Origin of the sequence: Paenibacillus camerounensis (genome assembly GCF_000723885.1) — a bacterium.
Lineage (GTDB): Bacteria > Bacillota > Bacilli > Paenibacillales > Paenibacillaceae > Paenibacillus_AQ > Paenibacillus_AQ camerounensis.
On the sequence record NZ_CCDG010000011.1, the window covers coordinates 115,343 to 173,013 of the forward strand.

At 53.2% G+C, this 57,671-nt stretch carries 50 protein-coding genes and 1 pseudogene (2 of these 51 running past the window's edge); 32 read left to right on the forward strand and 19 right to left on the reverse strand.

Annotation, left to right across the window (positions count from 1 at the left end):
* From BN3772_RS04765 to gtfA, 14 genes are all read left to right on the forward strand, one after another.
* A protein-coding gene (locus tag BN3772_RS04765; protein ID WP_042197240.1) for an extracellular solute-binding protein crosses the window boundary here: on the forward strand, window positions 1-1,240 show its 3' portion. The gene continues 365 nt to the left of window position 1, outside the view; 1,240 of the gene's 1,605 nt are visible here — the last part of the coding sequence; its start codon lies beyond the left edge, outside the window; it ends in the stop codon at window positions 1,238-1,240.
* Between the two features lie 260 nt (window positions 1,241-1,500).
* Window positions 1,501-2,451, forward strand: coding sequence for a LacI family DNA-binding transcriptional regulator (locus BN3772_RS04770; RefSeq protein WP_052380379.1), 951 nt, complete (start codon window positions 1,501-1,503; stop codon window positions 2,449-2,451).
* Between the two features lie 511 nt (window positions 2,452-2,962).
* Window positions 2,963-4,252 carry an alpha-amylase family glycosyl hydrolase gene (locus tag BN3772_RS04775; protein ID WP_042197242.1) on the forward strand — a complete coding sequence of 430 codons (1,290 nt, stop codon included), beginning with the start codon at window positions 2,963-2,965 and terminating at the stop codon, window positions 4,250-4,252.
* 298 nt (window positions 4,253-4,550) lie between these two features.
* Window positions 4,551-5,474: an ABC transporter permease gene (locus tag BN3772_RS04780; RefSeq protein WP_042197245.1), complete on the forward strand. Its 924-nt coding sequence runs from the start codon at window positions 4,551-4,553 to the stop codon at window positions 5,472-5,474.
* Between the two features lie 15 nt (window positions 5,475-5,489).
* Window positions 5,490-6,413, forward strand: a complete 924-nt coding sequence (locus BN3772_RS04785; protein WP_042197248.1) for a carbohydrate ABC transporter permease — start codon at window positions 5,490-5,492, stop codon at window positions 6,411-6,413.
* Between the two features lie 46 nt (window positions 6,414-6,459).
* Complete coding sequence (locus tag BN3772_RS04790; RefSeq protein ID WP_244444683.1) at window positions 6,460-9,093, forward strand: glycoside hydrolase family 31 protein; 2,634 nt, start codon at window positions 6,460-6,462, stop codon at window positions 9,091-9,093.
* Between the two features lie 653 nt (window positions 9,094-9,746).
* The gene (locus tag BN3772_RS04795) at window positions 9,747-10,148 is read left to right on the forward strand and encodes an Rrf2 family transcriptional regulator (RefSeq protein WP_039875398.1); all 402 of its coding nucleotides are present in this window, start codon (window positions 9,747-9,749) and stop codon (window positions 10,146-10,148) included.
* A gap of 118 nt (window positions 10,149-10,266) precedes the next feature.
* Entirely contained in the window at window positions 10,267-11,166 is a 900-nt protein-coding gene (locus tag BN3772_RS04800; protein ID WP_042197250.1) for a class I SAM-dependent methyltransferase, read from the forward strand.
* A 237-nt stretch (window positions 11,167-11,403) separates the two neighbouring features.
* On the forward strand, window positions 11,404-12,396 hold the full coding sequence (locus tag BN3772_RS04805) for a LacI family DNA-binding transcriptional regulator (protein WP_042197253.1): 993 nt from the start codon (window positions 11,404-11,406) through the stop codon (window positions 12,394-12,396).
* Between the two features lie 318 nt (window positions 12,397-12,714).
* Window positions 12,715-14,001, forward strand: a complete 1,287-nt coding sequence (locus BN3772_RS04810) for an ABC transporter substrate-binding protein (protein ID WP_052380380.1) — start codon at window positions 12,715-12,717, stop codon at window positions 13,999-14,001.
* 89 nt (window positions 14,002-14,090) lie between these two features.
* Window positions 14,091-14,975 (forward strand): carbohydrate ABC transporter permease, encoded by an 885-nt coding sequence (locus tag BN3772_RS04815; protein ID WP_042197256.1) that lies wholly within the window; start codon window positions 14,091-14,093, stop codon window positions 14,973-14,975.
* On the forward strand, window positions 14,975-15,811 hold the full coding sequence (locus BN3772_RS04820) for a carbohydrate ABC transporter permease (protein WP_042197258.1): 837 nt from the start codon (window positions 14,975-14,977) through the stop codon (window positions 15,809-15,811). Before BN3772_RS04815 ends, BN3772_RS04820 begins: the two co-directional genes overlap by 1 nt.
* Before the next feature lie 71 nt (window positions 15,812-15,882).
* Window positions 15,883-17,553, forward strand: a complete 1,671-nt coding sequence (locus BN3772_RS04825) for an alpha-glucosidase (RefSeq protein WP_042197260.1) — start codon at window positions 15,883-15,885, stop codon at window positions 17,551-17,553.
* A 34-nt stretch (window positions 17,554-17,587) separates the two neighbouring features.
* The gene (gene gtfA, locus BN3772_RS04830; protein ID WP_042197262.1) at window positions 17,588-19,033 is read left to right on the forward strand and encodes a sucrose phosphorylase; all 1,446 of its coding nucleotides are present in this window, start codon (window positions 17,588-17,590) and stop codon (window positions 19,031-19,033) included.
* Window positions 19,034-19,154: 121 nt separating this feature from the next.
* Here the strand turns inward: gtfA and BN3772_RS04835 are convergent, their stop codons facing one another.
* The 3 genes from BN3772_RS04835 to BN3772_RS04845 are packed head-to-tail and all read right to left on the reverse strand — an operon-like array spanning window position 19,155 to window position 22,796.
* Window positions 19,155-19,685, reverse strand: coding sequence for a cupin domain-containing protein (locus BN3772_RS04835; protein WP_042197265.1), 531 nt, complete (start codon window positions 19,683-19,685; stop codon window positions 19,155-19,157).
* A gap of 35 nt (window positions 19,686-19,720) precedes the next feature.
* The gene (locus BN3772_RS04840; RefSeq protein WP_052380381.1) at window positions 19,721-21,088 is read right to left on the reverse strand and encodes a response regulator transcription factor; all 1,368 of its coding nucleotides are present in this window, start codon (window positions 21,086-21,088) and stop codon (window positions 19,721-19,723) included.
* The gene (locus BN3772_RS04845) at window positions 21,066-22,796 is read right to left on the reverse strand and encodes a sensor histidine kinase (RefSeq protein ID WP_042197267.1); all 1,731 of its coding nucleotides are present in this window, start codon (window positions 22,794-22,796) and stop codon (window positions 21,066-21,068) included. Before BN3772_RS04845 ends, BN3772_RS04840 begins: the two co-directional genes overlap by 23 nt.
* A gap of 318 nt (window positions 22,797-23,114) precedes the next feature.
* On the opposite strand from BN3772_RS04845, the gene BN3772_RS04850 reads away from it, so the two are divergent.
* Genes BN3772_RS04850 through BN3772_RS04865 form a run of 4 tightly spaced genes read left to right on the forward strand, consistent with a single transcriptional unit; the run spans window position 23,115 to window position 28,637 of the window.
* A complete protein-coding gene (locus BN3772_RS04850; RefSeq protein WP_081947872.1) occupies window positions 23,115-23,999 on the forward strand; it encodes an ABC transporter permease in 885 nt (294 codons plus the stop codon).
* Window positions 24,000-24,014: 15 nt separating this feature from the next.
* A complete protein-coding gene (locus tag BN3772_RS04855; RefSeq protein ID WP_042197269.1) occupies window positions 24,015-24,884 on the forward strand; it encodes a carbohydrate ABC transporter permease in 870 nt (289 codons plus the stop codon).
* A 55-nt stretch (window positions 24,885-24,939) separates the two neighbouring features.
* A complete protein-coding gene (locus BN3772_RS04860; protein WP_042197272.1) occupies window positions 24,940-26,616 on the forward strand; it encodes a type 2 periplasmic-binding domain-containing protein in 1,677 nt (558 codons plus the stop codon).
* Window positions 26,613-28,637 (forward strand): beta-galactosidase, encoded by a 2,025-nt coding sequence (locus tag BN3772_RS04865; protein ID WP_086074409.1) that lies wholly within the window; start codon window positions 26,613-26,615, stop codon window positions 28,635-28,637. The genes BN3772_RS04860 and BN3772_RS04865 overlap by 4 nt, the downstream gene beginning before the upstream one ends.
* 71 nt (window positions 28,638-28,708) lie before the next feature.
* Here the strand turns inward: BN3772_RS04865 and BN3772_RS04870 are convergent, their stop codons facing one another.
* The 10 genes from BN3772_RS04870 to BN3772_RS04910 all read right to left on the reverse strand — a co-directional run bounded on the left by BN3772_RS04870 (window position 28,709) and on the right by BN3772_RS04910 (window position 41,189).
* The gene (locus tag BN3772_RS04870; RefSeq protein WP_042197277.1) at window positions 28,709-30,331 is read right to left on the reverse strand and encodes a DHA2 family efflux MFS transporter permease subunit; all 1,623 of its coding nucleotides are present in this window, start codon (window positions 30,329-30,331) and stop codon (window positions 28,709-28,711) included.
* A gap of 23 nt (window positions 30,332-30,354) precedes the next feature.
* The gene (locus BN3772_RS04875; RefSeq protein ID WP_042197279.1) at window positions 30,355-30,789 is read right to left on the reverse strand and encodes a MarR family winged helix-turn-helix transcriptional regulator; all 435 of its coding nucleotides are present in this window, start codon (window positions 30,787-30,789) and stop codon (window positions 30,355-30,357) included.
* A 244-nt stretch (window positions 30,790-31,033) separates the two neighbouring features.
* Window positions 31,034-32,971 (reverse strand): NAD(+) synthase, encoded by a 1,938-nt coding sequence (locus tag BN3772_RS04880; protein WP_042197283.1) that lies wholly within the window; start codon window positions 32,969-32,971, stop codon window positions 31,034-31,036.
* A gap of 216 nt (window positions 32,972-33,187) precedes the next feature.
* Window positions 33,188-34,030 (reverse strand): sugar phosphate isomerase/epimerase family protein, encoded by an 843-nt coding sequence (locus BN3772_RS04885; protein WP_042197287.1) that lies wholly within the window; start codon window positions 34,028-34,030, stop codon window positions 33,188-33,190.
* 98 nt (window positions 34,031-34,128) lie between these two features.
* Entirely contained in the window at window positions 34,129-34,818 is a 690-nt protein-coding gene (locus BN3772_RS31155) for a rhamnogalacturonan acetylesterase (protein WP_042197290.1), read from the reverse strand.
* A gap of 1 nt (window position 34,819) precedes the next feature.
* Window positions 34,820-35,587, reverse strand: coding sequence for an alpha/beta hydrolase (locus BN3772_RS31160; protein WP_052380382.1), 768 nt, complete (start codon window positions 35,585-35,587; stop codon window positions 34,820-34,822).
* 17 nt (window positions 35,588-35,604) lie between these two features.
* Window positions 35,605-37,005, reverse strand: a complete 1,401-nt coding sequence (uxaC, locus tag BN3772_RS04895) for a glucuronate isomerase (RefSeq protein WP_042197292.1) — start codon at window positions 37,003-37,005, stop codon at window positions 35,605-35,607.
* 37 nt (window positions 37,006-37,042) lie between these two features.
* Entirely contained in the window at window positions 37,043-38,530 is a 1,488-nt protein-coding gene (locus BN3772_RS04900) for a UxaA family hydrolase (RefSeq protein WP_042178783.1), read from the reverse strand.
* Between the two features lie 98 nt (window positions 38,531-38,628).
* Window positions 38,629-40,041 carry a tagaturonate reductase gene (locus tag BN3772_RS04905; protein WP_042197294.1) on the reverse strand — a complete coding sequence of 471 codons (1,413 nt, stop codon included), beginning with the start codon at window positions 40,039-40,041 and terminating at the stop codon, window positions 38,629-38,631.
* A 152-nt stretch (window positions 40,042-40,193) separates the two neighbouring features.
* Entirely contained in the window at window positions 40,194-41,189 is a 996-nt protein-coding gene (locus tag BN3772_RS04910) for a LacI family DNA-binding transcriptional regulator (RefSeq protein ID WP_042197296.1), read from the reverse strand.
* Window positions 41,190-41,378: 189 nt separating this feature from the next.
* Here BN3772_RS04910 and BN3772_RS04915 point away from each other — a divergent pair, with 189 nt between their 5' ends.
* Window positions 41,379-42,341, forward strand: coding sequence for a pectinesterase family protein (locus BN3772_RS04915; RefSeq protein WP_042197298.1), 963 nt, complete (start codon window positions 41,379-41,381; stop codon window positions 42,339-42,341).
* A gap of 77 nt (window positions 42,342-42,418) precedes the next feature.
* On the forward strand, window positions 42,419-42,592 hold the full coding sequence (locus tag BN3772_RS30510; RefSeq protein WP_157643544.1) for a hypothetical protein: 174 nt from the start codon (window positions 42,419-42,421) through the stop codon (window positions 42,590-42,592).
* A 237-nt stretch (window positions 42,593-42,829) separates the two neighbouring features.
* Here the strand turns inward: BN3772_RS30510 and BN3772_RS04920 are convergent, their stop codons facing one another.
* Window positions 42,830-43,048, reverse strand: coding sequence for a hypothetical protein (locus tag BN3772_RS04920; protein ID WP_042197300.1), 219 nt, complete (start codon window positions 43,046-43,048; stop codon window positions 42,830-42,832).
* A 133-nt stretch (window positions 43,049-43,181) separates the two neighbouring features.
* On the opposite strand from BN3772_RS04920, the gene BN3772_RS04925 reads away from it, so the two are divergent.
* The 4 genes from BN3772_RS04925 (at window position 43,182) to BN3772_RS04940 (ending at window position 46,399) form a co-directional block, all read left to right on the forward strand.
* On the forward strand, window positions 43,182-43,535 hold the full coding sequence (locus BN3772_RS04925; protein ID WP_052380383.1) for a DUF3139 domain-containing protein: 354 nt from the start codon (window positions 43,182-43,184) through the stop codon (window positions 43,533-43,535).
* 308 nt (window positions 43,536-43,843) lie between these two features.
* Window positions 43,844-44,971 (forward strand): DNA alkylation repair protein, encoded by a 1,128-nt coding sequence (locus tag BN3772_RS04930; protein WP_042197302.1) that lies wholly within the window; start codon window positions 43,844-43,846, stop codon window positions 44,969-44,971.
* 49 nt (window positions 44,972-45,020) lie between these two features.
* The gene (locus BN3772_RS04935; RefSeq protein WP_042197303.1) at window positions 45,021-45,719 is read left to right on the forward strand and encodes a hypothetical protein; all 699 of its coding nucleotides are present in this window, start codon (window positions 45,021-45,023) and stop codon (window positions 45,717-45,719) included.
* A 38-nt stretch (window positions 45,720-45,757) separates the two neighbouring features.
* Complete coding sequence (locus tag BN3772_RS04940) at window positions 45,758-46,399, forward strand: hypothetical protein (protein ID WP_052380384.1); 642 nt, start codon at window positions 45,758-45,760, stop codon at window positions 46,397-46,399.
* Window positions 46,400-46,603: 204 nt separating this feature from the next.
* On the opposite strand, the gene BN3772_RS04945 is transcribed toward BN3772_RS04940, so the two are convergent.
* The gene (locus BN3772_RS04945; protein WP_052380385.1) at window positions 46,604-47,956 is read right to left on the reverse strand and encodes a metallophosphoesterase; all 1,353 of its coding nucleotides are present in this window, start codon (window positions 47,954-47,956) and stop codon (window positions 46,604-46,606) included.
* A 29-nt stretch (window positions 47,957-47,985) separates the two neighbouring features.
* Window positions 47,986-48,540 carry a hypothetical protein gene (locus tag BN3772_RS04950; RefSeq protein WP_052380386.1) on the reverse strand — a complete coding sequence of 185 codons (555 nt, stop codon included), beginning with the start codon at window positions 48,538-48,540 and terminating at the stop codon, window positions 47,986-47,988.
* Window positions 48,541-48,707: 167 nt separating this feature from the next.
* Between BN3772_RS04950 and BN3772_RS04955 the strand changes: the two genes are divergently transcribed.
* From BN3772_RS04955 to BN3772_RS04970, 4 genes are all read left to right on the forward strand, one after another.
* Window positions 48,708-49,283, forward strand: a complete 576-nt coding sequence (locus tag BN3772_RS04955; RefSeq protein ID WP_042197305.1) for a TetR/AcrR family transcriptional regulator — start codon at window positions 48,708-48,710, stop codon at window positions 49,281-49,283.
* A 147-nt stretch (window positions 49,284-49,430) separates the two neighbouring features.
* Window positions 49,431-50,093, forward strand: coding sequence for a ribonuclease H (gene rnhA, locus BN3772_RS04960; protein WP_042197308.1), 663 nt, complete (start codon window positions 49,431-49,433; stop codon window positions 50,091-50,093).
* Between the two features lie 55 nt (window positions 50,094-50,148).
* Complete coding sequence (gene ung, locus BN3772_RS04965; RefSeq protein ID WP_042197433.1) at window positions 50,149-50,817, forward strand: uracil-DNA glycosylase; 669 nt, start codon at window positions 50,149-50,151, stop codon at window positions 50,815-50,817.
* A 31-nt stretch (window positions 50,818-50,848) separates the two neighbouring features.
* The gene (locus BN3772_RS04970; RefSeq protein ID WP_042197310.1) at window positions 50,849-51,253 is read left to right on the forward strand and encodes a hypothetical protein; all 405 of its coding nucleotides are present in this window, start codon (window positions 50,849-50,851) and stop codon (window positions 51,251-51,253) included.
* Between the two features lie 112 nt (window positions 51,254-51,365).
* Here BN3772_RS04970 and BN3772_RS04975 read toward each other — a convergent pair whose 3' ends face one another.
* The gene (locus BN3772_RS04975) at window positions 51,366-52,466 is read right to left on the reverse strand and encodes an AI-2E family transporter (RefSeq protein WP_042197312.1); all 1,101 of its coding nucleotides are present in this window, start codon (window positions 52,464-52,466) and stop codon (window positions 51,366-51,368) included.
* Between the two features lie 159 nt (window positions 52,467-52,625).
* On the opposite strand from BN3772_RS04975, the gene BN3772_RS04980 reads away from it, so the two are divergent.
* Window positions 52,626-53,099, forward strand: coding sequence for a general stress protein (locus BN3772_RS04980; RefSeq protein ID WP_042197314.1), 474 nt, complete (start codon window positions 52,626-52,628; stop codon window positions 53,097-53,099).
* 8 nt (window positions 53,100-53,107) lie between these two features.
* Here the strand turns inward: BN3772_RS04980 and BN3772_RS04985 are convergent, their stop codons facing one another.
* A complete protein-coding gene (locus BN3772_RS04985; protein WP_042197316.1) occupies window positions 53,108-53,395 on the reverse strand; it encodes a hypothetical protein in 288 nt (95 codons plus the stop codon).
* A 283-nt stretch (window positions 53,396-53,678) separates the two neighbouring features.
* Between BN3772_RS04985 and BN3772_RS04990 the strand changes: the two genes are divergently transcribed.
* From BN3772_RS04990 to BN3772_RS05000, 3 genes are read left to right on the forward strand one after another with little or no spacing between them, the layout of a single operon-like run.
* Complete coding sequence (locus tag BN3772_RS04990) at window positions 53,679-54,443, forward strand: DeoR/GlpR family DNA-binding transcription regulator (protein WP_244444684.1); 765 nt, start codon at window positions 53,679-53,681, stop codon at window positions 54,441-54,443.
* 30 nt (window positions 54,444-54,473) lie between these two features.
* Window positions 54,474-55,385 carry a 1-phosphofructokinase gene (pfkB, locus tag BN3772_RS04995; RefSeq protein WP_042197319.1) on the forward strand — a complete coding sequence of 304 codons (912 nt, stop codon included), beginning with the start codon at window positions 54,474-54,476 and terminating at the stop codon, window positions 55,383-55,385.
* A 38-nt stretch (window positions 55,386-55,423) separates the two neighbouring features.
* The gene (locus BN3772_RS05000; RefSeq protein WP_042197321.1) at window positions 55,424-57,349 is read left to right on the forward strand and encodes a PTS fructose transporter subunit IIABC; all 1,926 of its coding nucleotides are present in this window, start codon (window positions 55,424-55,426) and stop codon (window positions 57,347-57,349) included.
* 125 nt (window positions 57,350-57,474) lie between these two features.
* Here the strand turns inward: BN3772_RS05000 and BN3772_RS31165 are convergent.
* Window positions 57,475-57,671: pseudogene (locus BN3772_RS31165) on the reverse strand (transposase) (its annotated part continues 8 nt past the right edge of the window); the annotation flags it as partial.

A 57,671-nucleotide genomic window follows, 5' to 3' on the forward strand; every position in this document is an offset into this window, starting at 1 on the left:
CTTCTCGGATTCTGATATCGTGAACAACCTGAGCTACTTCCGTCCGCTGGATGATTATATCGACCAGTACATGCCTAACCTCAAGGCTGCTATGGAAGAGACGCCGGATATGAAGAAGATCAGCACGTTCCCGGACGGTAAAATCTACTCTTTGCCGGCCAGACTGCCGTCACGTCCAAAGAGCTCACGCCAGCCGGTCATCAACAAAACCTGGCTCGACAAGCTTGGCCTGAAGGTTCCGGACACCATCGACGAACTATACAATGTAATGAAGGCATTCAAGGAGCAGGACCCGAACGGCAACGGCAAGGCGGATGAAATTCCGTATATTGAAGTGAGCAACGACCTGATCAGCCCGTTCGGCATCGCCGACCTCAACAACAACAATATGCTGGTGAAGGACGGCAAAGCGGTATACTATCCGACCTCCGAGGAATACAAGGAAGGTCTGAAATGGGAGAACAAGCTGTACACCGAAGGCCTGCTCGACAAAGAGCTGTTCACCCAGGACGACACGATGAGATCCGCCAAGTTCCAGAACCCGGATGCTCCGGTAGTGGGCTTCTCCTACCAGTGGACACCGGACGCGGTATTCGGCAAATGGGGCGACCAGTATGTGACGATTCCGCCTATCGCCGGACCGGACGGCAACCGTTACACGATCGGTAATCCGAACGGGATGAACCTGGCCCGCAACGAGTTCCTGATCACCTCCTCCTGCAAAACGCCGGAAATCGCCGCACGCTGGGCGGACCAGTTCTACACCGATGAAGCGAGCATCCAGAACTTCTGGGGTGCAATCGGGACGGTTATCCAGAAGAACGATGACGGCACCTATACGCTCATGGACCCTCCAGCCGGAACCAGCGCCGACGCCTGGTACTGGGAGCAGTCGCTGCGTGACTTCGGTCCGAAATATGTCAGCCCGGGCTTTGAGAAAAATATCGTGCTGAGCACAGAATCCGGCGACGGCCTCAAGCTGCAGCTCGATAAGCTGGGCAGTGAGTATGTCACTGAGCCGTTCCCTAACGTAATGTACACCGCCGAGGAGTTCGAGGAGCTGCCGACACTGACCACCGACATTGATTCTTATGTGAACACAATGCGTGCCCAATTCATCAGCAAGGGGAACATTGATGAGGGCTGGGATGCCTATGTGAAGCAGCTGAACGATATGGGGCTCGACAAGCTGCTCAAGATCCGTACCGAAGCCTACAGCCGTTATACCAGTGTAAAATAATCTGCTTGTCATCCGCCCCGCGCAATCTGCTGCGCGGGGCGGGATTGTCTTATGGGGGTTGGTCATCCCCCATACTCGCACCTCCAACTCCGTCACCCTGCTGACTATGTTGTGTAAGGAGACGGAGGAAGAACGGGGTAGGGATACGGCCAAGTGTCACGATGTATGCATGTTCGCAGGGCATTGACAGTGCGGAAGTGCAGTTAAGGGCATGAAAAGTTGAGAGAGTGGCGTTAGAGAGGAGACTGGTTGCAGTGTCTATGACGGTTACAATGAAAAAGGTAGCCCGCCGGGCGGGCGTCTCCGTGTCCACCGTCTCCAGGGTTCTATCGGGCCATGCCAATGTGCGTGAGGAGACTTCCCGCAGGGTCCGGCAGACGATGGAGGAGCTGGACTACACGCCGAATATTATCGCCCAGAACCTGGTGTCACGGACAACCCACTGCATCTGTGTCCTGCTGCCCGACACCGGCGAGATATGGCCGGCTAACCTCTATTTTATGGAGGTGATCCGGGGGATTGTGCTCGGCGCGGGCAAGCTGGGCTACGACATCCAGATTGCTTCCGGCGATGGGAAAAGGGGGGAGCTTGAAGCTGTCTCCCGGCTGCTGAAGGGCGGCCGGGCCGATGGTGCCATCCTGCTCTCCGCCCGCCGGAGCAGCCCGGTCGTGAGTTTCCTGCAGCAGGCCGGCTATCCGTTTGTGCTGGTGGAGGATGAGCCGGCGGCGGGCAGCGGGAGTGAGATGGCGGCGGATCAGTATGAGACAGATGAAGGATGCGCCGGGCAGACGAAAGCTGGCGGGGGAACCGCAGGTGGTGAGAGTAACAGTCTGGCGGGAGATGGCTGGAGTGTGAGTGTGGGGAAGGCTGGCTGGAAGATAGCAGATAGTAGAAGCAGCAGTCTGGTGGAAAAGGGCCGGGGTGAGGCAGGGGACGGGAGTAAGGTGGAGGCGGATCTGCATGAAACGAATGCCGGGAGTGCCGGGCAGACGAAAGCTGGCGGGGGAAGCGTTGACGAGGGTGCCGGTGCGCTGGCGGCAGCGGCAGTAACTATTCCCGGCATACCGGATGAAAGTGTTGCGCGGATAGGGGTGATGGCTTCGGAGCTGCTGATCGGGAGCATCCGGCGGCGGCATCAGCAGCAGTCTCCCGGAGGGAACGCGGGCTGGGTAGCCCAGTTTGTGCTGCGCCGGCCGGTTATGAACGGATAGTTACCCTGAAATGAAGAGCGGGTGAATTTTAGTTGGATTTTCGTCACTTAAATTCATCCTTTTGCACTGATCCGGACGATTAGATGGAAAAACGCCACCTAATTCGGTGATATATCTGCGTACAGGTAAATTGGGCGCATTTAAGTGATCTTTTTCCAACTAAGTCACTAATATCGTTGTTTAATGAAGAATTAGGTGACGAAAATCCACTTAATTCAATACAGGGCGCCCAAAGATTGGTTACTCAACACACGGTTACGCAACAAACTCCCATATAGCACCAAGCTCTCATATATCAACAAACTCTCGCTTAACACCCAACTCCCGCATATCACCAAGCTCTCACATGATACCAAGCGCTCACATTGCACCCAACTTCCACATGACGCCAAACTCTCACATTGCACCTAACTCCCAAATAGCACCACGACGTCTAACAAGTTAACTAAGCGGCTCAACTCAACAACCGGCCTTAAATACATTTATCTATAGGAGTAGGAGTGTAACAGAAATGGCAAAGCATACTGCAAAATCACTGCGCAGCAGTGTTATGTACTCGGTGTACGTCCGCAACCACAGTGAGGAGGGGACATTCCGCGCGGTGGAGCGCGATCTCGGGCGCATCCGCAGCCTTGGGGTGGACATGATATGGCTCCTGCCGGTCCATCCGATCGGTACCGCCGAGCGCAAAGGCGGCTTAGGCAGCCCATATGCCAATCAGGACTACCGGGAAATTAACCCGGAGCTGGGCACGCTCGAGGACTTCATGTCACTGGTCGGCGCGATCCGTGAGCACGGGATGAAATGCATCATCGACGTGGTGTACAACCATACCTCGCCGGATTCGGTGCTGGTCAGCGAGCATCCCGAATTTTTCTATAGAACGCCGGAAGGGAAGCTTGGCAATAAAGCCGGAGACTGGGCTGATATTGTGGACCTTGACTATAACTGTCCGGAGCTGTGGGACTACCAGATTGAGACGCTGAAAAGGTGGGCGGGCATCGTCGACGGCTTCCGCTGCGACGTTGCACCGCTGCTGCCGCTGGCATTCTGGGAGCGGGCTGTGAAGGAAGTCTGCGAGGTCAACCCGGGCTGCCTGTGGCTGGCCGAATCCATCGAGCCCGATTTCATTAGGCACCTGCGTTCGCTCGGTATGACCGGGCTCAGCGATGCGGAAACACTGCAGGCATTTGATGCCTGCTATGACTACGACGTCTATCCGTATTACAGCGGTTATCTGGCCGGAGAGATCACGCTTGCAAGCTACGTAGAGAAAATTAACGCCCAGGAGTATCTGTACCCGGATAACTACGTTAAGCTGCGGTTTCTGGAAAATCACGACCGGCCTCGGGCCAAAGCGCTCATTCCGGACGAGCAGAGCCTGATCAACTGGACGGCTTTCCTGTATTTCCAGAAGGGCATGACGCTGATCTACGGCGGACAGGAAACGGCGAACACCGTTTGCCCTGACCTGTTCGACAAGGATACGGTCAGCTGGGATACCGGGACTGACTTGTCCTGGTTGTTCGCTGCGCTGTATCCAGTCAAGCAGAAGGAGATTGTGGCGGAGGGCATCTGCCATCTGCGCGCATTAGAGGAAGAGGACATCGTAACAGGAACATACACTTGGGGCAGACGGAAGCTGGCCGGCGTATTCAGCCTGAAGGGCAGGGAAGCCGAGGTAGACACAGGCCTGCCGGATGGAAGCTACCAGAGCCTGATCGACGGCAGCGAGGTCACAGTCTATGGCGGCGGCAAGCTGTTTTGTACCGGCCGGCCCGTCATTATTGAGCAGGTGTAAGCCCGCGTAACATACTGTAAGAGATACCGCTGGAAGCAGAAACTGCTGCTTGGCGGTATTTTTGCATGCGGAAGAAGTCCATACTGTCCTGCTGCCTGCCAAGCCGAAAGTCCGGATAACAGCAGCGAAAGTCCGCATTGCGCATACCGGTCTGCTGCCCGGGGAACCGTGCAGCCCGGAAGCTTTTATACCAATCATAAAAGTCCGGTTAACGCGCCCATTAGGTCCGGCAGCCGCCGATCCCTTAAAGATATACTTTAGGTACTTAAACAGATAAACACATTCAGGAGGGGATTTCATGAGATCCGGTCAAGCCAGTTCCGGGGGGACGCTTACGGCGGTGAAAAGAAACTGGGGGCTGTATTTGCTGCTGCTGCCCGCGGTGGTGCTGTCGCTGCTGTTTGCGTACAAACCGATGTACGGGATACTTATTGCTTTTAAGGATTACAGCCCGGCTTTGGGGATTACGGAGAGTCCGTGGGCGGGGTTCAAATATTTTGAGAAGTTTTTTAACTCCTATCAGTTCTCCAACACGATTAAAAACACGCTGATTATCAGCCTGTACAGTCTCGTAACCTTTCCGATTCCGATCATCCTGGCGCTGATGGTGAACCAGATGCGTCCGAACCGGTTCCGGCGCTTTTTCCAGACCGTTTCGTATATGCCGCACTTCATCTCCACCGTGGTCATGGTCGGGCTGATGGTCATTCTGCTGTCGCCAAGCACCGGTCTGGTCGGTAACCTGTTCAGCCTGTTCGGCAAGGAAGCGCCCGATCTGCTCGGCTCCTCGTCGCTGTTCAGCAGTGTGTACGTCTGGTCGGATGTGTGGCAGCATGTCGGCTGGGACAGCATTATTTTTATCGCGGCATTGTCTGCGGTTGATCCGAGCCTATATGAAGCTGCAACCGTGGACGGGGCGAGCCGCTGGCACAAGGTGCGTTATGTCGATATTCCGATGCTGATGCCGACGGCAGTTACGCTGCTCATTCTGCGTGTCGGGGGGCTGCTTGGGGTTGGCTTTGAAAAAGTGTACCTGATGCAGAACGACCTCAACGCCACCTCGAGCGAAATTTTGTCCACCTATGTATATAAAATCGGTCTGCTCAGCAGCCAGTACAGCTTCTCGTCGGCCGTCAACCTGTTCAACACCGTCATTAACTTCATACTGCTGATTATCGTCAACCAGATTTCCAAAAAAATCAGCGAAAACAGCCTGTGGTAGAAGGAGGAGTTCACAATGGGAGTACTTACACCTGCAGTTAAAGAGCCTAAGGGGAAAATAAAAAACAACCGCTCCTCCGATAGCATGATGGAGATTGTGCTGTATGTGATTGCGGTATTGTTTCTGACTATTCTGATTTATCCGCTGTATTTCATCGTTATCGCTTCCTTCAGTGACCCTTCGGCGGTGGCCGGCGGCCAGGTCTGGCTGTTCCCGAAAGGGTTCACGCTCGACGGCTACAAGGAGCTGCTGCGCCATAGTAATATCTGGATCGGCTACCGCAATACCATCCTGTACACAATCGTCGGCACGCTCATCGGCCTGGTTGTTAATATCTGCGCTGCCTATGCGCTTTCGCGTAAAGACCTGAAGGGGCGTAATTTTCTGTCGCTGTTCTTTATTTTTACGATGTTTTTTAACGGCGGGCTGATTCCGACCTTTCTGACGGTCCGTGATTTTCATATGTATGACACGTTTCTGGTTATGGTTCTACCATTCTCGGTTGGCGTGTATAACATCATTGTTGCCCGTACGTTTTTTCAGACCAGTATTCCGGGCGACCTGTGGGAGGCGGCTCAGATTGACGGGTGCGGGAATCTCCGGTTTTTTACGGGAATTGTGCTGCCGCTGTCCAAGGCGATTATTGCCGTGCTGGGCTTGTGGATTGCCGTCGGCCACTGGAATTCGTATTTCAACGCCCTGATCTATCTCAAAAATCCCAATCTGCATCCGCTGCAGCTGATCCTCCGCAACATCCTCATCACCAACCAGATGCAGTCCGGCATCGGGTCCGGTGAGGCGGCGCAGCTGGCGCTGCGGCTGGCTAATATGATGCGATACTCCGTCATTATTGTGGCGACGGTTCCGATTATGTGCGTGTATCCGTTCATCCAAAAATACTTTAACCAGGGGGTTATGATCGGCGCGGTAAAGGAGTAGTTCTTAACGGCGCGCCGGTTATAGCCGGAAATGAGGTCATATGATTATGAAAAATGTTATGCAGGAGCAGCGGCCGCTGCCTGAGCATCTGAAGCTGGAGGTGCGTCCTGTTGCCGGTCCTGAAGCGGTTATTGAAGGAGAGGGCTTCCGGATCACTGTTCTGACCCCGAAGCTGCTTCGCCTGGAATACCATCCTGCCGGCAGGTTCGAGGATCGGGCAACCCAGACTGTGCTGAACCGGGATTTTCCGGTGCCGGAGTTCCAGCTGGTGGATCACGGTAACAAGCTGGAGATTATAACGGATAGGCTGCATTTGAGCTATGACAAGCAGCCTTTCTCCCGCTACGGGCTTAATGTGCGTGTGCGTAACGGGTCAGGCCACCTGATGGGGGTCTGGCATTACGGCGACACGCCGCAGGATCTGGGGGGGACGGCCCGGACGCTGGATAATGCGGACGGGGCGATCCCGCTTGCGCCAGGGCTGATGTCCCGCGGCGGCTATACGGTGATGGACGACAGCCGCTCGCTGCTGCTGGAGGAGGACGGGGAGGTTACGCCGCGTGAAGCGGGCGGGACGGATTTCTATTTCTTCGGTTACGGGCATGATTATCTGGATTGCCTGAAGGACTTCTACCGGCTCAGCGGTCCGGCGCCGCTTCTGCCGCGCTATGCCCTTGGCAACTGGTGGAGCCGGTATTACCCATACAGCGCAGATGAGTATCTGGCCTTGATGGAGAGGTTCGAGCAGGAGCAGATTCCTTTCTCAGTTGCGGTAATTGATATGGACTGGCATCTGGTCGATGTCGATCCGCAGTACGGCAGCGGCTGGACGGGCTATACATGGAACCGGAGGCTGTTCCCGGACCCGCAGCAGTTCCTGGCCAGGCTGCATGAGCGGGGGCTGCATGTAACGCTGAATGTTCACCCGGCAGACGGCGTGCGCGCTTTCGAGGACCCTTATCTGGCGATTGCCGGAGAGCTTGGGCTGGACCCGGAAAAGGGCGATGCCGTGGAGTTTGATATCACCGATCCGAAATTCCTGCAGGCCTATTTCAAATATCTGCACCATCCGCTGGAAGAGGAAGGCGTGGACTTCTGGTGGATCGACTGGCAGCAGGGCGGAGTAACCCGGGTACCGGGGCTTGATCCGCTGTGGATGCTGAACCACTATCACTATCTGGACAGCGGGCGGCGCGGGAACAGACCGCTGACGTTCTCGCGTTATGCAGGATTAGGCAGCCACCGTTATCCGGTGGGCTTCTCCGGCGACACGATCGTCACCTGGGAATCGCTTGCGTTCCAGCCGTACTTCACGGCGAGTGCGGCGAATGCCGGCTACGGCTGGTGGAGCCACGACATCGGCGGCCACATGCAGGGCTATCTCGACGATGAGCTGGTGATGCGCTGGGTGCAGTTCGGCGTGTTCTCGCCGGTGCTGCGGCTGCACAGCTCAGCCAGCCCGTTCAACAGCAAGGAGCCCTGGCGGTTCAACCCGGTTGCGGAAGCAGCAATGAAGGAAGCGCTGCGCCTGCGGCACCGGCTGATTCCCTACCTGTACACGATGAACCGCTACGCGAGTGTGGACGGGCTGCCGCTGGTTCGGCCGCTGTATTATCATCATCCCGAGCAGCCGGAGGCTTACGGGGTGCCGAACCAGTATTATTTCGGCACCGAGCTGATGGCCTGCCCGATTACCTCCCCGGTGGACCGCCGGACCGGAATGGCGGAGTTCACGGCGTGGCTGCCGGAGGGCCGCTGGTATGACTTTTTCAGCGGCCGGGGGTATGACGGCGGCCGCAGCCTTGCGTTGTACCGGAATCTGGAGACCATTCCGGTGCTGGCGAAGGCCGGGGCGATTGTTCCGCTGGCTGATCTCAGCGGATACACCCCGTCTACGGCGAACCCGCGGGAGCTGGAGGTTAAGGTGTTCGCCGGCGCAAACGGCAGCTTCCACCTGTGGGAGGATGCGGAGGCGGCGGGGGCGCGGGCTGATGGAGAGAGTGTTGAGTCTGCAGTGGAGGGCGTGGAACATAATACGGCTGCATCGCAGGAACGGATGGAAGGTGGAACTACGGAGTACCTAAAGCCCAATAAGGCGGCATTGCACTACCGTGGAAATGGTGAAGTTTTGTCGGGAGAAGGAGAGGGTGATGGTTCTGCAGTGGAGGGCGTGGAGCACAATGCTGCTGCGTCAGGGGACCGTGAGGAGAACTGGTGCGTTACGGAGATGAGCCTAAGCTGGGGGGATTGCGCCAGCTTTACGATTCATCCAGCCAGCGGCAACCTCGCTGCCCTGCCTCCACTGCGCAGCTGGAAGCTCTGCTTCACCGGCGTGGCCGATACGCAGGTGAAGGTGCTGGCCGGCGGTGCGGAGACGGCAGCGGATACAGCGTATGACCATTCCACGCATACGCTTACTGTAACAGTCCCGGATACCGCGGTGTCCGCCGCGATTACGGTTGAACTCGCCGGCGCGCGCCTTGCCGCTAACCGGATTGAAGAGGACATATTCGCGCTGCTGAACCGGGCGCAGATTGAGTTTCAGCTGAAGGAGCAGATCTACGGGCTGGCGCGGTCCGCTGCCACGCCGGCGGCAGCGTTAGCTTCCCTGACTGCACTTAAGCTGGAGCAACCGCTGTTCGGTGCGCTGTGTGAGATCTTAACGGCGGGCTTGGGGTAAGGGAGAGCCGGGGTGAAGGCAGAGTCGGCACCAGCGCTGAGCTTTGTGAACTGCAGTATGTTTGCGGTACGCAGATGGATAGCCGCCTCACCGGCCGGGCTAAGTTGTTCCGGCTGAGCTCCGGCAGCTAAATTAGCTCGTCTCTCTAACGCACGCCCCTGCTCATACGTTGTGTGTGAGGCAGCCTTTCACTCATTGGGCAGAATAACAAACTATAGAAATTAAAATAGCTGCACAATGTGCAGTTATATCCAAGGAAAATGTGATCCTCAGCGATATAACTGCACTTGGTGCAGCTATTTCCGCCCAAAACGGCGAAAACAGGCTTTTCCCGGCAGTTTAGTTGCACGAAATACAGTTAAAATGATCTTTCGGAGAAAAACAGACGTTTTAGTTGTACAAAGTGCAGTTAAGGCGAAGCATCTGAGGAGGGGGAAGTTTCCTTCATGCTACGTCGTGCAGCTACTAATGATTGTGTCCGGAAATCTGCAGACAACAGCGGCCGGAAGTCTGCGCATCCACTGAAACAAGGCAAATCCTAAACCATAAAAACACTAGTTCAAGCTATATAAACTAAAAAAGCAGCTTGCTTTCCACTAATATAAAAGCTATTATAGACTTATAAAGTCTGTGATTGAAGATTGAGGTGGAACATGAAATACTCCAAAGCGACGAACTATGCGCTGCATACGATGCTTTTTCTGGTCGCTGCTTCCCCAGATAAGCCTGTGGGCGTGCAGCAGCTGGCTGAACGGCAGCATGTATCGCCGACGTATCTGTCGAAGATCCTGACCAAGCTGGTGAAGGCGGGATTGATCCAGTCTGTATCGGGTGCGAACGGCGGGTATCAGCTTAAGCAGAAGAAGGATGATATTTCTTTTCTAGATGTGATTCATGCGATTGAGGGGACGGCGTCGCTGTTTGACTGCACGCTGAATCATTCCAGTGAATGCCTGATCCAGCAGGTGATGGTGGAGGCAGAGAACCGGATGGAAGACTATCTGCAGAACAAGAAGCTCTCTGAGCTTGCTGCAAAAGTAACGGTGGATTTATAAACGCCGTTATTTTTATGGCTTGATTATAGATATAAGAAGTCTTTTAAGTCTTTTGTATAACCGGCAGTGTGTTACAGGTATTATCAGCAGTTTACTAAACGAAAAGGGATGATGAAGTATGAATAATCATTTATTTGATGCACAGGTATGGGAGCAGGCGTGGAAGGAAGACCCGAAATCCTACATCAATTTGACAAGGAAGGCCGGTGTGGACCCTACCCGCTCCTTCGATTCAAAAGCGCATACGTTTAACGAAGAGGTATTCAGCGAAGGCGGAAGGCAGAGGGCAGAGCGGATTATCGGCTGGATGGAGGGGCAGGGTGTTGATTTTAACGGATTGACGGTGCTGGATATCGGCGCAGCTTCGGGCGGGTTCAGTGTGCCGTTTGCCGAGCGCGGGGCGAAGGTAACCGCCGTAGAGCCGAATGCGCTGCTGGCCGATTTGTTTGAAGCGAACAAAGCCCGTGTCAGTGAGGGAAAAGCCGAAATCACTCTGGTACGCGAAGCCTTTGAGGATATTGATCTGGCGGCTAAGGGATGGGAGCAGGCGTTTGATCTTGTTTTTGTCTCGATGTGTCCGGCTGTGTCCGACTGGGCGGGCGCGGAGCGTGTGATCAGCTGTGCCAGTCAATTCTGTTATATCAGCACTTCAGCCGGCTCAAGGCGGCATAGTCTGCTGAATGAGGTACTCCCGCTGTTTACAGGAGAGGCGGCCCCGCTTGCCGAAGCCTCCGAAATGGCTTATCTGCTGAATCTGCTCTATCTAAAGGACTACGCCTTTGAGTCAATAGTAACCAAGGAAATGAAGAGCGCGGAATATACTGTTGAAGCGGCCATTGACGAGGTTCTTCAGCTGTTGAGACACCACCGTCTGACAGACAGTGACGCTACCCGGAAAATCGTTTCCGACTATATGAACGTCACGTATCCGGATGGGACAATGACTGTACAGCAGGGCGGACGTTTCGGCAAGGTACTGATCCGGCTGCGGGATGAGAATATGTACAGCAGAGCGTAAATTCACCTGCCGCATGTATTGAAGCTATATAAAAGCTGCACTTGGCGTACCAGCCAAGCGTGCATTGTAATAGAGACATTTATACGCCGCCCCGCTGACATCTTCGGCCGGAGGCGGTTTTTTCTGCTTGTTGAGCGCTGCAGAATAAGCGTTGCAGATTGTCCCCTTTCACAATTTTCCGTTTTAAGGTAAACTGATTGAAACTGGTTTCAAAAAAATGGCGGGGAGTGTGAAGGAATGGCGACGATTATCGATGTTGCGCGTTTGGCGGGAGTGTCGAAGACCACCGTATCCCGGGTGATCAACAACTATCCGCATATTTCAGCGGACAAGAAGAAACAGGTGCTCAATGCCATGGAGGAGCTGGGGTTCACGCCGAATCTCTCGGCCAGAAGGCTGAGAGGCCAGGTAGCGACAACAATTGCGGTGGTGGTGCCGAAGATAGTGAATCCTTTTTTCTCCTATCTGGTTGACGCTATTGAGCAGGTAGGCTATAAGAACGGTTACCAGACCCTGATCTGCCAGACGAATGAGGACAAAGAGAAGGAACTGGCTTATTTGAACTTGCTGAAGACCAAGCAGGCTGATGGCATTATTATGACTTCCATAGAAAATGACTGGGAGACGATCAAGCCTTATATTGAATACGGCCCGATTGTTCTCTGTAATGAATACGTGAGCAGGGTTGACGTACCGATGATCCGTGTGGACCAGTATCAGGGGACGTATGTCGGTGTGAAGCATCTGATTGAACAGGGCCACCGCAAGATTGCCTACTGTACAGGCGGGCTTTTCACCGAATTCGGCAAAGACAAGGACCGCAACCACGGATACCAGAGGGCGCTGGAGGAAGCGGGCATCGCCGTCAATCCGAACTGGATTCTGGTTGATAAGCACACCATAGAAGACGGGAAGCTGGTTATGCGCCAGTTGCTGGAGATGAAGGACCGTCCAACCGCCGTGTTTACAGGCAGCGATGAAATTGCCAGCGGTCTTATGATGGCAGCTAAGCAAGCGGGACTGTCCGTACCCGGGGATCTTGCTATTCTCGGATTCGATGACCAGCCGATTGCTGAAGTGCTTGAACCGGCGCTCAGCACGATCCGCCAGCCGATTGAGCAGATGGGCCGTAAAGCCGGCGAGATCCTTCTGGCGATGCTGGAACAGGCTGATCTGGAGCCCGCAGTGTACGAACTGCCGGTGGAATTAATCGTCCGAAAGTCCACTTAGAGAGTAGTGTGGATTTCCGGGCAATTTTTTCTGTTTTTATCGGTAACGATACCAAAGGTTTTAAGAATCTTCAAATAGTAATCTTCTTTTTCCATCCTCTTAAAGCCTGTTTTTATCATTGTTTTTGCTTTTATCTAATAAATGGTTTTAAAATATGTGTTGAAACCGTTACCTAAAGGTGCTAAAGTATAGCCATATTCATATTGCAGAGACGGGGTGAGGACATTCGTATTTTAAATTGGTATCGTTCCCAATCGCTCTGCTAAAGTGAATTGATTATTGATTACACAGGTAAATACGTAAACGGAGGGGTTATTTTTGAAAAAGACAATTGGATTATTTCTCGCTTCGATGATGGTCATTTCGCTCACAGCCTGCGGCAGCTCCAAGAATGAAGGTTCGAATACAGCTGCAAACGGAAAAGTCAGTATTATCATCACTAACGGTAAAGGTGAAATCGCTTCCCAGTGGGAGCAGGCGGCTAAAGACTTCATGGCGGCCAATCCGGATATTACGGTCGAAGCCGTTTCGGGTGCGGTTGGTGAAACGATCAATCTGGTCGATAAGCTGACGGCCTCGGGTAAAACCGTAACAATGGCGATGATGTCCCCGGACTCCATAACAAACAAATATAAGGATTTCGGGATTGATCTGTCTGCCGAGAAATGGAACGAAGAGACAGTCTACGGGGTTAAAGATGCGAACGGCGTCATTGCCGGCTTCCCGTTTTCAATCGAAGGCTTTGGACTTGTCTACAACAAAAAGGTAGTAGAAAAGGCAGTTGGCGGCGATTTCGATCCGTTCTCTATTAACACCCGCGACAAATTAAAAGAGCTGCTGGATAAGATTCAGGTCTCCGGCGTGAAATATCCGGTTGCCTACCAGACTGAGAACTGGTCGGTTGCCAATCATTACAGCACACAGTTCATTAATCAGGCAGAGGACCCGAATACCATTGTCGACCAGCTGAAGGCCGGAACGCTGGACCTGGCAAGCAATGATGTGTGGAACGGCTACTATGACACGCTGGACTTGCTGGTATCCGCGCAGTACAACAAATATGGCGAACGCCCGCTTGGCAAATACTATGATGATGCACATGTAAGCGTTGGCAAAGGCGAATCTGCGCTCCTGTTCAACGGGAACTGGGCGTACGATTCCCTGCAGGCGGTCAGCGGTGAAGAATTTGGCTTCCTGCCGGTGCCGGTTGACAACAATCCGGATAACCCGCTGAACAATAAAATTGCAGCCGGACCTACGAATGTTCTGGTCATTAACAACGCGGCAACAGTGGAGCAGCAAGAGGCGGCTAAGAAGTTCCTGGACTGGCTCGTCTATGACCAAAAGGGACAGGATTTTCTGGTAAATCAGGCGCAAATTATCTCCGCTTTCAAAAATAACAGCAATAAAGTAACGAACCCGCTGGGTGCCGCCATTGCAGAGGCGGTGCAGGCAGACAAGACGCTGCCGTTCAGCTCTAACTTTGTCAAAGTCGAGGACTGGGGCAGCATTCTGGCTCCGGACATCCAGAAATACATCGCTCAGAAGGAAAGCCGGGCCGAGCTTGCCAAGGTGATCGAAGCCTATTACAAAGGTCAGAACTAATTCCATAATTGGCTGAAGGCCAGGGAAACGGATGGGCGGTATGATATCCGTTTCCCTAAACTTTAGGCTGCAAGGGGTGTGTAAGTTATATGATTTCGGAAAAAAGCTTTCTCAAGCGATTGGGCAGCCAATTGTTTTTTACCGGTCCTACAATTCTCCTGTTCGCAATTGCGGTGCTGGTACCGTTTGTCTACGGATTATATCTGACGTTTACGAACATGTCTTCACCGCTGAGTCCGCTGGAGTTCGCCGGGCTTAGTAACTACCGGACGGCCTTTGCGGATTCGAGGTTCTGGGATTCACTGATTCTTACTGTGAAATTCGTAGTTGCCACCGTCATTCTGATTAATATTCTCGGCTTTGTCCTGGCATATCTGGTCACTTCCGGAGTGAAACTGCAGAACTTCTTCCGTACCTCACTGTTCACTCCGAACCTGATCGGCGGGCTGGTGCTGGGTTATATCTGGCAGTTTATCTTTGTACAGACGCTCCCGTCCATTGGCGAAAAGCTGGGGATCGAGTGGCTGCGGCTGGGCTGGCTCGGTGACGAGCATTTGGCCTTTTGGGCGATCGTCATTGTGTCAATCTGGCAGTCCGCCGGTTATATGATGATCATTTTTGTCGCCGGACTGGTCAATGTGCCTAAGGATGTAATGGAGGCTGCGACGATCGACGGGGCAAACGGCTGGCATAAATTAAGAAAAGTAACGCTGCCGCTGATGGTTCCATCCTTTGTAGTAACCGTCTTTTTAACACTGAAGAATGCCTTCATGGTCTACGACATTAACTACTCCTTGACCGGGGGCGGACCGTATGACAGCACGACGATGGTATCAATGCAGGTTGTGAAGAAAGCTTTTATTGAAAACAACTACGGTGTCGGCCAGGCAGAAGCGTTTATCCTGTTTGCCATTGTGGCGCTGATTACCGGATTGCAGGTCTATTTCAGTAAAAAAATGGAGGTTGCTGCCTGATGAATGCCCGGAAAAAAGCCTCCTTGCTGCTAAGCTATCTGCTGCTGACCGTATTTTTTATCCTGTTTGTCTTTCCATTCTTCCTAATGATCGTCAATTCGTTTAAGACCAACGGGCAAATTCTTGAAAACCCGTTTTCCTTGCCGGCCTCACTCAGCTTTGGTCATTTTTCACAGGTTATCGAACAAATGAACTTTTTCGTTTCCTTCCGGAATACAGTTGTGATTACCTTTGTCAGTGTGCTGTTTATCGGGATTTTCTCGGCTATGACCGCTTATTACATGGTAAGACGTGCGGATAAATTCAATAACGGCCTGTTTGCGCTGATGGTTGCGTCGATGATCATCCCGTTCCAGTCGATTATGATTCCGCTCATTTATATTTACGGTGCCAAGCTGCACTGGATTGACGCGGCTCCGATTCCGCTGCTGATTGTGCTGTACATCGGTTTTGGCAGTGCGCTGTCCGTATTTATGTATCACGGCTTTGTGAAATCCATTCCCTACGAGCTGGAAGAGGCGTCGCTGCTTGACGGCTGCACCCGGCCGCAGACCTTTTTCAGAATCGTGCTGCCAATGCTGTCTCCAACATCGGTGACGATTGCCATTCTGAATGTGCTGTGGATCTGGAATGATTATCTGCTGCCCTCACTGGTGCTGACTGAAGACCGCTACTTCACCATGCCGATCAAAATGAAGGTGTTCAACGGCACGTATATGAATGATTGGGAGCTGCTGATCCCGGCGCTGCTGCTCACGATTCTGCCGATTCTGATTGCCTATCTGTTCGGCCAGCGTTTTATTATCAGAGGCGTCAGCCAGGGTGCCATTAAATAAGAGATAAAGAGAATCCCGGGAAGATAACGGATATTGGACATTACCCGGGGAGATGGAGGAAACAAGGAGCTATGGAGACTAGAAACAGCAACTGGTGGAAAGAGAGTGTCGTGTACCAGATTTACCCCCGGAGCTTTCAGGATTCTGACGGGGACGGGCAAGGAGATCTGCGCGGGATTATTAACCGCCTTGATTACTTAAGTACGCTTGGGATCGATGTAATCTGGTTATGCCCGGTGTATGATTCACCCAATGATGATAACGGATATGACATCCGTGACTATTACCGGATACAGGAAGAATTCGGTACAATGGACGATATGCTGGAGCTGATCTCAGCGGCCGCCGAGCGTGGCATCCGCCTGATTATGGATCTGGTCGCCAACCATACCTCGGATGAACACGCCTGGTTTGTGGAATCCCGCAGCGCGGGGGACAGTCCGAAACGCGACTGGTACATCTGGAAGCCGGGGCATGACGGTCAGGAGCCGACGAACTGGGAGTCCAATTTTGGGGGTTCTGCCTGGGAATATGATCCGGTGACAGGGGAGTATTATTTGCACTGCTTTTCCCGCAAGCAGCCCGATCTGAACTGGGAAAATCCGGAGGTCCGTGAGAATATTTACTCAATGATGGAGTGGTGGATTGACCATGGCATCGCAGGCTTCCGCATTGACGCCATTACGTTTATCAAGAAAAATCAGCAGTTTCCGCAGCTTGAAAGTGAAGACGGTCACCGTTATGTTCCACTTGCAGCAGCCTCCCTTAATCAGCCGGGGATTCTGGATTTCCTGCAGGAAATGAAGCAGCAGGTGCTGGCCCCGCGCAATATTATGACGGTGGCGGAGTCGCCGGGCGTGCCCATTGAGCAAATCCATGAGTTTGTGGATGAGCAGCACGGTGTTTTTAATATGATTTTCCAGTTTGATCATGTGGATCTCGATAACAAGCCGTCAGCCAAAGGTGTTTATCATCCCTGGAAGCTTACGGAGTTCAAGCACGCGTTGACTAAATGGCAGGCGGAAACGGCAGACGGCGGCTGGATGGCCCTGTTCATGGAGAACCATGATCATGTCCGTTCGGTGTCCAAATATGGCCATGACGGAGAATACCGCGAGGTTTCCGCCAAAATGCTGGCCGTCTACTATTTCCTGATGCGCGGCACCCCGTTCATTTATCAGGGCCAGGAGATCGGGATGACCAATCATTATAAGGAGTCGATCTCCGGCTACCGCGATATTGAAAGCCTGTCCTTTCACAGCCGGCAAAGGGAGCTTGGCAAGCCGGAAGCGGAAATTATGGACTATCTGGCGCTGAGAAGCCGGGATCAGGGACGGACGCCGATGCAGTGGAACAGCGGTTATGCCGCCGGGTTCACTACCGGTGAGCCGTGGATTGGACTTAATCCCGATTATCCGTCAGTTAATGTGGAGCATTCGCTTGCAGCGCAGAACTCCATCCTGCATTTTTACCGGTCACTGATTGAGCTGCGGCGGACCCATAAAGCGCTGATCTACGGCGACTTTCAGGAGATTTATACAGAGTCTGAGCAGGTTGGCGGATATACCCGGACTTATCAGGGAGAGTGCTGGACGATACTCTGCAATTTTACAGAACAGAGAGTGGCTTTGACAGAGCCGCTTGCCGGGGAGATTATTGTATCTAATACGGACGGGCATGAAGCAGGGGGGCTGAAGCCATATGAGGCTGTTATCAGCAGAACTGCTGCGGATGCAGAATAAATACAAGTACTGATGTGAATGGGAGGAAGCAGCTGTGCAGATCAAAAATGAAGCTATGCTCATCACCTATGCAGACAGCCTGGGAAGCAATCTGGAGGAGCTGAATGAAATACTGGACCGGCATCTGCAGGGGGTTGTCGGAGGGGTCCACCTGTTGCCGTTCTATCCTTCTTCAGGTGACCGGGGTTTTGCGCCGATGGACTATACCAAGGTTGACCCGGCCTTCGGGGACTGGAGCGGTGTTGAGCGGATCAGCAGTAAATATTATATGATGTATGATTTTATGATCAACCATATTTCCCGGCAGTCTCCTTATTTTCAGGATTTTTTGGAGAAAAAGGATGAGTCGGCGTATGCGGATCTGTTCATCCGTTACAAGGATTTCTGGCCGGGCGGTGAGCCGACGGCGCAGGATGTGGATCTGATCTACAAACGCAAGCCGCGTGCGCCGTATGTAGAGGTGCAGTTCAAGGACGGCAGTCAGGAAAAGGTATGGTGTACCTTTGACGAGCAGCAGATCGACCTGGATGTGACGACAGAAACGACGCGCAAATTCATTGCAGACAATCTTACCTTTCTGGCGCAAAAGGGAGCTTCCATCATCCGGCTGGATGCGTTCGCTTATGCCAATAAAAAAATCGGCACGAACTGCTTTTTCGTGGAGCCGGACATTTGGGACATGCTGAAGCTCTCCGAGCAGACCATTGCTCCTTACGGAGTCACTGTGCTTCCGGAGATTCATGAGCATTACAGCATCCAGCTGAAAATTGCGGAGCGGGATTATTATGTCTATGATTTTGCGCTGCCGATGCTGGTGCTGCATGCCCTGTTCAGCGGCAAGGTAAACCGGCTGGCCCATTGGCTGGAGATCTGCCCGCGTAAACAGTTTACTACCCTGGATACGCATGACGGGATCGGCGTGGTGGATGTGAAGGACCTGCTGACTGACGAGGAAGCGGAAATGACGCGGGAGAGCCTGTACAGCCAAGGAGCCAACGTCAAGAAAATTTACAGTACGGAAGCTTACAACAACCTGGATATTTATCAGATTAACTGCACCTATTATTCGGCGCTCGGCAATGATGATCAGGCTTATCTGCTGGCCAGAGCACTGCAATGCTTTGCGCCGGGCATTCCCCAGATTTACTATGTAGGCCTGCTTGCCGGAGTGAATGACATTGAGCTGCTGGAGCAGACGAAGGAAGGCCGCAACATCAACCGGCATTATTACAGCAAAGCCGAGGTTGAGCTGGAGACAGAGCGGCCGGTTGTACAGAGGCTGTTCAAGCTGCTGCGGTTCCGCAACAGCAGCCCGGCATTTGACGGTGAAATTGAAGTAGTGACGGTAAATGAGCAGGAGCTGCACATCGTTTGGCGGCATGAGGGATGCGGGGCGAAGCTTGAGGCTGATCTGCAGACGAAGGATTTCCGGATTATGCGGAAAGAAGCGGAGAGCGATTGGGAAGCCGTTGAAGTGTAAAAAGCTTGCAGGCTGCGCATAGAAGAGGGACCCGGAAGCCATGAATTGGCGGTCTGGGTCCCTTGTTTGCTTAGCGGATAGCCTGCGCATGTACAATGAAAGGCGTGTGTAGTGAAGCTGCCTAGCGGCCCCACGCCTCCGGCAGCGGCCCCGCCTTGCCGTACACCGGATCACTGTCCGGCAGCGGGACCTCCGCGATCTCGGGCAGCGCTGCTGCGAGATCCTCCGGGGTGGCCCGGCGGGTGTTGTAGTCCGCGCCGCCGGGATAAGCGCCGGCGACACGGAAGCCGGCTGAGCTCTGCAGCAGCTTGTGCGCCGTTCCGGCCGGCAGCACCAGTACATCCCCGGCCGACACCTCGAGTGTCCGGCCGGCATCGCCGCCAAGCTGCAGGCTGGCGGTCCCCGACATCACGCCAAGCACCTCATGCGCGTTGCTGTGGTAATGGTGGTAGCTGAACACGCCGCTTACCCAGCTGTTCAGCCAGCCGTTGTCATTGAAGATCTGCTCGGTGCGTTCCGGCTGGTTCCGCAGGGCACCTGTATACACAATGACCGGCAGCGCCGGGTTGTTCGGCAGCAGTCCGTCCTGCGGGAGAGTGAAGGCTTCGATAGCTCCCCAGGCTCCGGCTCCAGGCTGTTCAAACGGCTTCATTAAGCAATCGCCTCCTAAGTCTACAATCGTATTCCTTATTGGATTTGCTGTCTGCGGTATTGATAAGGGGTAATTCCGTACTGTTCCTTGAACAGCTTAATGAAATACTGCGGCTTCTTGTAGCCGACCAGTAGGGAGATGTCAATTACATGCAGATTGGATTCCAGCAGCAGCTGCGATGCCTTCTCCAGCCGCTTGGCGGCAATGAAGCCCGACAGGTTCTCACCGGTCTCCTGTTTATACACCTTTGACAGATAAACCGGATGGAGATGTACAATTTTACCCAGATCCTCCAGGCTCAAACCATCACCGATATGTCCGGTAATATAAGCCTGAACGGTACTGACAATATGGCTGTTCGTCAATTTGGGACTGCGCTCCAGCCGGGTGACACAGAGCAGCACGGACTGGAGCGCATCAGCGGGCTCGGCCAGCTCTTTGAAAATCCAGTCTGCCACCTCGGACTGCTGCAGCCGGCCGGACGTGAAGTACAGCAGCTGGATGAAATCAAGCAGATAGAGAATCTGCTGCTTTCTGGTTTGCAGCTTGGCGTAGCTTCGGAGGATATTTTTCCTGGCTGCTTCCAAGTCCCCATTCTCCCGTTTCGGATGGGCAGTGCAGTTCTGCAGCAGCGTACAATCCCCGGCATCCGGCTCCTCCCGGTAATAAAACCGGCAGAAGATATGCCGGACCGCATTCTTGTCCGCAAATTCAAAGCTCTCAGAGAAGGAGATATTCTCTATTTCGGCAGCAAGCGGGCCGGCACCGGATACCCGGAGCAGGCCGGTAACGGACGGGCCGGCTGTCCAGATGAAGCCTTCTGAAGCGCAGTCGTTATTCCTTAACGTGACTTCGTCTGACCCCTTAGCGTCTGAAATCTGAAAGAAGCAGTAACGTTCCTTTAGCTGATGGACAGTATCACAGGCAGCAAATTCATTGTCGCCCTCTGCGGGAGCAGCACCGCCGATAACAGACAGCAGAAAGCCCAGAGCGTCAAATTCCGCCTGCACCGGCTGCTGTTTCCGCTGCTGCTCGTCAATATTCCTCAGCACCTGCTGCATGGCTTTTTCCATATCCTCTTTGTCTACTGGCTTAAGCAGATAATCGAGGGCGCCCAGGCGGATCGCCTTTTGAGCGTAATCAAACTGTGAATAACCGGAGAGGAAGACCACCTTGGTCTTCAGCAGCTGCCCGCTGATGTGCTCCAGCAGATCAAGGCCGGAAACCTCAGGCATGCGGATATCGGTAATCAGAATATCAACGTCATTGTGGTTCAACAAGTGCTTGGCTTCCAGTGAATTGGTAGAGGTTACAACCTGCTGTACGCCGAATTTTTTCCAGTCCAGCAGATGCTTCAGATATTCAACGATATAATGCCCGTCATCCACAATCAGTAATTTCATATTCTCCTCCTTCATCCAGTGAGAAATCGATATAAGCCATAACGGACAGGCCGCCCCAGTCATTGGTGAAGAACCGCAGGCCGCTTAATTCGCCATAGGCATTTTTGAGCCGCTGATGAATATTCCACAGTCCGATGCCCCGGGCGCCCTGCGGAGGAGTCTCATTGCCCACACGGGCTGCCAGCAGCTCAAGCTGATCCGGCGTAAGTCCTTTCCCGTCATCCGCAACAAGGATCAGCGCCCCGTCATCGAGTGCTTTTACCTCAATGGAGACACGGTGGGCGCCCTGCAGCTCCTCAATGCCGTGCTGGATTGCATTTTCCACAATCGGCTGGATAATCAGCGGCATAATGCGGTGCTCCCCGAGCTCCGGCGGCAGGCTGATCTCATAATGCAGCTCTTTGCAGAGAGACATAATGGTTAAGAAATGGCCGGCAAGCTGCAGCTCGGAGGCCAGCGTGGCATCATGGCGGTCGAGCTTGGTCAGGTAACGGTAATATTCGGCCAGGTGCTTGCTCATCTGCATGACGGCCTCAGGGGAAGACTTCGCCATCGACATAATAAAGAACAGGCTATTGTAGAGAAAATGCGGATTGATCTGGGCCTGCAGCTGCTTTACCTCGGCATCCCTGCGCAGCTCGGTTTCGATTTTGAGTGAGGCGAACAGGTTCTGGGTTCTGAGTACCATATGGTTGAAGCTTTTGAACAAGGTATAAAATTCGTTGACCGGGTTCTCGCTGATCCGCGTGCTGTAGTTACCCTGCTCCACCTGATGGAATTTTTTGCCGAGCAGATGCACATTACGGTAGAAATTACGGTAGAACATCAGAATGACGGTCAGGCCGATGATCAGGATGACGACAATACTGGCGGCGAACACCTGCTGGTTGCGGTCCAGCGGAGTCAGGAAATCACTCATCCGTGTATACGTTACGAGGTAGGTATCAATAGGCTCTATGTATTTGGACAGCACATAATAGTCGTCCTCGCCGGTATGATAATCGAATTTCAGAATTTGCTGCGGATCTGGAGCAACGGTCGCCCGCGCTTTTTCCTCAATCCGGCTGTCTACCGGCTTGCTGCTAATCACAAAGCTGTCATTCACCAGTAAAAAAGCGTTGGAGCTGTCGCCGTTAACCGCTTTGCCCAGCAGTCCGGTCAGATACTCCTTCTTAAGCTTTACGCCGACGATGTACTCTATATTTGCCGGATTTTTGGGCTGATGAATATAAGGGTAGACCGAAAAGTAGTACAGGCTATTATTATAAGTCTGCCAGCCGCGCTCCATTACCTGTTCAAAAGGGAGCTTCGCCTGCGAATCATGTCCGGTCTGGATGAAGGTACCGTCCTGCTTCCAGTAAATTCCGATCGACTCTACCGCAAGGCTTGAGAATAGCTGGTCCGCTAACCGGCCGGAAATTTCATTTTTGTCCATCTGGGCATCATAGTTGCTTAGTTCCAGCTTGCGGTTCTGATAGAACCGGACATCGTTGTCGGCGGTATACTGGATTCCGTACATGCTTGCCTCGGAGATTGCCCCGTCAATAATTTCCTCTGCATAAGCCAGCTGGTTCCTGGAGGCATTGACCAGACTCTCCTGAAGCGTCCGTGAGCTAAGGGTATTCATGATATAGAACAGCCCCAGGGTAAGCAGCAGGAAAAAAATGAAGAAGTAGATGAACCGTTTCATATTCACCTTTTTAATCATATTGTCGTCCTCATTCCCAGTAATACGTATTTGTCTAATGGCTGTGCATCTGTCCGAATCTATCATAATTCATTAAATTCAAAAGAAAAAGACAATCAGGCCGCAAAATGAAAGCGCTTAGCAAAAAGGTTAAGGGATTGGTTATGATCTTCAGATTGGGACATTTTAGATTGAAAGCGCTTTTGCTAACATTAAATCTGCAACGACTACTCGGCATTCTTAAAGGGGGTAACACCAATAGCTCACGTTATAAAAAACCAGGTGCAGCCGCTAAAGACTGACATCCGGAAAAAAGGAAAAGAACCCTGGAGCAAGGAAGTGAAAAAAAGCTGGCCGCTCTATGTACTCTGTATCCCGGCACTGGTGTGTGTCCTCATTTTCGCCTACGGGCCGATGGTCGGACTGGTGATGGCTTTCCAGGATTATAAGCCCTGGCTGGGTATTACCGGTTCCGCCTGGATCGGCTGGGACAACTTCGCGAGAATCTTTCAGTACAAGGAAGCCACTCAGGCCATTACGAACACGCTGATTATCGCGGTAATCAAAATCGTTGTCGGTATTGTCGTGCCGATCATCATGGCTATCCTGTTAAGCGAAATCCGCAATATGGGTGTCAAAAAAAGCATTCAGACGCTCGTGTATCTGCCGCATTTCTTGTCATGGGTAACGGTGGCCGGCATTATGATTGACCTGCTGGGGCTCGACGGCGGCATTAACCATGTGCTGACCCAGGTGTTCGGAATCCAGCCCGTCTATTTCCTGGGTGATCCGGTCCTGTTCAGACCAACGGTCATTATCAGTGATCTGTGGAAAAACTTCGGCTTCGGCATGATTGTCTATCTGGCCGTTATTACCGGAATCGATCCGTCTTATTATGAGGCTGCCGAGATAGACGGCGCTTCCCGCTGGCAGCAGATCAGACATGTTACGCTGCCGAGCATGCTGCCGATGATCATTGTTATTGCCACACTCAGTCTGGGAAATATTCTCGATGCCGGCTTTGACCAGATCTTTAACCTCTACAATCCGCTGGTGTACAGTACGGGGGATATTATTGATACCTATGTGTACCGGTCTTCCCTGTTGAACGGCCAATACGGGTTCGGTACAGCGGTCGGGCTGTTCAAGTCAGGCATCAGCTTTGTGCTGATCGTTATTTCCTACCGTATTGCCTACAAGGTAGCCAACTACAAGATATTCTAGAAGGGAGCATGGAGAGTGTATCATAAGTCCAAGGGATATAAGATCTTCTCGTTCTTTAACTATATATTTCTGATTCTGATTGCGTTATCATGCTTCCTGCCGATGCTCCATCTGCTTGCCCAGTCGCTTAGCAGCAAATCGGCGATCAACGGCAATCTGGTGTCCTTCTGGCCGGTGGACTTCAATCTAGACGCCTACGCCAAAACCTTCAGAAACACCAACTTTACCGGCTCCATGCAGATCTCTGTATTCCGGACGGTACTGGGAACCTTAATCAGCATGTTTGTCATTACGACGGCCGGCTATGCGTTATCCAAGGATTTCCGCGGGCGGAATGTGCTGATGTGGATTTTTATCTTCACCATGCTGTTCTCCGGAGGCCTAATTCCGTCCTATATCCTGGTTACGAAGCTGGGCTTCAAGGACACGATCTGGTCGCTGGTGCTGCCCGGCGCCTTTGGCGCTTACAACCTGATTCTGATTATGAATTTCTTCAAAACCATTCCGAAGGCGCTGGAGGAAGCGGCGTTTATCGACGGTGCCTCATTCTTTGTTATTTTCCGCAAAATCTATCTGCCGCTCTCCCTTCCCGGACTGGCAACGGTAGGCTTGTTCATTATGGTCGGCCACTGGAATGCCTGGTTTGACGGAATCCTCTATATGTCGAGTACCGAGAACTATCCGCTGGCTTCCTTTCTGCAGACGGTTGTGGTGCAGGGCTCGGCCCAGAGCATGGCGCTCAGCCAATCGGAAGCGGCAGCATTATCAGAGCAGAGCATCAAGGCTGCGCAGATCTTTATCAGCACCTTGCCGATTATCCTCGTCTATCCATTTTTGCAGAAGTATTTCGTAAAAGGCATTGTACTGGGTGCAGTCAAGGAGTAGCAGAAGCAGATACATCCTAAATTCAACCTAAATTCAACGATAAAGGAGTCTATACATGAAAAAAACAGGTGCATTACTCTCCGTTGCTGTATTGCTGACAGGAATGCTTGCCGGGTGCGGCCCGGTCAAAAAGGATGGGGGCTCTACGGCGGAAGCGACGCTTAAGGATGGTAAATATGATCCGCCGATTACGCTTACGATTGCGAAGCAGCAGGATGAAAATGCCGGGAAATATATCAACGGTGAGAGCCTGAATGATAATGTGCTGACCCGCTGGGGCGTGGAGAAGCTGGGTATACAGATTGAGACAACACTGCTGGGCGGCGATGCATCGCAGTATAACACGAAGCTGCGGCTTGCGCTGACCGGCTCGGAGAAGCTTCCGGATGTGCTGCCGGTCTATGATACTTCGCTGGAGAATGACCTGATCCAATCCGGGCTGGTCAAGGATATTACAGAGGACATCAACAAATATATGCCGGAGCGGCTAAAGGAAATTTACAAGGAATATCCGACCGCCTTCAACCCGGTTATCCAGGACGGCAAGGTATACGGTATGCCGATTGCGCCCAATCTGACGGAAGGGGAAGTGATGCTGGTCCGGCAGGACTGGCTGGATAATCTGGGGCTGAAAGCCCCGACGACGATTGATGAGTTCGAGCAGGTCATTGCCGCCTTTACGAATGATGATCCGGACGGGAACGGCAAGCAGGATACGTACGGATTCGATTTTAGCGGGAAGGATTCCTACAACACCGGCTGGGTCAGCGACTCTGTCATGATCTTCAGCGCCTACGCCGGCAAGCATCTCCCGGGCCAATGGTATAACGAGGGCGGCAAGCTTACTTACGGGTCTGTTGCTGGCGGCATGAAAGATGCTCTTGCCAAGCTGCGTGACTGGTATTCCAAGGGATATTTGAACAAGGAGCTGGCGACACAGGGAGCCTGGGATGCGCTGGCTGACTTTACCGAAGGCAAAGCAGGCATTATTATCGGACGTCCTTGGCTGTACGGCAGCGTGAAGGATGTTGAAACCAATGTGCAGGGTGCCAAAATCAGTGCCTACCCGACAATCAGCGGGGTCAGCGGCGATAAGACGTACCAGTCCGGCCAGCAGAATGACGGCGTATTTATGTTCAATAAAGATTTTAACAATATGGAAGCGTTCTTCCTCTACTACGACAAGCTGTATGATGCCGCCTTCGGCACGGGAGATTTCAAATACGGATACGCACAGGGCTATGATTATGACATCGTGGACGGGGAGGTTGTTTTTGATCCCAAGGCATTCAACACACCGCTCGACGCGGTCCAGGGAGTAGGGAAGATGGCTTTTACCAAAAATACGCCAAGCGTGGATGGACCGGGCAAGTCTTTCTATGATCTGGCACAAGGTGCCAAAGCCGATACCGGGGTGCTATTGCGGTCAGCGGCGAATGATCCAACCACCATTGCAGGGTATGTCATTTCATACGAGAACCGGGATGTGCTGCTCCCTAATGCTTTCAACGGCCCGCCGACCAAAACCATGCAGACTTCATGGGAGCAGCTGAACACAATGGAGAAGGAAACTTTTACAAAGATTATCTATAGTAAGGAACCGCTCGAAAGCTACGACACTTTTGTTAAGCAATGGTACGAGAAGGGCGGAACGCAGATCACGGAAGAAGTGAACGAATGGTATACGAACGCGGGTAAAGTGGATGTCATGACCAATATGGGTCTTAAATGATGGAATCATCCTTCCAGCTGTCCGGGGAATGGTTCGGCACCGGCCCTCATGCACAGCTCATGCTTAGCCCCTCCGGGGGCTTCCGGCTGTGGACGTCGCCTGAGGGCGGCGGTGCAGAGCTGCAGCCGGGCAAAGTAAACGCTGCTGAATGGCGGGCCTGCCGGTATGTGAATGCTGAGGTGTACCATGACTGCCATGATATCCTGGTCCTGCTGTTCACCTTCCGTGACAAGTATGACCGTGAAATTACTTATCATCTGGGCATCCTGCCGGGCGTAAGAACCGTAATCTGCCTGCCGCTGGAGCATTTGAGCGGTGAGAAGCTGTTCCTGCCGCGTTATCCCGGTGTGATGCAGACGGTGCTGCGCGGCGATGCCAGGGTCGACCGGGAACAGATAACCGGTTTTTCCATTGCCACTATTCCATCGGCTGCGGAGAGAAGTGCCGATATACTGGGTTTATGCCTAAGCACGGAGGAACCGGCTTTCGATTATGTCTATCAGCCTTATGTGGATGAGCTGGGACAGCTGAAGGGAAGGGAGTGGCCGGGCAAAACGGCGGATGCTGCAGAATTAGTCAGCCGGCTCCGGGCTGAGCGGCAGCGGGCGGCGGAATGGGCAGAGACGGCAGAGACGGGAGGGGACAATTACACCGCCGGCTCCCTCAGCCGTTACGGAGGCTGGAAAGAGCTGAAGTTCACTGCCACCGGTTATTTCCGCACGGCGTTCGACGGCCGGAACTGGTGGTTTGCGGACCCGGACGGCTACGCGCTGTTCAGTGCCGGAATGGATTGTGTCGGCCCTTCCTCGCCAATGCGTGTATCCGGTATGGAGCATCTCCTCCCGCAACTGCCCGGGCAGGATGGGGCTTATCAAGATGCCTGGTCGCAGGAGGGCCGTGAATTCAGCTTCGGGATAGCGAACCTGATCACAGCCTTCGGCCCGCAGTGGAGGGTCGCCTGGACAGAGCTGACCGAATACCGGCTGCGGCAGGGCGGGTTCAATACCATCGGCAACTGGTCGGACAGCCGCTTCATCGCGGCCTCGGACCTGCCGTACGTGTATCCGCTGAGCGGGTTCCCGGAGACGCAGCAGCGGATCTTCCGCGATTTTCCGGATGTGTTCAGTCCGGAATACGGGCGGAATGCACAGCAGTTTGCGGAGCAGCTGCTTCCGCTGCGGGAAGAACGGCGGATGGTCGGGTATTTCATGCGCAACGAGCCGCATTGGGCGTTCGTGGACGGCCTGAACCTGACGCAGCTGATGCTGGCTTCGGCGGTCCGCTTTGCCAGCAAAGAGCGGTTCATCCAGTGGCTGCATGAGAAGTACGGTACAGTGGAAGAATTAAACGCAGCCTGGAACAGCCGTTATACCGGATACGATGAGCTGTACAATCCGGATGATACGAAGCCCCTGGCTGATTCGGTAAGGGCTGCTGATTACGCCCAGTTTAACCGGCTGCTGATCCGGCGTTATGTGGAGCTGCCGGCCCGTGCCTGCCGGGAGGCAGCCCCCAATCACCTGAATCTCGGCATGCGTTATGCTTGGGTCAGCAGCGATGAAGTGCTGGAAGGCTGCGAGTGGTTTGATGTATTCTCGCTGAACTGCTACCAGTTTGTTCCGGACCGGGAGCAGATTGAACAGATCAGCAGCCGGCTCGGCAAGCCTGTTATGATTGGCGAGTACCACTTCGGGGGTGCAGACAGCGGAATGCTGGCTTACGGTATCCGTGCGGTGGCTACCCAGGAGGAGCGCGGCGCAGCGTACCGTTATTTTGTAGAGCAGGCTGCTGCCATTCCGCAGCTGATCGGTGTTCATTATTTCCAGTGGAACGACCAGCCGGTGCTGGGACGTTTCGACGGGGAGAATTATCAGATCGGGGCAGCCGATGTCTGCAACAGTCTGTATGAGCCTTTTATGCAGGGGGCTGAGCAGGCGCACAAGCAGATGTATAAGGTGAGGACCGGCACTGCTGAACCCTATCAAGAGCTTCCGGCAGAGATTCCGCGAACCGGATTTTAGGGTTTATACTGCAAAAGGGCAATCCGTGGCCGGTGACCACGGATTGCCCTTTTATTGTTGTAAGCCGGAAATTATTCCACAGCCAATTTCTTAGTATTCACACTCTCAGCCGGAGCTTCTGCATCCGCAGGTGCCTTGTTCGAGGAACGCAGCGGCAGCTCCTTCAGGAAGAACACGAGTACGAAAGCCAGGCACAGAACGATGGTACCGGTAAGGAACACGGTGGACAAGGTCTGGCCCAGTGCGTCACGGATGCTGTCAATCATCTGTACGAAGATTGGCTGAACATCCGCAGGCAGACCGGCTTGCGTCTGCTCCAGCAGCGGCTTGTTCATCAGCGCCTGCGGGTTGGCAAAAGCAGTCATTTGCTGTGCTACTGCCGGATCAAGCTTGCTGAAGTCAGGTGCTGAAGATGAGGTCAGCGCTTCTTTTAGATGCTTGGTCAGATTGTTTGACATTACAGTACCCATAACAGCGATACCGATTGTACCGCCAAGGTTACGGAACAGCTGGGTAGAAGCCGTTACTGCGCCAAGCTCGGTGTGGGATACGGCATTCTGGGTAGCCAGCGAGAAGACAGGCATCCCCAGGCCAAGACCCAGGCCGAATACGATCATACTGAGCACAGCCATCGGCACGCTGTTCATGAATACCATGATGGCCATCCCGGCAACCATAATTGGTACCCCGATGAGAGCGAAACGTTTGTATTTACCCTTTTTGGCTATCATCTGGCCGGTCAGGGCACTGGCTACGACCATTACGATCGACATCGGCATAGTAACGTAACCAGCGTAGGTTGCGGATATACCAAGTACACCCTGTACAAAGAAGGACAGGTAGATCATCGCGCCCATCATACCGAAGTTCATCAGGAAGCCGATCAGATTGGAGATCGTAACGATGCTGTTTTTGAACAGGTGAAGCGGCAGAATCGGATTCTTGGCTTTGGTTTCAATAAAGATAAAGATGATTGCTGATACTACCGTTGCAGCCAGGAGGCCGAGAATCTGGGCAGAGCCCCAGGTATATTCAGTACCCGCCCACGAAAAAGCGAGCAGAAGCGGAACAATGGTTGTTGTCATAAACAGAGAGCCGAGGTAATCGATGCTGGTCGATGCTCCGCGCTGTGCTTTTGGAAACAGGGCCAGGATCATGCCAAATGCCACAAAACCAAGCGGCAGGAAGATCCAGAACAGCCAGTGCCAGTCGAGATGGTCAATCAGATAGCCGCCGAGTGTCGGTCCAAGTACGCTGGAGAAACCGAAAACCGCGGTCATCAGGCCCATCCATTTGCCGCGCTCACGCGGAGGGAACAGGTCGCCTACAGCGGTAAAGGCAGTAGACTGGATAATACCGGCGCCGATCCCCTGGATCCCGCGGTAAGTGATGAACTGATAGACATTGTCAGATGTACCCGTTAAAAAGGCGCCGACCATAAAGAGCAGAATCCCGGCCAGCAGGAACGGCTTGCGCCCGAACATGTCAGAAAGCTTGCCGACAAGCACGGTGGCAATCGTCGAGGTCAGCAGATAAATATTAATCGTCCAGGTATAGTAGTCCATACCGTCCAGAATGGAGATGATGCGCGGCATAGCCGTGCTGGTAATCGTCTGGTTAATCGCGGCAAACAGCATGGCTGCCATGATGGCAATCATAATGGATAGCTTGCGCTTGTCTGTTAAATTTTCCATAGTTGGTTTCTTCACCGTCACTTTTATTTTTTGTCTAATTCCTTAATTAATACCCCGAAAATTCTTCTCAAATGCTCCATGTCCTCTTCGGGCAGGATACTGAAATAAGAATGCATAACCTCACCTAGCTTCGCCTGTGTTGACCTGATTACGCCTATTCCTTCAGGGGTCAGCGTGATTTGCATGGCCCGGCGGTCTCCGGCGGCGCGCTCCTTCTGAATATAGCCTTCAGTGAGCAGCTGGTCCGTAATTCCGGTAACGGCGGCAGGTGTCAAATCAAGTGCAGCAGCCAGCTGGGAGACCATCATTGGACCTTCCTTGGACAAAATCTGCAGCGCTTTGAACTGGGTCTGGGTGATCGGAAAGCCTTGTTTGTTCCACTGCTGGCCCAGCCCCTTCAGAAAAGTCTTAAAAAGAATAGGGAATTCAAAATACCGGTCACGCTCCTGATCTGTCAATCCTTCACCTCCAGCATTGCTGTCTTCAAATAGATAAGCTATTTACTAAATGAAACTTTTAATAATTGATCAGCAAATAATTAATTGATAAATAATTAACAACTTAATTATTAAAGCATGAAACAATATATCATCTGCACAAAAATACGTCAAGAGCCTAACTAATTTTTTTTGGCGACAAAAAAGCTGTACCCGCACCAGCCTGGACTGATGAGGATACAGCTATTATTCAGCATGGTGCAGCTTATAATTCGTCCACCTCACGCAGCCAGAGCGCAGCGGAAGCATCGCTTGGCATCCGCCAGTCGCCGCGCGGCGAGAGGCTCACGGTACCTACCTTCGGTCCGTCCGGCAGGCAGGAACGCTTGAACTGCTGGGTGAAGAAACGGGAGATGAACACCTTCAGCCAGGCTTTGAGCTGCTCTTTAGGATAAGCTTCGCCGAAAGCCTGCTGGGCCAGATAGAGCATTTTGCCCGGAGCAGCGCCTGTCCGCAGCATATAGTAGAGGAAGAAGTCATGCACAATATACGGCCCGAGGATATTCTCTGTCAGCTGGACAATTTCTCCGGTTGCCGACGGCGGCAGCAGCTCAGGGCTGATGCCTGTCTCGATAATGCTGTACAGGAACTTGTTTACCGTCTCGTCCGCTTCATGATCGGCATACCAGGCGACAACATACTGGATCAGTGTTTTTGGAATCCCGGAGTTTACGCTGTACATCGACATATGGTCACCGTTATAGGTACACCATCCGAGGGCAAGCTCGGACAGGTCGCCGGTGCCGATGACGATGCCGCCGTTTTTGTTGGCCAGATCCATCAGAATCTGCGTGCGCTCCCGGGCCTGCACATTTTCGTAGGTTAGATCATGAACATCCTTGTCATGGCCGATATCTTCAAAATGCTGCAGGCATGCCGCCTTGATATCAACAACCAACATCGAAGCTCCGAGCGCGTTGATCAACCCTACGGCATTATCATAGGTCCGGTTCGTTGTGCCAAAGCCAGGCATTGTTACAGCGAGCACATCGCTTGCCGTACGGCCAAGGCGCTCCATAGCGCGGACTGCGACGAGCAGGGCAAGCGTTGAGTCAAGTCCGCCGGAGATGCCGATAACAGCCTGCTTCGTACCGATGTGGCGGATGCGCTTCATCAGGCCGGAGGTCTGAATCGACAGGATTTCCTGGCAGCGCTCATCCCGATGCTGCGGGTTGCCGGGAACGAACGGGTTGACGGCAACCTTACGGACAAGCGCCCGCTCCTTCTGCTGTGCCGCCGGATCGGCGAACAGGATCTCTCGGTAGTTGCGTCCGCCCTTGCCGGCCCGGAAGGTGCCCATAACCGAGCGGGAATATTGCAGTCTCGGCACATCAATATCAGCGATGATGAGCTGGCTCTCATGGCTAAAGCGCTCCGATTCGGCCAGCGTCTGGCCGTTCTCGGCAATCAGCGAATGACCGCCGAAGACGACATCCGTTGAGGATTCGCCGGTGTTGCTGCCGGCGTAGACATAAGCCGCCACGCAGGAGGCAGACTGGCCGGATACCAGCTGGCGGCGGTAATCGGCTTTGCCGACCAGCTCGTTGCTGGCGGAAGGGTTGAACAGCAGTATCGCACCGGCCTGTGCCAGCAGACTGCTCGGAGGAACCGGTACCCATAGATCCTCGCAGATCTCTACTCCAAATGAGAGATTACCGTCACTTTCGCTGGCGAAGATCAGGTCATTGCCGATCGGCACCGTAATGTCTCCCAGCCGAAGCTCTGTAATCTCCAGCTCCTCGGCTGGTGCGAACCAGCGCGGCTCATAGAACTCGCTGTATCCGGGCAGGCAGGTTTTTGGCACAATACCGAGGATCTTGCCGTGCTGAAGAACGGCGGCACAGTTGAACAGCCGGCCTTTAATGGCGACAGGCAGACCAGCGATTACAATCAGGCTGAGGCTGGCAGTGGCAGCCGTAATTTCATGCAGGGCAGTAATTGCCGCGGCCTGCAGCTTGGGCTGCAGAAACAGGTCTGCGCAGGTATATCCAGTAATAGACAGCTCAGGCAGCACCAGATATTCGACCTGCTGTGTATGTGCCTGCTTTATTACTTCAATAATCTGTGCTGCATTAAACTCGCAGTCTGCTACCCGCAGCTCAGGGGAAGCAGCGGCGACCCGTGCGAATCCAAAATTATGCATGGTTTCACCTATCCTTTTTATAAATGAAGCTCTCTAACTAATTGTACCCATGATCCTGACTGGCTAACATATGTATGGAGGCGGGCACTATGGTCTATTTTACATGAAAATTACCGGGAGCACATAACAGCCGTACTGTTGACGCAAAAAAAAAAGCACCCGCATGCTGCGGATGCCTGAAAATACGATGGCAGGGGTAAGAAGAACGTTAGCAGCTCAAACTTCATTATACAGCCGGTGCAGAAAATCGACACTTTCCTGTATAAAAGGCTCCGTTGTGCTCTCCAGCAGACCCTGGATATGAGGGCGCTTATATTTCATATATTGCAGAACCGGTGCAAACCGGAGCAGGCCTTGACCGACAGGAACGATGACGATTGTGCCGTCTTCTACAGTGAAATCCTTCAGATGAATGACTGCAATCCGGTCGCCCAGCAGATCCAGTGCTTCCTTGATAACATCCTCCTGCTGCCCGTAATTGTCCGGAGACATGAGATTCGCACAATCCAGGATGATCTGCAGATTGTTAGACGGGATCAGCTCCAGCAGCCGCTTCGTCAGCCTGACGCTATGCAGCGGATGGTTCTGGCCTGCTTCAATGCCCACGGTAACGCCGAACCGTTCAGCTTCCGCAACCATTAGTTTGACAGAGGCAACTACCTCCTGAAAGGCTTCCTCGGTAAAATTATCCGTTGTGTATCCTGTGCCGACACTGCCCGTTTCTGTACCTACGAGGCTCGCCCCGAAGTCACGCGCCAGCCGCAGATGGGTGCTGAAATCCTGCAATGCCTGCGCACGTTGCTCAGGATCCGGGTCGATGATGTTGACATAACAGCCCAGGACAGCGATTTTGATGCCGCTTTGACGGAAGCTTTCACCATAGTAAACAGCCGTTCCGGGGCTGAGTGAGGACAGCGACGGGACACTGGCCGGAAAGGATTTGCGCACGGCAAGCTGAATATGGCTGAACCGGTAGTGCTTCAGCTTCCCGATCAGCTCCGGCAGGGAGTGGGCAGGGAAATCATGGGCACGGATACCTAGATGAAGCGGTGCAGTCATTACGTGTGGCCTCCTTGTAGGAAATAATGTAGTAGCAATAAGGGGATGACTTACAGCACCAGAAGCGGCGGACGGTTAAATTAACCGTGTCCGTGTGCCTACCTCTGATGCAGATGCGGATGCAGCTCGGCCAGGGCCGGGCATTGCCGGATAGCCTCAGCCACAAGCGCGGCGATCCGCTTAGCGCCCTCGGTACTGAAATGTGTGTTATCCGTTACGCCGTCCGGATAATTAGGATGCTGGCCCGGCTGAAGATGCATCAGCAGGTGCTGCGAACCGTCAATGCCGAGTGTGCGGTACAGCTGCTGGGAAGCAGCAAAGATATCCACCAGCGGCGTCCCGGTCTCCTCTGCAACAGCGCGCATAGCCGCCGGATAAGCGCCTAAGGCCAGCGGGTCAGGTTCACCGTCCGAAGTGAACAGGCGGCGGCTGACGGAGGTCAGCAGTACCGGATAACCGCCGTGGCTGCGGGCAGATTCAATGTACAGCCGCAGATTCTGCCTGTACTCTGTATCAGGATCTGTGTAACGCAGAGGGTCGTCATGCTTACCGTCATTATGCCCGAACTGGATCAGCAGGTAATCACCGGGCTGAAAGTCTTTTTCAATATCGGCCAGCCGGCCTTGTTCAAGAAATGATTTGGTACTACGCCCGTTAATGGCGCGGTTATCAATGATGACCTCCGGGCCGAAGTGGGTCTGGAAATATTCTCCCCAGCCCGCCATCGGCTTGGCTTCCGCCCCCTTCAGGGCGGCAGTGGAGTCACCGGCAATGTATAGTGTCGGCATATCAGGCTTCCTCCGTATCAGTTATAAAATGGTGTTTGCCGAGCCAGGCCCTGCAGAGCTTCAGCCACTGCCGGCATTCCGCATTCTCCGCGGACAGCCCTAGTCCGTGTCGGCCCTCTTCAAAGATGTGCAGCTCGAACGGGATTCCCGCGCCGGACAGGGCAGCGGCAAATTTCAGGCTATTCTCCGCCGGCACACTGGCATCGTCCGCAGTAGTCCAGATGAATGCAGGCGGACTATCATTGTTAACCTGCCAGTCAGCTGAATGAGCGGCGATCTCGTCTTCAGTCGGACTTGAACCCAGCATATTCCCCCGGCTGCCCATATGGGCATAAGGCTCCTCGAACGTAATGACCGGATAACCCAGAATCAGCAGATCGGGTTTACGTGCCGGGGCTGCCGTGACTGCCGTTATGGCAGCGAGATGGCCGCCGGCAGAGAAGCCGGTGAGGCCGACCTGTCCGTCCCGGACACTCCAATTCTTGGGTGCTTCGCGCACCCAGGCCAGCGCATCCCCGACATCTTTAATTAGGGCGGCCGGTTCGATATCCTGCGTCTGATATTTCAGCACGCCCGCATGGATGCCAAGGCTGTTCAGCCATAAGGCAACAGGCTCGCCCTCATGCCGGGCCAGATGATGATAGCCTCCGCCGGGCAGGACGAGAATAAACGGCCGCGCCTCCTGTACAGGCAGCGGATAAAGGGAAAGGATGGAGGCGCCGGAATTCTCCGGCACAACCCCATCCCCGTCAAGACATACATGCAGCATGCTTGCTCCCCCTAATCTTATTCCGCTGCCGGGAAGCCGAAATATCCCGCGGCATTATTGTAGGAGATATCCTGAACCAGCTGTCCGAGCAGTGCTTTATCATCCGGGGCTTCTCCGCGCTCTACAAGCTCGCCGAGCAGTCCGCACAGCACGCGGCGGAAATACTCGTGGCGTGTATAGGACAGGAAGCTGCGGGAGTCGGTCAGCATGCCGACAAAGTTGCCAAGCAGGCTGTTGTCAGCCAGCAGGGTAAGCTGCTCGCGCATGCCGTTTCTGGTATCGTTATACCACCAGCCGGAGCCGAGCTGCATTTTGCCGGCTGTATCCTTCTGGTAGCAGCCCATCAAGGCCAGCAGTGCCGGATAATCCTTCGCATTCAGGGAATAAAGGATTGTCTTCGGCAGACCCGAGGCGCACTCTGCCCGGTCGAGCAGACTGGACAGGCTTTCGGTAATGGACAGGTCGTTTATGCCGTCATAACCGGTATCCGGTCCCAGCTTCTGGAACATCGGTGTGTTGTTGTTCCGGTAAGCATGGATATGCAGCTGCATGGTCCAGTCTTTGTCATGGTAGAAGCCGATGAGCTTCGTGAGCAGCTCCGTACGGTAGAGTGTAATCTCTTCGGCAGACAGCTCAGCACCATCCAGACGTTTGGCGAAGATGGTCTGGGCTTCAGCGTCCGAACCGGCCCGGTAGCGCAGAACATCCAGCGCGTGGTCAGACAGGCGGCAGCCGTTGTCGTGGAAGAATGCTACACGGTTCTTCAGTGCTTCAAGCAGCTCAGCATAGCTGGTTACCGGCAGTCCGGCGGCTTTTTCCAGAGCAGCGATCCAAGCCGGGAAGCCTGGTGCATCAATGTTAAGCGCCTTATCGGGACGGAAGGTTGGGAACACGCTGAATTCCTTTTCGGTTTCTTTCAGCAGCTTGTGATATTCCAGTGAATCGGCAGGGTCATCTGTAGTACAGATCGTCTTCACCCGGGAGCTGCGGATCAGCCCGCGGCGGGTAAATTCAGGTTCCGCCAGCTTGCGGTTAACCTGTTCCCAGATCGCAGGTGCTGTCTGCTCATTCAGCGGCTCGTTAACACCGAAGAAGCGGCGCAGCTCCAGATGGGTCCAGCTGTATAGCGGGTTGCCGACAGCCTTCGGCAGCGTTCTGGCCCAGGCGAGGAACTTGTCGTAATCAGAAGCATCGCCTGTAATATGCGATTCCGGTATGCCGTTCGCGCGCATCAGCCGCCATTTGTAATGGTCGCCGTACAGCCAGGCTGCAGTCAGGTTTTTGAACGGCTGGTCTTCATAGATTTCACGCGGATCAAGATGGCAGTGGTAGTCGATAATCGGCATCTTGGCTGCATATTCATGAAAGAGCTGCCGTGCAGGCTCGGTAGTCAATAAAAAATCGTCGTTTAAAAACATGATGACGCTCCCTTTATTAGAAATTTAGGATAAGAGATTATAGCGTAACCCCGGTTTTGAAAATAGCCAGCTCGCGTACTTCGTTCTGCTCATTGCGTGTTTTCTGGCCGCTTGCCACGGCAATGATATAAGAAATGAACTCTTCAAGGACTTCAGCCATCGGCACTTCCAGCAGGGGACCTGCATTGAAGTCCATCCAGTGGCCTTTTTTGGCGAACAGCTCGTTGTTGGTGGCTACCTTAACCGTAGGCACGAAGCTGCCAAATGGTGTACCGCGGCCGGTGGTGAACAGCACCAGCTGACAGTCGGAGGCGGCAAGGGCGGAAGCAGCCACCAGATCGTTGCCTGGCGCCTGCAGCAGGCTGAGGCCTTTTTTACGCAGCTTTACGCCATAATCCAGCACGTCCACGACCGGAGAAGTACCGGCCTTCTGGGTGCAGCCGAGTGATTTGTCTTCGAGTGTACTGATGCCGCCGGCCTTGTTGCCCGGAGAAGGATTCTCGTACACAGGCTCTCCGTAGGAGAGGAAATACTGCTTGAAATTGTTGATCAGGGAGACGATATCTTCATAGACCTCGCGGCTTTCCGCGCGGGCCATCAGCATTTTCTCCGCACCGAACATCTCCGGTACTTCCGTAAGGACCGATGTTCCGCCCTGGGAAATAATGAAATCGGAGAAGGCGCCGAGCAGCGGGTTAGCCGTAATACCCGAGAAGCCGTCAGAGCCGCCGCACTTAAGGCCGATGTTCAGCTCGCTGAGCGGTACCGGTTCGCGTTTATCATCCTTCGCGGCATCATACAGCTCTTCCAGAAGTGCCCGGCCGGCTTCCACTTCGTTGCCGACCTCCTGGGCCACCAGGAACTTGACCCGGCTCTTATCATAATCGCCGAGAATGCTGCGGAATTCGGAGACGATGTTGTTCTCACAGCCGAGGCCGAAGACAAGCACGCCGCCGGCATTCGGGTGATTCACGGCATCCAGCAGGATGCTGCGGGTCATGCGGTGATCATCGCCCAGCTGGGAGCAGCCGTAGGGATGCTTCAGCACGGTAAGATTATCGAAGCCGCCAAGATCCGGGTGCTCCGCCTTGAACTCGGACAGCATCTGCTCGGCGATGCCGTTCACGCAGCCGACTGTCGGGATAATGAACAGATCGTTACGGATGCCGACCTTGCCGTTGGCCCGGCGGTAGCCCTGGAAGGTGAGGTCGCGCTTCGGATAGGTAACCGGGTGTAGCTCAGGGATATAATCGTATTCTTCCTCACCTACGAGATTTGTTTTGATGTTATGCGTGTGAATCCAATCGCCGGCTGCGATAGGGGCAATTGCGTGCCCGATCGGATAGCCGTATTTGGTGATGACGTCATTCTCGTTAAAGGCTGTCAGGGCGATCTTATGCCCCTGCGGAATATCCTGTCCTGCCTGCACCGTCAGCCCGTCGATTTCAAGCTGCTCACCGGCGGTAACCGGACGAAGAGCTACAGCAACTGTATCGCGGGGATTCATTTTCATTAATCGTTTCATGCTGTCTGTCCCTCCTAAAAAGTTGTTATAAAGTTAAGGCAGGAGTGTATCCTGCCTTTGTATACGATTCTTACGGACTGTAGACTGTAGTATCTTTATTAGTTCACAGCCTGCTGCAGCACCGCACGGCTGTCTGTACGGTCAAGCTCCTGCAGCTTCGCTGCAACGGCATCTGCAAGTCCCGGAACCAGTGTCAGATCCTGGCCCCACAGGCTGTCATCCGCAAGGATGGTCTGCACGAAGCTGTCCGGATTGCTCCAGGCTTTGTCGAAGGCTTCCAGTACCTCTGCGCCGTCCTGTCTGGTAACACGGTCTCCGCGGTAGCTAAGCAGCAGGGCGGCGAAGGCCAGCGTTGTCAGCTCCGGCAGCTGGCTGCGCTCCTTCTGGTAACGGAGCAGAACCGGCAGCAGACGGGACTTGAACTTGGAAATGCTGTTCAGCGAGATGGAAGCAAGCTCATGACGGACGAACGGATTTCTGAACCGCTCCAGTACAGCGGCAGAATAGGAGGACAGCTCCTCGGCCGGCAGATCAAGCATCGGACTCAGCTCATCGTTCATCAGCTCCTGCACGAAGCGGAAGAAGGTCTCATCGTTCATTACATCCTCTACCGTCTCCAGACCGGCCATCATAGCCAGCGGAACCATCGCGGTATGCGGTCCGTTCAGCAGGTGAACCTTGCGCTCACGGTAAGGGGTCATATCGTCGGTCACGACTACATTCAGTCCGGCCTCAGCAAGCGGCAGCTTCTCGGACAGCCATGCCGGGCCTTCAATAACCCAGAACAGGAAAGGCTCGGCGGTAACAATCAGATTGTCCTTATAGCCCAGCTCCTCTTCAAGCTGAGCAGCCTTGTCGCGCGGATAACCAGGCACGATCCGGTCAACCAGACTGCAGCAGAAGGTGTTTTCTTCAACCAGCCATTTATTGAAATCCTCGCCCAGCTGCCACTCTGCAGCATATTGCTGCACGATCTGCAGCAGCTTCTCGCCGTTACGGTCGATCAGCTCGCAAGGAATTATGATGAAGCCCTTTTTGCCCAGCTCAAAACGTTTGTGAAGCAGTGCAGTCAGCTTAGCCGGGAAGCTCTTTGGAGGTGTATCGGTCAGGCTGTCGCCGGCATTGTAGGCAATGCCCGCTTCCGTAGTATTGGAGGTGATGAATTCCAGGGCGTCATCCTCAGCCAGAGCCAGATAAGCCGCATAGTCATCATAAGGGCTGATCACCCGGCTGACACTGGTGATAATCTCCCGGGAGTTGACGGTCTGCTCCTGCATAATACCGTTCAACAGTACTGTGTACAGATTATCCTGTTCTGCCATCAGTCCGCCGAGACCCTGGCCGATCGGCTGAACGAGCACGGCACTGCCGTTAAACAGCCCCTGGTTGTTCATCTGCTGCAGCTGCCAGTCTACAAAGGCACGCATAAAATTACCTTCGCCGAACTGGATCATCCGTTCTGGATAGGCGGGCAGGCCGGGCTGGGTGGTTCTGGATAGGCGGTTTGTCATGGTTTTCAACGTCTCCTTTAAATTTAAATAGATAAAGTTTAATAAATGCACACGTGAACATTTTTTATCAGGAAGAAACGGATTTTCCCTGCTGCATGAGCAGGGGTTCCGGTTCTGCAAGAACATGAATGAGAGCAGTAACAGATGTAATCTTAGCGGTCAGCCACCGTATCGCGCACAACCAGCGAGGTTTTGACGAACAGCTGCTGAGGCTTCGTGTCCGGCTGCTGAAGCAGCTGGATCAGCATCTTTGTGCCGAGCTCGCTGATATCTGCAATCGGCTTGCGGACAGTACTCAGGGCGGGATTCGTATACCGCGCAAACATGATGTCATCGAAGCCGATGAGGGAAATCTGCTGCGGCACGCTGACCTTATGGGCATAACAGGCATTCATAGCCCCGATGGCCATATCATCATTAGAGCAGAATACGGCAGTCGGAGGCTCAGGCAGGGTGAGCAGCCTCGACATAGCGGCGTAACCGCTCTCAATGCTGTAATCCCCCTGGGCAAAGTAACCGGAATCAAGCTGCAGGCGGTGGGTAATCAGGCTGTCCATGAAGCCCTGCTTGCGTTCGGTAGAGGACTTAAAGCCGGGTTTGCCTTCAATAATGGCCAGCTTCTGATGCCCCTGGGATACCACATAGTCAATGGCTTCCCTGACGCCTTCCCGGTCGTTCGCCACCACATTCATAATACTTGGGTCTTCTAACTGGCGGTTCAGCACGACGAGCGGGATGCCGATGGTCTTGACATGATAAATAAAAGCATTATCCTCATCGCTCTGGCTCATGACGAGAATACCATCAAAGCGCTGCGGCTGAATGTTGCCGAAATTGTGAACCCCGTCAATCCCGTGAACGGTCAGATTGAAGTTCTCATCAAGTGCATGGCTGATGCCCTTGATGGCATCGACCAGAAAGCTAGATGAGGTTCCCTGATCAATACTGGAGAAGAATAGCCCGATGGTGAAGGAACGTTTGGTAACAAGGCTCTTCGCATTGTAATTGGGCACATAATTCATCTCAGCGGCGATCCGTTCAATCTTGTCGCGGGTGACCTTCTTGATCAGCGGGCTGCCGTTCAGTGCTCTGGACACGGTGGTATGGGAGACGCCTGCAACACGCGCGATGTCCTTGATCGTTATCATAAGCTCTCCCCGGAAAAATGAAATTGTTAACGATTCCAGTGTATTCCTCAAACCGCGTCAAGTCAAGGGAATAATGAAATGCACACGTTAAAATTATTGATGGAACATTTTTCGAGAAAGCGCTATAATCATCTTGTTTGTTTGACGGGGCCTTAGGGTGCCTGAGATAGATCATAAGGAGGATATAACATGTGGGTAGGAAAAGAGGCCTTTTGCGATTACCGGACAATCCAGGAGGCAGTAAATGAGCTTGAGCGCCGTACTTCCCAGGAGCACGAGACATTATATATTATGGCGGGGGTATACGAGGAGGCCGTGCGGATTTACCGGTCAGACCTGAGCATTGCCGGAGTCGGTGAGGTTATAATTACAAACAATCTGTATGCCCGGCAGCTGGACGAAACAGGAGAAGAGCAGGGGACCTTTGCTACACCAACCCTGTTCCTGAACGGCAGCAGGCTGGTTATCGAAAATCTGACCGTCGCCAACACTGCCGGACAAGGGCAGGAAATCGGCCAGGCATTAGCCTTATATGCCCATTGCGACGAAGTTGTGTTCCGCAATTGTACCTTCAAGGGGCATCAGGATACGATCTTTACCGGTCCGCTGCCTGCAGCGAACAAGCAGGGCTTCGCCTTCGGCGGAATTCCGCTGCGTCAGCGGCATGAGCAGTGCCGCCAGCTGTACTCACGCTGTTACATTGAAGGAACCGTGGATTTTATTTTTGGCGGGGCAGCCGCTTATTTCGAGCACTGTGAAATCCGCAGCCTGCGCTCCACCCATGATGGAGTGGGTTATATTACAGCAGCCTCTACGCCTGAGGGCCAGGCCTACGGCTTTGTATTCGAGGAATGTCTAATAACGGCCGCAACTGACGTCTTCGGCATTTATCTGGGGCGGCCATGGCGCAGCTACGCGGCAACGGCCTTTGTGAACTGCAGGCTGGGGACGCATATTCATCCTGCCGGCTGGGATAACTGGGGCAACCCGGCCAATGAGGCTACTGTACGTTACAGCGAATATACAGCATCAGAGGCAAGTGAGCTGCGGGGGCAGCGTGTACCGTGGGCAAGTGTGACCGGGACAGGGGAAGGTGCGCCGGATAAAGCACAGGTCTTTGCGGGGACGGAGTTCTGGAAGGGAGTGCATTAAGCAGGGCGGATGCAGCCGGCAGAAGAGATTTTCCGGAGCGCGGGGCAGAAGGCACACCTGATTATGAAGAACTGTTCATGAGCGGGGAGCTGAAGAAGGACCGCCCGTTCCGCAGCCTTTTACTGCTGTTCAGAGGCATGCGGCTGAATCTGCTTATCTCCCTGCTGTTCTATATTTTCAAGCATTCGCCTCTCTGGGTTTCGCTTGTATCCTGGCCTATCAGGGCACAATCCAGATCGGCGATGTGGTGATGTACCAGGGCTTCTTTTGAACGATTATGGCTTCAATCAAAAACAGCTGCAAACGTAAGGCGGGACGGCTGTATGTAAACAACCCAAAAAGCGGATGCATGCTGAGCGTGCGTCCGCTTTTTTGGGCCGTCAGGCCGCCTGGTTGCTCTTCCTTTGCTCCACGACCCCTGAATATCTTCTTAGTATGGAAAAAGAAGGGAATTCAGCCCGGCCAGAGAAATAGTAGTCTTTGATATCCTATGCCCGGTTATGCTGAAATCTGGTAACATCCCGGTCATAATGCGACACCGTGCCGTCAAAGCGTTTGACCCGCACATATTCCTCTGAGAATTTCTCAATAATGCCGTAGCCGACCTGGGAATACATCCCGTCAGGGTCCAGCTGCAGTGCGGACACAAAGGTCTGTGACATCGCGGCAACAAAAAAATCAATATTTTTGACAAGCGGTTTAGGCATCGTCGCGGCCCTCCATATCCATTTCGCTCCAAAAGCTTTTCAACTATTTTACGACAGCAAACGCGTTTTGAAAACAGGTTTAATTTGCAAAAGTGATGAAAACAGGTAATTAGAAGAAGGAGGCGTGTACAGGGTGAGGCGGATAAGAGGAAGGGCAGGTTATGTGCTGAGTACCTTGGTTGTGCTGATTCTTGTGACACCGGTGGCGTATGTGCAGGTTAACAAAATAATATATGCCAAGCGGGTCTCCGCCTATCTGACGGATACAATGGGCTACAGCAGGAAGGAAATCGCCTCAGTACATGGGATCTGGAGCATCAAGGCGCCGCCTTTTTTGGTAAGGGTAGAGTTTAAGGATGAGCCGGGTGTGGAGTATACTTATTTTGCCCATGACGGTGTGCTGCAGTTTGATTACAGGATAACGCCTGAGGGGCGGGAGAACGGATTCAGGGAGGCCAGATTGAAGCATGTGGACGCTTATGAATGATTCGTAGAAGTGTAGCATGTATATCCGGCCAAGAAGAACATAGATGAGCTTTGGGAAATTGCGGAAAGAAGGAGGAGGCTTATACATGCTGATCAGAACTGAGCAGGCTGAGGGGTGAGTTTCCTTGAGGAGAAAGAGTATGAGCGCGGGACTGTATAGCTGTTTTACCGCAACGATAGAATAACGGATGAGCAGAGGATGATCGTATAAATAGTCCGGCTTAAAAACAAACCTGACACAAGGCTGTCCAGTATGCCATGGTATGCTTTCATAACTGGGATTTCAACAACTACTGGAGGGTTCAAGATATGGCGGAGCCGTTAAAAGCAATGTACAATGAAGGATTTCTGCGTAGCCTGGGCAGGAAGCTGCATGGAGCCTGCGAGATGTTTGAGATAGAAGCCTTTGTGGCTGAAGCGATGCGGGAGCCGTGGGAAGAGCTGGAGCTGAAAGCGCGGATGCGGCGGATTACGGAGGCCTTAGGAGCTTATCTCCCCGCAGACTATGAGCAGGCTCTGGCTGTCTTATATGCGATAGATCATGAATGTACCGGCTTTCCTTACCTGATCTTCCCTGATTTTGTCGAAGTATTCGGGCAGAATGAGGAGTATTGGGAGCTGTCAATAAAGGCGCTGGAACGGTTTACGTCAAAATCCTCGGCAGAGTTTGCAGTAAGACCGTTTCTGCTGCGCGACCCTCAGCGGATGATGGAGCAGATACAGGTCTGGTCCCGGCACAGTGATGAGCATGTGCGGCGGCTTGCCAGTGAGGGCAGCCGCCCGCGGCTGCCGTGGGGCCAGGCGCTGCCGGTGTTCAAGCGCGACCCTTCCCCCGTGCTGCCGGTGCTGGAGCAGCTGAAGGATGATCCTTCTCTGTATGTACGCAAAAGTGTTGCCAACAACCTGAATGATATTGCCAAGGATCATCCCGATGTCGTAATTGGTATTGCCCGCCGCTGGAAGGGTACAAGCACCCGCACCGACTGGATCGTACGGCATGGCTGCCGCTCGCTGATCCGCAAGGCTAACCCGGAGATTATGGCGATTTTTGGATATGCGGAAGAGGAGGAGAGCGCACCGCTTGTGGCTGCCGCCGCTTTGTCTGTTGATCCGTCTGTTCTGCGGATTGGCGATAACTGTGTGCTGAGCTATCAATTAAGGCTGCGGGAGGGAGAAGCGGTGCGGGTCCGGGTGGAATACGGGATTGATTTTGTGAAATCCGGCGGCAAAACCTCCCGTAAGCTATTCCTGCTGTCCGACAAAACGGTTCCGGGAGGAACAGGGCTGTCTGCTGTCCGGACTCACCGCTGGGCGGACCTGACCACCCGCCGCCACTATCCGGGCGCGCACCGGATTGCGCTGCTGGTGAACGGCAGGGAGGCTGCTTTCACGGAGCTGTTGCTCGAACCTGCGGCGCCGGACGAAGGAACGCTGTGATAAGAGGGGCGAGTCCAATAGTAGGGAGCCAGCGCCGATTTCTGCCGAAATGAGAGGCATAAATGCCTTTGAATCGGGCGATGGCGGCCAGAATGCCGAAATGAGAGGCACAAATGCCCTTGAATCGGGCGATGGCGGCCGGAATGCCGAAATGAGAGGCATAAATGCCCTTGAATCGGGCGATGGCGGCCGGAATGCCGAAATGAGAGGCACAAATGCCTTTGAATCGGGCGATGGCGGCCGGAATGCCGAAATGAGAGGCATAAATGCCCTTGATTCGGGCGATGGCGGTCAGATTGCCGAAATGAGAGGCACAAATGCCCTTGAATCGGGCGATGGCGGCTGGAATGCCGAAATGAGAGGCACAAATGCCTTTGATTCGGGCGATGGCGGCCAGATTGCCGAAATCAGAGGCAAAAATGCCCTTGAATCGGGCGATGGCGGCCGGAAAGCCGAAATGAGAGGCAAAAATGCCTTTGAATCGGGCGATGTCGGCCGGAAAGCCGAAATGAGAGGCAAAAATGCCTTTGAATCGGGCGATGACGGCCGGAAAGCCGAAATGAGAGGCATAAATGCCCTTGATTTGGGCGGAAGCGGCCGGAATGCCGAAATGAGAGGCACAAATGCCTTTGATTCGGGCGATGGCGGCCAGAATGCCGAAATGAGAGGCATAAATGCCCTTGATTCGGGCGGAAGCGGCTACACTTTTCCCCTATGCCTGCAACCTTTCCAGTTAATATCCGTTTAGTGAGAAAAAGGTAATTGGTTACAAGAGGAGGAGGGTAAATGAGGCTACTGCTGCCAGTCACTTCGCTAATGCTCCTGTTAATGCTGACAAGCTGTACTGGAAATCATGGTCCAAACGTTGAACAAGAGATACTAACTGATGCGTCAGGCGTACTTAATATACCTAATGTGTCCGGCTCACCCAACGAGCGTACGCCCGACATCCCCAAATCAACCGATAAGTCCAACATGTCCGCCACAACCGCCGCGGCTCAGATGCCGGAAGCAAAGCCGGCGGATTTCGCATTCTCGGTGCGCTTCGGTATTACCGGCAAACATGAGATTAACACGTTTGACGGGACAGTGACCAAGGACCTCGTTCTCAAGGGAACTGCAAAAGCGGAGTTAGTTTTGACAGACAGCGAAATGGCGGACATTTATGCCCGTATGCGTACAATTAACATCTACAGGGAGCTGGAACTGGAGCCGCTCAGGAAGAATTGTGCAAAGACGCCTTTTGATGAGGAGCACTGGCAAATCAGAATGGACGGAGCACAATTCTCGTTTGATTGGGATGATGAAGCCTGCGAAATCACTAAGGATGCTAAGCAGCTAAAGGAGCTGCGGAGCTATATTTTTGAGCTGGTGAACACCAAGCAGGCTTATCTGGAGCTGCCTGAGGCAGCCGGGGGTTATGACTAATCCGGTTAAAGCTACAAATAAGGAACATAGCAAACAAAGGGCATCCTGCATAGGCAGGTGCCCTTTGTTTGTTATGCCCCGGCAAGCCCGTTAAGAATCCTCAGGCAGCAAGCAGCAGCTTCTCCAGGCTGATATAGGCCAGTCCTTAATAGTACCGGCCATTTTGAGCCGTTTGGCGATTTTCAGAGATTTCCAATATAAACGTTACCATCCCGGTAATTTTACCAGCAGATGGTTATTGTCCTTCTGCTCAAGCTCTGCCATACGCAGGACATAATTCTTTAAGCCGCTGTAAGGGGCAGCCTGCCATAGCCGGTACCCCTCTGTATCAGTAATGGCAGTAAGCTCTGTGTCAGCTGTCCCGGCAAAGTAAACCGCATTCAGTCTGCCGACAACATCCGCCATAGCGGCGAGCTGTTTTTGTGTATATGCGGTATAACTGCTCTCCTCCGCCAGCCGGCTGTAGGTTCTGTCAGCAGACAGTCTGCGGAACGCTGCTTCGCTGTATGAATTGAAATGCAGCAGATTGGGATCTGTACTGCCGGCAGCTTTAGCCCAGAGCTCCATGTTCAGCCCTGAGGTATGATACTCATAAGTTCCGGCCGCAGGAGTATAGTCCAGAATTCCGTATTGATGCGGATATACAGACAGGGCACTATTGGCGATATCATAGATATCCTCTCCGCTGCTGCGGATATCCTGAAAATGGACATGTCCGCTAAAGACAGTGCTTATACCGTTTCTAATCAGGGCAGCGGCAGCCTGGCCGTTGTTATTCAGCGTGAAGCCTTCCTGAACAAATTCACTGTGGTCCAGCAGGCTGTGGTGCATGACTGCAACAAGCTGTGCGCCTTGCTCAGCAGCAAGCTTGCCGCAGCGGTCAATCCATCTCAGAGTGGCGTCGGTGAGCCGGCCGTCCAGCTGGGGATGGCCCAGCTTTTTATTGCTGCTGTACTGGCTGGTATCAAGCATCAGCAGCCACAGGTCGTCTGAAGGGGCTGCGAGGTAGCTCATGGAGTCATTATCCTTAAGCAGAGCTTCCCCGTAGCCGAATTCACTGTAGATGCTGCGGAACTGCTTCGGGGTCACAGAAGACACCGGAATCTGCTTCTCGCCTTCAAAACGCCTTGCCCAGGGATTCTGTACATCATGATTGCCGGGGATGACATAAATCTGTGTCCCGGTCTGCTGTTCAATAGCCCGCAGATGCTCCGCCAGGTCCTGGTGGCTGGCTTTTTCCCCGTTATTGGTTAAATCCCCGCTGATAATGACGGCCCCCGGCCGCTCTATACCGATATCGTTACCGAGGGCATCCAGTATTTCGCTGCTGTAGGCAAGCTGTTTGCCATCCCCGGCAGCGAGGAAACGGCTGAAGGCCGGGCCGTTATCGGTCAGCCTGGGAGACAGGTAATGGGTATCTGTGGTGGTGAGAAGCTTTATATTCTGGCCGGACTGAATCCGGATCGCCTGCTGTCCTGATGTATCTTGCCTGCTGCATGAAGTGAGAAGCAGCAGCAGGGAGCAGAGAAGGCTGATGTTAAGCCGGCGGACGGACATTTCCTGCACCTCTTTTCACGAATAACTGTTTATTGCACTTTGGCCGACCCGCTTACAATCCCCTGATCTCCTAAATGGAACGTAGAGAGATACTGCTTATCGGCAAAATAGATATTTCCTCTCACAGTGGCACTCACAACGGTGAAGCCGTCAGCCTCAACGTAGACATCTCCGATAAAAATTCCGCCTTCAAGCCGGGTATTTTCACTTTTGATGATCAGCTTCGGCGCGGTTAATGCGAATGAATCGGTTATGTCCTGGTCCTCATCCTGCGTATAAAGAGCAATCTTACGGGCAGGCTCACCATTATGAAGAAACGGGCCGTCTACAACCAGCTCTTCGCTGAAGGTCATGCTCCGCAGGACTGCGGCTATCCAGGTACCATCCTTACTGATAGCATGCTTGAAAGCCGCCTCATTATCAACGATAGAAGCTGTAGTGACGGCATCGGCCGCTTCAGCGTTATTGGAACCGGAGCTCACCGCTGCGCCGCCGCCGGCGTTAGTATTGCTGTTACCCTCATTCCCGCAGCCGCTCATCAGAAACAGGGCAAATACGGCAGCGCTCAGAGCCAGTTTATTCATGTTACAAAGCCTCCTCAAGGTTGATTGCTTATGCTGCAACGGATAGCTTAAAAATTAATATAGAACGATTGGTAAGGAATAGAAGTGATATAGCTCACTGTTTCCTGAATATTTACCGATCGTTCTATAAATGATAAAATACAGGAGTGAGGAAAGGAGCATCATTCATGGCGAGAAGCAAAGAGTTTGACGTCGACAATGTCCTTGGAAAAGCGATGACGATCTTTTGGCAGCAGGGCTACGAAAAGACTTCCATACAGGATCTGGTATCCGGCATGGGCATTCATAAGCGGAGCATGTACGATACGTTTGGAGACAAGCATACTTTATATATAAAAGTAATGGACCGCTACGCTGATACAGTCGCAGGCAAGCTAGAGAGCAGGACAGAAGGCGTGGCATCCGCAAGGGAGGCAATCCGGCTCATATTTGAAGCGGCTGCATTTAAGGAGAGTTCTGAACCTAAGGGCTGCCTGCTTGTAAATACTGCAGTAGAGCTTACCAATCATGATCCCGAAGCAGCAGCCAGAGTAACAGCAGCCTTTCAGAACACGGAGCAGCTGTTTGAACGTCTGCTCCGTCAGGGGCAGGAAAGCGGCGAGCTTACGCGCAGCTTGGAAGCAGCAGATATGGCCGCATATCTGCACAATGCACTTGTAGGCCTCCGGGTGCTGGTCAAAACGACAGAGGATGCCGGCAGGCTGCAGACGGTTATAGAGATGACGCTCAAAGCGCTCGAATAGCACCGGTATAGTATAAACGCACCACACTATAATTATCCGCCAGCCGGTCCCGCCGGAGAACTGCTTCGGGTACGGGCTTCAATCTGGAGGCGGTTTGGATTACAATAAGCTTCTGATGAATTTTAAGCGGCAGGAGGAGCAGCAGGCATGGCGAAACAGAAATATTATGTGGTCTGGGAGGGCAAGCAGCCGGGGGTATACAGCACCTGGGCGGAATGCCAGGCTCAGACGGATCATTACACAGGGGCAAAATACAAATCTTATGAGTCAAAAGCTGCCGCAGATGCCGCCTTCAAAGCCGGCTGGAAGGGCAATTGGGGAACAGGCGCCACCGGCACGGGAGCGGCTAAAAGCAAGGCAGCCGGCTCATGGAGCCGCAGCGCCTCCGTACCGACATCTGCCGAGATTGATTATGACAGCATATCAGTAGATGTCGGCACCAGAGGTAATCCGGGTCCGGTGGAATATAAGGGAGTAGATACGCAGACCGGAGATATTATTTTCTCCTGCGGACCGATTAAGAAAGGCACAAACAATCTGGGCGAGTTCCTGGCGATCGTGCATGCACTTGCCCTTTTACACAAAGAAGGCAGCAGCAAGACGGTCTACAGTGATTCCGTCAATGCGATGAAATGGGTCAAGCAGAAGAGAGTGGCGACAACGCTGGCACGTGATGCATCAACAGAAGAGATCTGGACGCTGATTGACCGGGCTGAGCACTGGCTGCAGACAAACACTTACCCGAATAAAGTCCTGAAGTGGCAGACGAAGGAATGGGGAGAGATCAAAGCGGATTACGGGCGGAAATAGGGTAATACAAGATACAGCATAAATAGCAGGGAGAGCGGAAGGGGAAAGCGGAATGTTGTTTGAGAATGATTGGGACGAAGTATTGCAGGAGGAAGCTCAGAAGCCTTATTTTCAGGAGCTGCGCTATGCGTTAGCGGCGGAGTACAAGCAGTATACCGTTTATCCGCCGAAGGAGCTGCTCTTTTCTGCGCTCAAGCTGACTCCTTATAGCAAGACGCGAGTTGTCATATTGGGACAGGACCCTTATCACGGTGCCGGACAGGCGCATGGGCTGAGCTTCTCGGTAAAGCCGGGTGTGCGCATACCGCCTTCATTGCGTAATATCTACCAGGAGCTGCATAGCGATGTAGGAATGGCGGTGCCGAATCACGGGTCGCTGCTGCACTGGGCGGAGGAGGGCGTGCTGATGCTGAACGCTGTGCTGACTGTCCGTGAAGGCCAGCCTAATTCACACAAGGGCCTGGGCTGGGAGACATTTACCGACGCTATTATGGAGAAGCTGAATGAACGGGCCGAGCCGCTGGTATTTATCCTTTGGGGCAGCCATGCCCAGAAGAAGGGGGCTTATATCGATAAGAGCCGCCATAAAGTTATCGAGTCTCCGCATCCCAGCCCGTTCTCGGCACACCGCGGATTTTTGGGCAGCAGGCCTTTTTCCCAGGCTAATCAGTATCTGGAATCACACGGTTTGACAGGGATAGACTGGTCGATACCGAATCTATAGGCAGCAGGAGCATAGTGAAGGGGGAAGAGCAATGAAGCATTGGGTAGGCAGGCCGGTCATCATGTATTGCGGAGAGGCGCCTTATACGATTATGAAGGGCGTGCTGCGCAGATGGGACCTTCAGGCTTCGCTGGCTGTCATCGGCCACCAGGAAATTGCTGTTCCTTTTCGTGACATTGTGTTCATTAAGGCGCTCGCTCCCAAGGAGCGGGCATTGCCTCCGGTTCTTCACTCCGTCGGATATGTCATGAGAGAACGGCAGCAGTTTGATAACGCAGTCTATTTTAAATCAGCGGTAACGGTCTGGAAGGGCGACCAACTGGTCGCATTCAACGCTGTTATCGTCTCTCACACGAAAGGTGCGGTTACACTGCAGGACGGACAGAACCTCATGAAAGGCACACATGTTTTTGTGGTCCGTTCCCTGCGGGGATAGCCGGGTTATAAAGAACGACACAATAAAGAGCAGCGTCCTCCCGTTACCGGGGGAATGCTGCTCTTTATTATTGAATCCGTATATCATTAATGTGTTCGTTCAAGGCCGGGTCCTACATCTGCTCCTCTTTAGGCAGCTGTATCTCCTCGACCCGTTCCGCGACAATGATCTCGTATATCCGCATAACAATGATTTTGGCGATCATGTAGACCGGAAGTGCAATCAGTACTCCGATAATTCCGAAGAAATCACCGCCCACCAGTACAATTACCACCGTGGTCAGCGGGTGCACATCCAGTGATTTACCGTAAATGATCGGCGACAGCACATTATCCTGGATTTGCTGGGCAATAAGAATGATGACAAGCGACCAGATCGCCATCGACGGAGATTCAATGAAGCCTACAATGATGACCGGCACTGCTGCAAGCAGCGAACCGACGTAGGGAATGAAATTAAGCGGAATAGAAATTACGGCAAGCAGCAAAGAATACGGCAGGCCGATCATCAGGAAGCCGATGTAGAGCAGAATCCCGAGCACGACATTGAGAATGACCCTGGTGACAATGAAGCCGCTGAGCGCTGAATCGATATCACGGAGCATCTCCTGGCCTTCTTTGCGGTATTTCCGCGGAAACAGACCCTGCAGAATCGGCGACAGCTTGTGCCCGTCTTTTAACATGTAATAAAGAATGATCGGCAGTGTCGCAATAACGACTACTATACTGGAAATGACACCAATCAGATTGGACATGGAGTTGGTCATCCAGGTGATGGCACTGGTTATATATTCCGAGATTTTGTCGGACACGTCAGCATCGCCTTGGAAAAACCTTGATAGTGACGGACCACTCCGTAGCTGGTTGAATTGGTTTTGTATCCCCTGGACAAGATATGGCATATTATCAATGAAATTCTGGAACTGCTCGCGCAGCGTCGGCCAGATCAGAATCCAGAACAGCACGAACAGCCCGGCGAAGACGAGATAAATCAGCAGAATGGATAATGCACGGTTAACCTTATGCTTCTCCAGAAACTTGACGAGCGGCCGCAGCAGGTAGTACATGAACCCTGACAGCATCATCGGCACGAGCAGCAGATTAATGATGGAGAGCAGGGGAGTAAACAGCACAATAACCTTGGAGCCCAGATAGAGAATAGTGAGTAGAGCGATTATGGACAGGCATGTCCGAAAATACTTGCTTTGCAGCATTGCAGCACCCCCGTAATTTAAATGTATACAGTGACCGTATGTAATCTGATCATCCCGATTCTATCTTTATAACCCAAATGCTAGAAATTGATTCAGTCTGGCTGGGCGGTTTAGGCAGGTATGGGGGAGGTTAATACGCCTTAACAGGAGGGGATGCAGATGACGACGCTGGTAATAGGGATATTCGGGCACCGGAGCGATGCCGTTCTGGCAATCGAGGCTTTGAAGGATAGCGGAATAAAGAAGAAACAAATTTCAGCTGTGACTAAGCAAAAGAGTACGCTTGAGCTGATCAGCAAGGATACCGGAATCGGAAAAATAGAGAGCGGAGCGGGTAATGCCGGCCTGTTCGGGACAGCCCGGGAGGTAGGGGTCGGCCTGAATATGATTAATGATACGGCTGTTGCTGCCGGACCGGCAGCACGCAAGCTGGCCGGAGCTGATCTTGAGGCAGATGGCCTGACCGTCAGCCTGATCGGAATCGGTATTCCGGAGGCAGATGCCGCTAAATATGCGGAGCATGCGGAGATGGAACGTATTATTGTAATAGTTGAGGTTGAAGAGGACCAGAATAAGCAGGTGAGCACTATCATGGGGCAGCATGACGCTATTCCGTTCACATCTGCTGAATAGTGAATCAGTTATCTGCGGCGCAGACGGGATTTCCGTTTAGCCGCTTTTTTTCGCGATTGGATAAACAAGGCGGGCTCAATATCCACCTGGCCGCCTGTTTCCTTTGCAACCTGCTTGGCTTTAACAAGTGCCAAGAAGGCAAAGAATTCTCCCAGAGCACCGAGTCCGGCAGCAATAATCTCATAGTCATCAGCGGTCAATTCCGCAGACTCGACAGGATTTCCGGTGTTTCCCGGAAGATTGCTGCTCTTGTTATTGCTGACGCCGCTGCCGTAACCGTTACTGTTATTGGCCATTCCCTGTTCACCTGCTTTTCGCCATATGTATTATAAAATATGTTGCTGCCTCCATAGATGAAATAGGCAATCGGGAGGATATTTCTTAAGAACGATTTTTCCATGAATGAGCCGAAAAAATCACTTTACAGACTTTGAAAACGCTGTTAAAATCATAAATGAGCACAAATGATCAATAATGAGCACGTTATGCCAGTTAAATGATCAAATCCGTTAACGAATAAAGACACTGCATAGCAGGCGGACTTCATGCTTACGCTATGCGTTGAGGGAGTGGGCTGCTGTGCTGTTTGAAGAAGAAAGAAAAGTAAGCATTGTTCAGTTTGTAGACCAGCATACAAGGGCATCGGTGCAGGAGCTAAGCCAGCAGCTGGGTGTTTCCGAATCGACGGTCCGCCGGGATTTGAAGGAGCTGGAGGAAGCGAGGCTGCTGAAGCGGACGCACGGCGGGGCTGTATCGCTGCAGAGCGTCAATTTCGAGGCCGCTTTTCCGGATAAGGAAGACCGCTTTATGGACGAGAAGCTGCGGATTGCCGCCAAGGCAGTCGAGCTGATCCAGGAAGGCGATGCCATTCTGCTTGACGGAGGAACCACAACGCTGCAGATAGCCAGAGCACTTAAGAGCTTCTCGAATCTCAAGGTGATAACCAACTCGATTATGGCTTTGAATGAGCTGAGGGATTGCCGGAATATCGAAGTCTCGATCACTGGCGGAATGCTCCGCCCGGATACGATGGCTTTTGTGGGGCCGATGACAGAACGCTCACTGGAGATGGTACGGGTGGATAAAGCTTTTCTCGGGACGAACGGGCTTGATCTGACGGAGGGCATCACCACTCCTAATATGCTGGAGGCTGCCACGAAACGCAAAATGATTACTGTTGCCAAGCAGTCTATACTGCTGGCTGACCATAGCAAGATCGGCCAGGTTTCTTTCTGTAAGGTAGCAGATCTGCGGGAGATTGATCACTGTATTCTGGACTCGGCAGTGCCCGGCAGTTTTACACGGGGGCTTGAAGCTTTAGATGTCAGCTTCACAATCGTGTAAGCAAGTAAACCACAATAATGAGGGATGAACATGATTTACACCGTCACACTTAATCCTTCCATTGACTATATCGTGGAAGTGGAAGATATGAAGCTCGGCAGCCTGAACCGCATGACCCGTGACCTGAAGCTGCCGGGAGGCAAGGGAATCAATGTATCGCGTGTCCTGAACCAGCTGGGAGTAAGCAACACGGCAACAGGATTTCTGGGCGGCTTCACCGGCCGGTTCATTGAAGACTGGCTGCATGAGGAAGGCACCTCAAGCGACTTTGTTCCGGTCAGCGGGGATACGCGGATTAATATTAAGCTGAAGTCCGGAGAAGAAACCGAGATTAACGGAGCCGGACCGGATATTACCGCCGCTGAAGCCGATGTCCTGACAGACAAGCTGCGCAGTCTGCAGGCCGGGGACATTGTGGTGATGTCCGGGAGCATCCCGCCTTCCCTTGGAGCGGATTTCTATAACAGGCTGATTGAAGTTTGCAGACAGCAGGGTGCTGAGTTCGTCATTGATACTACCGGTCAGGCGCTGCAGCAGGCGCTTCAATACGCACCGCTGCTGGTCAAGCCGAACCATCATGAGCTTGCCGAGCTGTTCGGGGTTACTATCAGCACCAGAGAAGAGGTTATTACGTACGGACGTAAGCTGCTGGAAGCCGGAGCACAGCATGTGCTGGTCTCCATGGCCGGAGACGGCGCGCTGCTGATTACGGAGCAGGGCGTGTACAGTGCGAATGCGCCGTCGGGACAGGTGCGGAATTCAGTAGGCGCAGGGGATTCGATGATCGCGGGATTTGTAGGCACCTTGTCCATGGAGGGTGATCTGCTTGAAGCCTTCCGTACAGGCGTTGCCTCCGGCAGTGCAACAGCATTCTCCGATGATTTGGCAGACGGCGGCTTTATCGCCCGGCTGCGCCCCCAGATCGAGATTACACAGCTGTAGGCAATTGGTATTAACAGGAACATAGGGAGCTGATAAACATGAGAATTACAGATTTGATGATAAAAGAAGCAATGATCATGAATCTGCAGGCAACTACAAAAGAGGCGGCAATTGATGAACTGATTGCCAGCCTGGCGGCCAGCGGACGGATTAATGACAAGGTGCTGTTCAAAGAAAAGATTCTGGCGCGTGAAGCCCAGTCCAGCACCGGGATCGGCGGCGGAATTGCCATGCCGCATGCCAAGACCTCTGCAGTTAATGAAGCTACTGTAGTATTCGCCAAGAGTCGCGCAGGTGTAGAGTACGAATCACTGGACGATGAGCCGGCCAAGCTGTTCTTTATGATTGCCGCACCGGAGGGTGCCGGGAATATGCACATGCGCACCCTGGCAGCATTGTCCCGCTTGCTCATTGAAAGCGAATTCATCGAGGCGCTCATGCAGGCCTCCACACCTGATGAGGTTGCTGCATTGTTTGATGCCAAGCAGGCGGAGCAGGATGCCAAGGCAGAAGCAGATAAGGCTGCTCCTGCAGTTAAGCCGGCGCCTGAGAAGCTGATCGTTGGAAATCCGGAATCCTCCGGTTTTGTTGTAGCTGTTACAGCTTGTCCTACAGGAATTGCCCACACCTTCATGGCCGAAGATGCATTGAAGAAAAAGGCGCTGGAGATGGGTGTTAATATCCGCGTTGAGACCAACGGCTCGGAAGGCGCGCAGAATGTGCTTACCGAAGATGAGATCCGCCGGGCCAGCGGTGTTATTGTGGCGGCCGACAAAAATGTTGAAATGGCCCGCTTCGCCGGCAAGCCGGTGCTGCAAAGACCGGTAAGTGACGGTATCCGTAAGCCTGAAGAACTGATCAGCAAAGCACTTAAGGGCGATGCCCCGATCTACCAGGACGGCGGACGCAGCACGGGCAGCGAAGCTGCTCCGGCTAAATCGGGCAGCGTGGGAAGCAAAATCTACAAAGATCTGATGAACGGTATTTCGCACATGCTTCCGTTCGTAGTCGGCGGCGGTATCCTGCTTGCCATTTCCTTCCTGATCGAGCAGGTTGCCGGCGTCGATAACCCGCTGGTGAAGCTGCTGCAGACGATCGGCGGCGGCGATGGTGCCTTCCACTTCCTGATTCCGATCCTCGCCGGATTTATCGCGATGAGCATAGGTGACCGGCCGGCACTGATGCCGGGTATGGTCGGCGGCATCATGGCCCTGAATTCCAACGCCGGCTTCCTCGGCGGTCTGGCTGCCGGTTTCCTGGCCGGTTATGTCATCATCGGCCTGCGTAAAGCCTTTGCCGGCCTGCCGCGCACGCTTGACGGACTGAAGCCGATTCTGCTCTACCCGGTCTTTGGCCTGCTGATCACCGGAACTGTAGCATACTATATATTCGATCCGGTCTTTGGCTCCATTAATACAGCAATGATTGATGCCCTTAACAGATTGGGCACCGGCAATATGGTTCTTCTGGGTACTGTTCTTGGCGGAATGATGGCTATTGATATGGGCGGCCCGTTCAACAAAGCGGCTTATACCTTTGCAATCGGCGTATTCACCTCCAGCGGCAACGTGAACGGCCTGATGATGGCTGCGGTAATGGCCGGCGGCATGGTGCCTCCGCTGGCAATCGCGCTGGCGACAACATTGTTCAAGAACAAGTTCACCGAAACCGAACGCAAATCCGGGCTGACGAATTATGTACTTGGCCTGTCGTTTATTACTGAAGGTGCAATTCCGTTTGCGGCAGCCGATCCGCTGCGTGTGCTGACTACCTGCATCATCGGTTCTGCTGTTGCCGGCGGACTGACACAGCTCTGGCACATTAACGTGCCTGCACCGCACGGAGGAATTTTCGTTGCCTTTCTTTCCAGCAACGCGCTCCTGTTCCTGCTGGCTGTGGTGATCGGTGCCGTAATTTCCGGCCTGACGCTGGGACTGTGGAAGAAGCCGCTGCAGACCAAATAATAGCTTCTAAAACGGTACGTTTTAAATAAAGAAGGGGCTGTCCCAAAAGTAGTTTTTCTACGAGTAAAGACATACTCTTCACCTTTTCAGAACTGCAAAAAAGTCAAAGAGCAGCCATTCTCCCGTCACTGGAGAATGGCTGCTCTTTGTTTTTGGTCATTTGCAGCTTGCTTCAGTAGATTGTGAGCAAGCGAAAGCCATCCGACCTGGGGCGTCACTTTCTCCATGCCGCGAAGCAGAAATCGTCGGAAGCCCCCGGTTGTTCTTCAGTTGTCCAAATACACTTTCCGGTACTGTCATTCGGCGTACAGACAAAGCATAG

Coding starts and splice junctions, on each gene's coding strand:
- BN3772_RS04770 (WP_052380379.1), top strand. CDS start 1,501: ATGACGGTTACAATGAAAAAGGTAGCCCGCCGGGCGGGCGTCTCCGTG.
- BN3772_RS04775 (WP_042197242.1), top strand. CDS start 2,963: ATGGCAAAGCATACTGCAAAATCACTGCGCAGCAGTGTTATGTACTCG.
- BN3772_RS04780 (WP_042197245.1), top strand. CDS start 4,551: ATGAGATCCGGTCAAGCCAGTTCCGGGGGGACGCTTACGGCGGTGAAA.
- BN3772_RS04785 (WP_042197248.1), top strand. CDS start 5,490: ATGGGAGTACTTACACCTGCAGTTAAAGAGCCTAAGGGGAAAATAAAA.
- BN3772_RS04790 (WP_244444683.1), top strand. CDS start 6,460: ATGAAAAATGTTATGCAGGAGCAGCGGCCGCTGCCTGAGCATCTGAAG.
- BN3772_RS04795 (WP_039875398.1), top strand. CDS start 9,747: ATGAAATACTCCAAAGCGACGAACTATGCGCTGCATACGATGCTTTTT.
- BN3772_RS04800 (WP_042197250.1), top strand. CDS start 10,267: ATGAATAATCATTTATTTGATGCACAGGTATGGGAGCAGGCGTGGAAG.
- BN3772_RS04805 (WP_042197253.1), top strand. CDS start 11,404: ATGGCGACGATTATCGATGTTGCGCGTTTGGCGGGAGTGTCGAAGACC.
- BN3772_RS04815 (WP_042197256.1), top strand. CDS start 14,091: ATGATTTCGGAAAAAAGCTTTCTCAAGCGATTGGGCAGCCAATTGTTT.
- BN3772_RS04820 (WP_042197258.1), top strand. CDS start 14,975: ATGAATGCCCGGAAAAAAGCCTCCTTGCTGCTAAGCTATCTGCTGCTG.
- BN3772_RS04825 (WP_042197260.1), top strand. CDS start 15,883: ATGGAGACTAGAAACAGCAACTGGTGGAAAGAGAGTGTCGTGTACCAG.
- BN3772_RS04835 (WP_042197265.1), bottom strand. CDS start 19,685: ATGAAGCCGTTTGAACAGCCTGGAGCCGGAGCCTGGGGAGCTATCGAA.
- BN3772_RS04840 (WP_052380381.1), bottom strand. CDS start 21,088: ATGAAATTACTGATTGTGGATGACGGGCATTATATCGTTGAATATCTG.
- BN3772_RS04845 (WP_042197267.1), bottom strand. CDS start 22,796: ATGATTAAAAAGGTGAATATGAAACGGTTCATCTACTTCTTCATTTTT.
- BN3772_RS04860 (WP_042197272.1), top strand. CDS start 24,940: ATGAAAAAAACAGGTGCATTACTCTCCGTTGCTGTATTGCTGACAGGA.
- BN3772_RS04865 (WP_086074409.1), top strand. CDS start 26,613: ATGATGGAATCATCCTTCCAGCTGTCCGGGGAATGGTTCGGCACCGGC.
- BN3772_RS04870 (WP_042197277.1), bottom strand. CDS start 30,331: ATGGAAAATTTAACAGACAAGCGCAAGCTATCCATTATGATTGCCATC.
- BN3772_RS04880 (WP_042197283.1), bottom strand. CDS start 32,971: ATGCATAATTTTGGATTCGCACGGGTCGCCGCTGCTTCCCCTGAGCTG.
- BN3772_RS04885 (WP_042197287.1), bottom strand. CDS start 34,030: ATGACTGCACCGCTTCATCTAGGTATCCGTGCCCATGATTTCCCTGCC.
- BN3772_RS31155 (WP_042197290.1), bottom strand. CDS start 34,818: ATGCCGACACTATACATTGCCGGTGACTCCACTGCCGCCCTGAAGGGG.
- BN3772_RS31160 (WP_052380382.1), bottom strand. CDS start 35,587: ATGCTGCATGTATGTCTTGACGGGGATGGGGTTGTGCCGGAGAATTCC.
- uxaC (WP_042197292.1), bottom strand. CDS start 37,005: ATGTTTTTAAACGACGATTTTTTATTGACTACCGAGCCTGCACGGCAG.
- BN3772_RS04900 (WP_042178783.1), bottom strand. CDS start 38,530: ATGAAACGATTAATGAAAATGAATCCCCGCGATACAGTTGCTGTAGCT.
- BN3772_RS04905 (WP_042197294.1), bottom strand. CDS start 40,041: ATGACAAACCGCCTATCCAGAACCACCCAGCCCGGCCTGCCCGCCTAT.
- BN3772_RS04910 (WP_042197296.1), bottom strand. CDS start 41,189: ATGATAACGATCAAGGACATCGCGCGTGTTGCAGGCGTCTCCCATACC.
- BN3772_RS04915 (WP_042197298.1), top strand. CDS start 41,379: ATGTGGGTAGGAAAAGAGGCCTTTTGCGATTACCGGACAATCCAGGAG.
- BN3772_RS30510 (WP_157643544.1), top strand. CDS start 42,419: ATGAGCGGGGAGCTGAAGAAGGACCGCCCGTTCCGCAGCCTTTTACTG.
- BN3772_RS04920 (WP_042197300.1), bottom strand. CDS start 43,048: ATGCCTAAACCGCTTGTCAAAAATATTGATTTTTTTGTTGCCGCGATG.
- BN3772_RS04930 (WP_042197302.1), top strand. CDS start 43,844: ATGGCGGAGCCGTTAAAAGCAATGTACAATGAAGGATTTCTGCGTAGC.
- BN3772_RS04935 (WP_042197303.1), top strand. CDS start 45,021: ATGAGAGGCATAAATGCCTTTGAATCGGGCGATGGCGGCCAGAATGCC.
- BN3772_RS04940 (WP_052380384.1), top strand. CDS start 45,758: ATGAGGCTACTGCTGCCAGTCACTTCGCTAATGCTCCTGTTAATGCTG.
- BN3772_RS04945 (WP_052380385.1), bottom strand. CDS start 47,956: ATGTCCGTCCGCCGGCTTAACATCAGCCTTCTCTGCTCCCTGCTGCTG.
- BN3772_RS04950 (WP_052380386.1), bottom strand. CDS start 48,540: ATGAATAAACTGGCTCTGAGCGCTGCCGTATTTGCCCTGTTTCTGATG.
- BN3772_RS04955 (WP_042197305.1), top strand. CDS start 48,708: ATGGCGAGAAGCAAAGAGTTTGACGTCGACAATGTCCTTGGAAAAGCG.
- rnhA (WP_042197308.1), top strand. CDS start 49,431: ATGGCGAAACAGAAATATTATGTGGTCTGGGAGGGCAAGCAGCCGGGG.
- BN3772_RS04970 (WP_042197310.1), top strand. CDS start 50,849: ATGAAGCATTGGGTAGGCAGGCCGGTCATCATGTATTGCGGAGAGGCG.
- BN3772_RS04975 (WP_042197312.1), bottom strand. CDS start 52,466: ATGCTGCAAAGCAAGTATTTTCGGACATGCCTGTCCATAATCGCTCTA.
- BN3772_RS04980 (WP_042197314.1), top strand. CDS start 52,626: ATGACGACGCTGGTAATAGGGATATTCGGGCACCGGAGCGATGCCGTT.
- BN3772_RS04985 (WP_042197316.1), bottom strand. CDS start 53,395: ATGGCCAATAACAGTAACGGTTACGGCAGCGGCGTCAGCAATAACAAG.
- pfkB (WP_042197319.1), top strand. CDS start 54,474: ATGATTTACACCGTCACACTTAATCCTTCCATTGACTATATCGTGGAA.
- BN3772_RS05000 (WP_042197321.1), top strand. CDS start 55,424: ATGAGAATTACAGATTTGATGATAAAAGAAGCAATGATCATGAATCTG.